We start from the raw sequence: 56,784 nt of genomic DNA on the forward strand, positions 1-56,784 counted from the left end.
CCGGGCGGACCGCCTTCGACGTGCTGACCGCCTGCTTCCCGGCCGGCACCCTCTCCGGCGCGCCCAAGCCGCGGGCGATGCGGATCATCGAGGAGCTGGAGCCCACCCGCCGCGGCCTGTACGGCGGTTGCGTCGGCTACCTGGACTTCGCCGGGGACTCCGACACCGCGATCGCGATCCGCACCGCGGTGCTGCGCGACGGCACCGCCTACGTCCAGGCCGGCGCGGGCGTGGTCGCCGACTCGGACCCGCACGGCGAGGACACCGAGTGCCGCAACAAGGCGGCCGCCGTGCTGCGGGCCGTCGCCACGGCCAATACGCTGCGGAGGCCGGAACTGTCCTGAGGCAGGTCCGAACCGTCCTGAGGCAGGGAGGCGGCCGGGATGCCCGAGGTGCCGTACGACGAACTGCGCTGGGAGGTCGTGCTGAGCGCGGCCGGGCAGCTCGGCGAGCAGACCGCGGGCCACGGTCGGGTGCTGTCCGGGGTGGTCCTCGACCTGCCGGCCGCACCGGACGAGCTCGCCCCGGACCTGGTGGTGCTCAGCCCGGACGCGGTGCGCGGCGGGCACGGGCGGTTCGGGGCGGCGGCGGTCGAGGCGGTGCTGGAGCTGGCCCGGCCCGGTCTGGGAGCGGTCGCTCGGGCGTACGCGGAGAGCGGTGTGCCGTTGTACGTCGTCGTCGACCCGGCGGCGGCGGTCTGCACCGTGCACACCGCGCCCTCTCCCGAGGGGGTGTACCGGGAGGCCGAGCGCGTGCCGTTCGGCAACGACCTGTTCCTGCCGCTGGGCGGGCGGACGGTGGTGCTCCGGACGGACCCGTTCCCCACCCCGGGTACGGAGTGAGGCGTCGGGCGGGGGATAGTGGACGGGTGAGCGCTGACCAGACCCCCGCCCCCGCCGCCTCCTCCGGCCGCCGCACGCTCGGCGTGATGCTCCTGCTGACCGTGCTGAGCGCCGTGCTGGTGCTGACGGCCGTCGGGCGGACCTGGGCCGAGGGCCGGGCCGGCACCCTGGACGTCTCCGTCACCGGCGGAAAGATCTCCGAAGTGCCCGGCGGACTGGCCCTGGTGGGCCTCGCCGCGGCCGTCGCGGTGTTCGCGGTGCGCGGCCTCGGCCGCCTCGCCGTCGGCGCGCTGACCCTGCTCGCGGGGATCGGCGCGGCCGCGGCCTCGGTCGCCGGGGCGGGCGACACCGCGGCCCTGGACGGGGAGGCCGCCCGCAAGCTCGCCCTGAGCGGCTCGGCGGCCACCGAGGTCTCGCACACCGGCTGGCCGTGGGTCGCGCTGCTGGGCGGCGTGCTGCTGGCCCTCGCCGGACTGCTCACCCTGCGCTACGGCCGCGGCTGGCCGGCCATGGGCAGCCGGTACGAGGCGCCGACCCGCAAGGCCCCGGCCAACGCGGCCGGGGCGGACACCCCCGGTGACCTGTGGAAGGCGCTGGACCGGGGCGAGGACCCCACGGCGGTCTGAGGCCCGGAGCATCCTGCGGGCGCCCCACGGGCAGTGTGACGCGATAGACCCGGCACCCGCTTTGGGAGGCGGGTATGTGGCCCGGCACAATGGGATCCGTCAACCCGCCGGCGGCCCGCAGGTCCGGCCGGGCCCCGAGAGCCAAGGAGCACCACTCAGATGGCAGCAGCAGCACACGGCCACACCCCCGCCGCCTGGACCGGCGTCGTCATCTCCTTCGTCGGCTTCGGCATCGCGGGCGTCGCGATGATCCTGCCGTCGGTGCTGCTCGTCTGGGCCGGCCTGGCGGTCGTCCTGGCCGGTGGCGTGGTCGGCAAGGCCATGTCGATGGCCGGGATGGGCAAGCAGCCCAGCCCCCACGTCTACACCTCGGCCGAGGAGCAGATCGCGGCCCGCGAGGCCCGCGCCGCCGTCGCCGGTGCCGCTGCCTGACACGGCTGCCTGACACGGGCCTCGTACCCCACGCCTTTCGCACACACGGACGGCGGGCGCGCCGCGCCCGCCGTTTCGTCGTACCCGGGGCCCGGTGCGGGCAGAATCGGGGCGTGAACTCCGCCCCCACCGCCTCCGCCCCGCCGCCCGTGCTGCGCCGGCTGGGCCCGCCGCTGGCCGCGCTGGCGGCGGTGGCCGTCCCCACCGGGTACCTCGCCGTGGTGGACCCCAACACCCCGGGGCACTACCCCGACTGCCCTTTCCTGACCGCCACCGGCTGGTGGTGCCCCGGCTGCGGGGGCCTGCGCTGCGTCCACGCGCTGACCCACGGGGACTTCACCGGCGCCCTGCACGACAACGCCGCGGCCGTCCTGCTGTTCGGCGTGCTGGGCGTCCTCTGGCTGCGCTGGGGCTGGGCCGCGCTGACCGGCGGCCCGCCGCCCGCCGTCGCCGTCGGGGGCCGGCGGTGGGTGCTGATCGCGCTGCTCGTCGTGGTGTTCACCGTGGCGCGGAACTCGCCGGTCGGAGCGGGTCTGGCGCCCCCGCTGGTCTGAGCGCCGCGGGCGGCTCGGGGGCGGGTGGAGAACCCGTGAATCCGCAGTTGAGGGCCACCGGAGCGGGCGTCCGGTCCGCGAGACGCGCGCCGGGCTGATGCGCCCCGCGCCCCCGGGTGCCGATACCATCGAAGGGCCGGCGGGGTGCCGCCCGTCCGGCTCTCGCTGGCCGACCGGCAGATCCGGTCGGCAGATGCGGACCAATCCGGCAGACAAAGATGGGGGCTCCTGAGTGAGTGTGCTCGACTCGATCATCGAAGGGGTCCGTGAGGACCTCGCCGAGCGGCAGGCCCGGGTCTCCCTGGACGAGCTGAAGGAGCGGGCCGCCAAGGCCCCGGAGGCCAAGGACGGCGTCGCCGCCCTCAAGGGCGACGGGGTCCGGGTGATCTGCGAGGTGAAGCGCTCCAGCCCCTCCAAGGGCGCGCTGGCCGCGATCGCCGACCCGGCCGCCCTGGCACGCGACTACGCGGCCGGCGGTGCCGCCGCGATCAGCGTGCTGACCGAGCAGCGGCGCTTCGGCGGCTCGCTGGCCGACCTCGACACCGTCCGCGCCGCGGTGGACACCCCGCTGCTGCGCAAGGACTTCATCGTCACCGCCTACCAGCTGTGGGAGGCCCGCGCGCACGGTGCCGACCTCGCGCTGCTGATCGTCGCGGCCCTCGACCAGTCGGCCCTGGTGTCGCTGATCGAGCGCGCCGAGTCGATCGGCCTCACCCCGCTGGTCGAGGTGCACGACGAGGAGGAGATCAAGCGCGCGGTGGACGCCGGGGCGCGGATCATCGGCGTCAACGCCCGCAACCTGAAGACCCTCGAAGTGGACCGCAACACCTTCGAGAACGTGGCCCACGCCATTCCGGACGGCATCGTCAAGATCGCCGAGTCCGGGGTGCGGGGGCCGCTGGACGTGATCAACTACGCCAACCTGGGCGCCGACGCGGTGCTGGTCGGCGAGTCCCTGGTGACCGGCAAGGACCCGCGGGCCGCGGTCGCCGACCTGGTCGCCGCCGGGGCCCACCCCGCCGTCCGGCACAAGGACTGACACCGCCCGATGAAGATCGCCACCCGACTCGCCCCCGGCTGCCGCCCGCGCGGCTGCCGCGCGCCCGCACGCCGGGTGCTGGGGCGCCGGGTGCGGTACGTGATCGGCTGTGAGCCCGGGCAGGTGCCGGGACGGCGATGGCGGGTGACGCGCGGCTGAAGCCGGCGGATCCGCCGTGACCGGCGGATGCGGCCCGGCGACGGCCGGTCGGACGTCGACCGGAGGCCGGTCGACGTCACTGTCGTCACTGTCGTCCCACTCCCCAAGGGAAACCACATGTCCGAGAAGGACTACCTGCCCGGTGCCCAGGTGCCGGACGCGCGCGGATACTTCGGCGCGTACGGCGGCCGCTTCATCCCCGAGGCGCTGGTCGCCGCGGTCGAGCAGGTCGCCGAGGAGTACGAGAAGGCCAAGACCGACCCGGCCTTCGCCGCCGAGCTCGACGTGCTGCTCAAGGACTACACCGGGCGCCCGAGCCCGCTGACCGACGTGCACCGCTTCTCCGCCGAGGCGGGCGGGGCGCGCATCCTGCTCAAGCGCGAGGACCTCAACCACACCGGCTCGCACAAGATCAACAACGTGCTGGGCCAGGCCCTGCTCACCAAGCGGATGGGCAAGACCCGGATCATCGCCGAGACCGGCGCCGGGCAGCACGGCGTGGCCACCGCCACCGCCTGCGCGCTCTTCGGCTTCGACTGCACCATCTACATGGGCGAGGTCGACACCCAGCGGCAGGCGCTGAACGTCGCCCGGATGCGGATGCTCGGCGCCGAGGTGGTGGCCGTGAAGTCCGGCAGCCGGACCCTCAAGGACGCCATCAACGAGGCGTTCCGCGACTGGGTCGCCAACGTGGACTCCACCCACTACCTGTTCGGCACCGTGGCCGGGCCGCACCCGTTCCCGATGATGGTCCGCGACTTCCACCGGATCATCGGCGTCGAGGCGCGGCAGCAGGTGCTCGACCGGACCGGCAGGCTGCCCGACGCGGTCGTGGCGTGCGTGGGCGGCGGCTCCAACGCGATGGGGATCTTCCACGAGTTCATCCCGGACGCGGGCGTGCGGCTGATCGGCTGCGAGGCGGCCGGGGAGGGGGCGGAGACGCCCCGGCACGCGGCGACGCTGACCAAGGGCGACCCGGGGGTGCTGCACGGGTCCCGGACGTACGTCCTCCAGGACGAGGACGGGCAGACGATCGAGTCGCACTCGATCTCGGCCGGCCTCGACTACCCCGGCGTCGGGCCGGAGCACGCCTGGCTGAAGGACACCGGGCGGGCGGAGTACCGGCCGGTGACGGACGACGCCGCGATGCGGGCGCTGCGGCTGCTCTCCCGTACCGAGGGCATCATCCCGGCCATCGAGAGCGCCCACGCGCTCGCCGGGGCGCTGGAGTTGGGGCGTGAGCTCGGGCCGGAGGCGACCATCCTGGTGTCGCTGTCGGGGCGCGGGGACAAGGACATGCACACGGCTGCGGAGTACTTCGGGTTGTACGACGATCCGGGGGCTGGGGCTGGGGCTGGGGCTGGGGCTGGGGCTGGGGCTGGGAGCACTGGCAGTGCCGGCAGTGCCAGCAGTGCTGAGGGTGCGGCTGGTTCCGTTGAGGGTGTCGAGGGGGGTAAGTGAGCATGGTGTCGAAGCTGAGTGGGGTGCTGGCCGCCGCGAAGGCGGAGGGCCGGGCCGCGCTGATCGGCTACCTGCCGGCCGGGTTCCCGACCGTGGACGGCGGGATCCGGGCGATCAACGCGCTGATCGAGGGCGGCTGCGACGTGGTCGAGGTCGGGCTGCCGCACTCCGACCCGGTGCTCGACGGGGCCGTCATCCAGACCGCGGACGACATCGCGCTGCGGGGCGGGGTGCGGATCAAGGACGTGCTGCGGACCGTCGGGGAGGTCGCCGCGGCGCACCCCGAGGCGGCGGTGCTGGTCATGACGTACTGGAACCCGGTCGACCGTTACGGGGTGGCGCGGTTCGCGGCCGACCTGGCGGCCGCGGGCGGGGCCGGGTGCATCCTGCCGGACCTGCCGGTCGAGGAGTCCGAGGAGTGGCGCAAGGCGGCGGACGCGCACGGGCTGGACACCGTGTTCGTGGTCGCCCCCAGCAGCAAGGACGCGCGGCTGGCCGAAGTCACGGCGGCGGGCAGCGGGTTCGTGTACGCGGCCGCGGTGATGGGGGTGACCGGGACCCGGTCGGCCGTCGGATCGCTGGCCGAGGACCTGGTCGCGCGGACCCGGGCGACGACGGACCTGCCGGTCTGCGTCGGGCTCGGGGTCTCCGACGCGGCGCAGGCGGCTGAGGTCGCCCGGTTCGCGGACGGGGTGATCGTGGGGTCGGCGTTCGTGAAGCGGATCCTGGACGCCGGGGCGGACGAGGCGGCGGCGCTGGAGGCGGTGCGGGGGCTGGCCGGGGAGTTGGCGGCCGGTGTTCGGCGGGGCTGACCTGCGGTAGGCGTTCGTTTGGTGGGGTTGACGGCCTGCCACTCCCTTGGGGGGAGTGGTGGGCCGTTGGCTTTGGGGGCCGCTGCGCGGGGGGCTGGGGTGGGGGGTTGCTTTCGGGAGGGTGGGTGGCGGGGCGGCTCCGGGGGTGGCCGCTCCGAGGGGCTGGATGATTTTCAGACTGCCCACTCTGACTTGCGGGGGTGGGGACCGTTGGCAGTCTGAAAATCACCCGCAACGCCCCTCTCCGGGCCACCCCCTGCGCCGCCCCTTCCGCAGCGCGTCCCTCTCGCTGGGTCGGGTGAGGGAGGTGGGGGAGGGAGGTGGGGGGTGGGTGGGTTGGGGGAGGTGAGGTGAGGTGAGGGGTGGGGGTGTTGTGGTGGTGGGTTGACTGGGGGGTGGCCCCGAATGGGTGAAGAGGGGTGGCGACACGCATCAGGCGGGGTTGACGGGCGTTGAGTGGAGGGACGAGTGCACGAACGACGTGCGCGGGGGTTGCGGGGCCTAGGGAAGGGGTGAGCCGGTGCGGGGTCTTCATGTGGCCGTTCTGGTGCGGGCGGCGGCGGCCGCGCTGGCGTTGGGGGCTGCGGTCGGGGCGCATGCGGAGGTGGGGCAGGCGTTGGCCAAGCGGGGGGCCGAGCGGGCGGAGCGGGAGGCGGTCGCGTGTGCGGAGGCGGCGCGGTGGGACGCGCAGCACGAGGGGCGGCCGGAGTTGTTCGACCCGGGGCGGATGTCGGGGTGTCGGTGAAGTGTTCGGATCATTCGGGTAGAACGTCACTCATCCGGCTTAATTCCTGAATGCGGAGGAACCGGCCTTCATCCCTTACGGTTCATCAGGGAGTGAACGAGTTTCCCGAGGGGGGTTCCCTGATGGCCGCGCAGCGCACGCCGATGGCGGGGCGGCCGGTGCCGGTGTGGAGCGAGTGGGTCGGCACGGCCGTCCGGCTCGGGCTGGCGGTGGTGTGGGGGTGGGCCGGATTGGCGAAGGTGTCCGATCCGGCGGAGGCCGCCCAGGCCGTGCGTGCCTACGAGATCCTGCCCGAGAGCCTGGTCAAGCCGATCGGCTACGGCTTGCCGTTCCTGGAGCTGGCGCTCGCGCTGCTGCTGGTGATCGGGCTCGGCGTCCGGCTGGTCGCCGGGGTGTCCGCGCTGCTGCTGCTCGTGTTCATCGCCGGGATCGCCTCCGCGTGGGCGCGCGGCATCTCGATCGACTGCGGCTGCTTCGGCGGCGGCGGGCACGTCGACGAGTCCCAGACGAAGTACCTGCAGGAGATCCTGCGCGACACCGGGTTCCTGTTGCTGTCCGGGTGGCTGCTGTGGCGGCCCCGTACCCGGTTCTCGGTGGACGGCTGGCTGGCGAGCTGACCGTCGTTTCCCATCCCCGCACCCGACGAAGGCCCCCCGATGGATGTCAAGGCAATGAGCGAGAAGAACCGAGAAGGCAAGCGCACCGCCCGCGAGCGGATGCTGGAGCAGCGGGCGGCCGAGGAGGCCTCGGCCAAGCGCAGGAAGAAGCTGATCGTCGGGGGCGCGGTGCTCGCGGTGATCGCCGCCGCCGTGGTCGCCGGTGTCGTGGTGCAGAACGAGCGCTCCAAGCCGGAGACCCCGACCGCCGCCCCGGCCGGGACCATCGGCGACAAGAACCTGGTCATCCCGGTCGGGGCGGGCAACGCGCCGTCCGTGCTGACCGTGTACGAGGACCCGCGCTGCCCCGCCTGCGGCAGCTTCGAGCGGGAGTTCTCGCCGACCGTCGACCAGCTGGAAGACGCCGGCAAGATCTACACCAACTACCACATCGTGTCGTTCATCGACCGGGCCGTGCCGGGCAAGGGCTCCAAGACCGGTGCCAACGCGCTGGCCTGCGCGCAGGACGCCGGGCACTTCCGGGACTACCACGACGTGCTGTACCGGAACCAGCCGGAGGAGACCAACGACGCCTTCGGCAACAAGGCCGTGCTGATCAACCTGTCGAAGCAGGTCAACGGTCTCGACACCCCCGAGTTCGAGGCCTGCGTCAACGAGAACAAGTACGGCGGATGGGTGTCCTCGGTGCAGCAGGACTTCGACAAGTCCAGCTACAAGTCCACCCCGACCGTGCTGCTCAACGGCCAGCCGATCTACCCGAAGAACGGCAACGAGGAGATCACCCCGGAGAACCTGGCGAAGTGGGTGGACGCCGCGAACCAGGGCAAGCAGCTCGGCACGCCGGGCTCGCACGGGCAGACGCCGGCGCCGACCAGCACCGCCTCGGAGGCCAACAACCCGTCGCCGAACGCCGGCTGAGCCCGGCCCCGGACGCCGTCCCCTCCCCGTCCGGAGGGGGCGGCGTCCGCTGTTGTTCGGCATCTGTGACCCCGGCGGTGCCCGGCGGGACGCGTCGACCCTGTAGCGTCGGGACTGCCATGGATATCGCCTACATTCCCAGCCCGTCGCGGGGCGTCTGGTACCTCGGACCGGTCCCGCTGCGCGCCTACGCCTTCTGCATCATCCTCGGTGTCGTCGTCGCCGTCTGGCTCGGCAGCAAGCGCTGGGTCGCCCGGGGCGGTGCCAAGCACACGGTCGGTGACATCGCCGTGTGGGCCGTCCCGTTCGGCCTGGTCGGCGGCCGCCTGTACCACGTCATCACCGACCACCAGCTGTACTTCGGTGAGGGGAAGAACCCCTGGAACGCCTTCAAGATCTGGGAGGGCGGCCTCGGGATCTGGGGCGCGATCGCGCTGGGCGCGGTCGGCGCCTGGATCGGCGCCCGCCGCCGGGGCGTGCCGCTGCCCGCCTACGCCGACGCCATCGCGCCGGGCATCGCGCTCGCCCAGGCGCTCGGCCGCTGGGGCAACTACTTCAACCAGGAGCTGTACGGCCGGGACACCACCCTGCCGTGGGGCCTGAAGATCCACAAGGTGCTGCCGGACGGCACCGTCGTGGACGGCGTCTTCCACCCGACCTTCCTGTACGAGTCGCTGTGGTGCGTGCTCGTCGCGCTGCTCGTGATCTGGGCCGACCGGAAGTTCACGCTCGGCCACGGCCGGGCCTTCGCGCTGTACGTGGCCGCGTACACGGTCGGCCGGTTCTGGACCGAGTGGCTGCGGACGGACCCGGCGCACGTCTACTTCGGGCTGCGGCTGAACGACTGGACGTCGATCGTGGTGTTCCTGGGCGCGGTGGCCTACCTGGTGATCGTCGGGAAGAAGCGGCCCGGCCGGGAGGACCCGGCGAGCATCGATCCGGCCGCGCACGAGGAGGATGCGGCGGACGGCGAGGAGAAGCCGTCCCGGTCCTCGGACGAGAAGGCGGATGCGGTGGTGGCCGCCGAGGACGTCAAGAACTCCACCTGACCTGGGGCTTCTCCCCGACCGGGCCACCCTTCGCACGGCGTGCGAAGGGTGGCCCCCGTCGTGTTCGGACAGCCTTACTTTGCTGGAAATGCCCAGGTCAAGCGGGCTACGGTCGTGGCGGACGAACGACGACGGAGGGGAAGAGACGATGAGTGCGATCACGCTGGAGGCGGACGCCGGACACCAGCCCCGGATACCCGCGGCCGGCCACCACCGGGACGTGAACGGTGGCTGGTTGCGCCCGGCCGTGTTCGGCGCGGTGGACGGACTGGTGTCCAACTTCGCCCTGATGACGGGGGTGGTCGGCGGTGCGGTCTCCCACGGGACGGTGATCCTCACCGGCCTGGCGGGCCTGGCGGCCGGCGCCTGCTCGATGGCCGCGGGGGAGTACACCTCGGTGGCCTCGCAGCGGGAGCTGGTGCAGGCCGAGATCGAGGCCGAGCGGCTGGAGCTGAGCCGCAACCCGCACGGTGAGCTGGCCGAGCTGGCGCAGCTGTACGTGTCGCGCGGGGTGGACCCGGAGCTCGCGCACGAGGTGGCCCGGCAGCTGTCGGCGGACCCGGAGCTGGCCCTGGAGGTGCACGCCCGCGAGGAGTTGGGCGTCGACCCCACGGACCTGCCCTCGCCGCTGGTCGCGGCCGGCTCGTCGTTCCTGTGCTTCGCGCTCGGCGCGCTGCTGCCGCTGCTGCCGTACCTGCTGGGCGCGACCTCGCTGCTGCCCGCGCTGGTGCTGGCCGCGGCCGGACTGTTCCTGTGCGGCGCGGTGGTGGCCCGGGTGACGGCGCGCAGCTGGTGGTTCAGCGGGCTGCGGCAGCTGGTGCTGGGCGGGGCCGCGGCCGGGGTCACCTACCTGCTGGGGTGGTTGATCGGCGGGCATGTGGGATGACCCAGAACTGTGCATGATTATGCCCGCCCATGCGTGACGTTTCACACATGGGCGTCGCGTCGGGCCTGGCCTAGTCTCAGCATCCGGGCCCGGAAGCCCCGGATTCGCATCCGGCGGCGGGCTCCCGGAATGGATTCGCAGGCGGCCAAGATCGGCGTGTGTGGCGATCCGGTTTCGCCCCTGTTTCGGGCGGGGGAGCGTTGGGCACAATCGTCGGGACGCGCACCGTGGCGCGTTCCTCTCCCCCACCCCCCTGACCTGCGGCTCGTCCCGCCATGTGGACGGGATATTCCGCTTCTCGGGATCCTGGGCATCATGTAACTTGCACGACACCGCACCATCGCATCAGGGCCAACGTCGTCCCTACTTGCACCAACTTGCCGAAAGACGACGACGGGAGAGCCGATGCTGTCTGCATCCATGCACTCCGCCAACGAGCCCCAGGCCCCCCGGCCGTACGGGCTCGTTCCGGATGCGCGACCTGCTGCTCAGGGCCTGTACGACCCGCGAAACGAGCACGACGCCTGCGGCGTCGGTTTCGTCGCCACGCTGACCGGCATCGCCGACCACACCATCGTCGAGCAGGCGCTGACCGTCCTGCGCAACCTGGAGCACCGGGGCGCCACCGGCGCCGAGCCGGACTCCGGTGACGGCGCGGGCATCCTCACCCAGATCCCGGACGCCTTCCTGCGCGGGAAGGTCACCTTCGAACTCCCGGCGGCCGGCGCCTACGCGGTGGGCATCGCCTTCCTGCCCGACGACGACGCCGCCGACGCCGCCGCCGTCGCGCAGATCGAGGCCATCGCCGCCGAGGAGGACCTGACCGTCCTCGGCTGGCGCGACGTCCCCGTCACCCCCGACCTGCTCGGGGCCACCGCGCGATCGGTGATGCCGCGGTTCCGGCAGGTCTTCCTGACGCGGGAGGGACTGGCCGGGATCGAGCTGGACCGGATCGCGTTCGTCGTGCGCAAGCGGGCCGAGCGCGAGGCCGGGGTGTACTTCCCCTCGCTGTCCGCCCGCACCATCGTCTACAAGGGCATGCTGACCACCGGCCAGCTGGAGCCCTTCTTCCCCGACCTGTCGGACCGCAGCTACGCGTCCGCGATCGGCCTGGTGCACTCGCGGTTCTCCACCAACACCTTCCCGAGCTGGCCGCTCGCCCACCCGTACCGCTTCGTCGCGCACAACGGCGAGATCAACACCGTCAAGGGCAACCGGAACTGGATGCGGGCGCGGGAGTCGCAGCTCGCCACCGACCTGATCCCGGCCAACAGGAACGGGCAGGGCCTGGAGCGGATCTTCCCGATCTGCACGCCCGACCACTCGGACTCGGCCTCGTTCGACGAAGTCCTGGAACTGCTCCACCTCGGCGGCCGCTCGCTGCCGCACTCCGTGCTGATGATGATCCCGGAGGCGTGGGAGAACCACGCCACCATGGACCCGGCCCGCCGCGCGTTCTACCAGTACCACTCCAACCTCATGGAGCCCTGGGACGGCCCGGCCTGCGTCACCTTCACCGACGGCACCCGGATCGGCGCCGTGCTCGACCGCAACGGCCTGCGCCCGGCCCGGTACTGGATCACCGAGGACGGCCTGGTCGTGCTCTCCTCCGAGGTCGGCGTGCTCGACCTCGACCAGGAGAAGGTCGCCAGGAAGGGCCGCCTGCAGCCCGGCCGGATGTTCCTGATCGACACCGCCGAGGGCCGCATCGTCGACGACGAGGAGATCAAGTCCGCCCTCGCCGCCGAGCACCCCTACGAGGAGTGGGTCGCCGCCGGGCAGATCCAGCTCGCCAAGCTCCCCGAGCGCGAGCACATCGCGCACACCCACGCCTCCGTCACCCGCCGCCAGCAGACCTTCGGCTACACCGAGGAGGAGCTGCGGGTCATCCTCGCGCCGATGGCCAGGACCGGCGCCGAGGCACTCGGTTCGATGGGCACCGACTCGCCGATCGCCGCGCTCAGCGAGAAGCCGCGCCTGCTGTTCGACTACTTCGTTCAGCTCTTCGCGCAGGTCACCAACCCGCCGCTGGACGCCATCCGCGAGGAGCTCGTCACCTCGCTGCTGTCCAACCTCGGCCCCGAGGGCAACCTGCTCGCCGCCGAGTCCGCCTCCTGCCGCTCGGTCGGCATCACCTTCCCGGTGATCGACAACGACGAACTCGCCAAGCTCGTCCACATCAACGCCGACGGGGACCAGCCCGGACTCAAGGCCGTCACGCTGTCCGGCCTGTACAAGGTCTCCTCCGGCGGGGACGGCCTGGCCACCCGGCTCGCGGACATCGCCGCCGAGGCCGACGCCGCGATCGCCGACGGCGCCCGCATCATCGTCCTCTCGGACCGGCACTCCGACGCCGAGCACGCCCCGATCCCCTCGCTGCTGCTCACCTCCGCGATCCACCACCACCTGATCCGCACCAAGCAGCGCACCCAGGTGTCGCTGCTGGTCGAGGCGGGCGACGTCCGCGAGGTGCACCACGTCGCGCTGCTGATCGGCTACGGCGCCGGCGCGGTCAACCCGTACCTGGCCATGGAGTCGGTCGAGGACCTCGTCGCGCAGGGTGTCTTCATCCAGGGCGTCGACCCCGAGAAGGCCATCAAGAACCTGATCAAGGCGCTCGGCAAGGGCGTGCTCAAGGTCATGTCCAAGATGGGCATCTCGACCGTCGCCTCCTACCGCGGCGCCCAGGTCTTCGAGGCCATCGGGCTGTCCCAGGAGCTGGTCGACGGCTACTTCGCCGGCACCACCAGCAAGCTCGGCGGCATCGGCCTGGAGGAGATCGCCAAGGAGACCGCCGCCCGGCACGCCAAGGCCTACCCCGCCTCCGGCATCCCCGCCGCGCACCGCGCGCTGGAGATCGGCGGCGAGTACCAGTGGCGCCGCGAGGGCGAGCCGCACCTGTTCGACCCGGACACCGTCTTCCGGCTGCAGCACGCCACCCGCAACCGCCGGTACGACATCTTCAAGCAGTACACCGACCGGGTGAACGAGCAGTCCGCCCGCCTGATGACCCTGCGCGGCCTCTTCCAGCTGGACGCCCTGGGCCGCGAGCCGATCCCGGTCGAGGAGGTCGAGCCGGTCTCCGAGATCGTCAAGCGCTTCTCCACCGGCGCCATGTCGTACGGCTCGATCTCGCGCGAGGCCCACGAGACGCTCGCCATCGCGATGAACCGCCTCGGCGGCAAGTCCAACACCGGCGAGGGCGGCGAGGACCCGGACCGCCTGTACGACCCGGAGCGCCGCTCGGCGATCAAGCAGGTCGCCTCCGGCCGCTTCGGCGTCACCTCCGAGTACCTGGTCAACGCGGACGACATCCAGATCAAGATGGCCCAGGGCGCCAAGCCCGGCGAGGGCGGCCAGCTGCCCGGCCACAAGGTGTACCCCTGGGTCGCCAAGACCCGGCACTCCACCCCGGGCGTCGGCCTGATCTCCCCGCCGCCGCACCACGACATCTACTCGATCGAGGACCTGGCGCAGCTGATCCACGACCTCAAGAACGCCAACCCGGCGGCCCGCGTCCACGTGAAGCTGGTCTCCGAGGTCGGCGTGGGGACGGTCGCGGCGGGCGTCTCCAAGGCGCACGCCGACGTGGTGCTCGTCTCCGGGCACGACGGCGGCACCGGCGCCTCGCCGCTGACCAGCCTGAAGCACGCCGGCGGGCCCTGGGAGCTCGGCCTCGCCGAGACCCAGCAGACCCTGCTGCTCAACGGGCTGCGCGACCGCATCGTGGTGCAGACCGACGGCCAGCTGAAGACCGGCCGCGACGTCGTCATCGCCGCACTGCTCGGCGCCGAGGAGTTCGGCTTCGCGACCGCCCCGCTGGTCGTCTCCGGCTGCATCATGATGCGCGTCTGCCACCTGGACACCTGCCCGGTCGGCGTCGCCACCCAGAACCCGGTGCTGCGCGAGCGCTTCTCCGGCAAGCCCGAATTCGTCGTCAACTTCTTCGAGTTCATCGCCGAGGAGGTCCGGGAGATCCTGGCCTCGCTGGGCTTCCGCTCGATCGAGGAGGCCGTCGGCCACGCCGAGCACATCAACCCGCAGGCCGCGATCGACCACTGGAAGGCCGCCGGGCTCGACCTGGCCCCGCTCTTCCACGTGCCCGAGCTGCCCGAGGGCTCCGCGCGCCACTGCACCACCACCCAGGACCACGCGCTCGACAAGGCCCTCGACAACCAGCTGATCGAGCTGGCCGAGGACGCCCTGGTGCGCGGCGAGGCCGTCCGGATCCAGCTGCCGATCCGCAACGTCAACCGCACGGTCGGCACCATGCTCGGCCACGAGGTGACCAAGCGGTACCGCGGCGAAGGCCTGCCGGAAGGGACCATCGACGTCACCTTCACCGGCTCGGCCGGCCAGTCCTTCGGCGCCTTCCTCCCGAAGGGCGTCACCCTGCGGCTGGAGGGCGACGCCAACGACTACGTCGGCAAGGGCCTCTCCGGCGGCGTCGTGGTCGTCCGCCCCGCCCGCGAGGCCGCGGCCATCGGCAACGACGCCCAGAACCACGTCATCGCCGGCAACACCATCGGCTACGGCGCCACCTCCGGCCGGATCCACCTGCGCGGCAAGGCCGGCGAGCGCTTCGCCGTCCGCAACTCCGGCGCCACCCTCGTCGTCGAGGGCGTCGGCGACCACGGCCTGGAGTACATGACCGGCGGCCGGGTCGTCATCCTCGGCGAGACCGGACGCAACCTCGCGGCCGGCATGTCCGGCGGCATCGCGTACGTCCTCGACCTGCGCCCCGCCAACGTCAACGACGGCATGGTCGGCATCGAGGCCCCCACCGCCGCCGACCGCGACTGGCTGCGCGAGACCGTGCAGCAGCACTACGAGGAGACCGGCTCCACCGTCGCCGCCGAACTCCTCGCCGACTGGGGCAGCGGGGTCTCCCGCTTCTCCAAGATCATGCCGACCGACTACAAGGCAGTGCTCGCCGCCAAGGACGCCGCCGAGCGCGACGGCCTCTCCGAGACCGAGACCACTCGCAAGATGATGGAGGCGGCACATGGCTGACCCCAAGGGCTTCCTGACCACGCCCAAGCAGCTGGCGGAGCGCCGCCCCGTCGACGTCCGGATCAAGGACTGGAACGAGGTCTACGTCGAGCGCAGCCTCCTGCCGATCATCACCAAGCAGGCCGGCCGCTGCATGGACTGCGGCATCCCGTTCTGCCACAACGGCTGCCCGCTCGGGAACCTCATCCCCGAGTGGAACGACCTCGCCTACCGGGACGACTGGGCCGGCGCCATCGAGCGGCTGCACGCCACCAACAACTTCCCGGAGTTCACGGGCCGCCTGTGCCCCGCGCCGTGCGAGTCCGCGTGCGTCCTCGGCATCAACCAGGACGCGGTGACCATCAAGAACGTCGAGGTCACCATCATCGACAAGGCCTGGGACCGCGGCGGCGTCACCCCGCAGGTGCCCGAGCGCCTCTCCGGCAAGACCGTCGCCGTCGTCGGCTCCGGCCCGGCCGGCCTCGCGGCCGCCCAGCAGCTCACCCGCGCCGGCCACACCGTCGTGGTGTACGAGCGGGCCGACCGCATCGGCGGACTGCTGCGCTACGGCATCCCCGAGTTCAAGATGGAGAAGCGCCACATCAACCGCCGCATCGAGCAGATGCGGGCGGAGGGCACCCGGTTCCGCACCGGCGTGCACGTCGGCGAGGACATCACCGGGCAGCAGCTGCGCGAGCGCTTCGACGCCGTCGTCGTCGCGGCCGGCGCCACCACCGCCCGCGACCTGCCGGTGCCCGGGCGCGAGCTCAACGGCATCCACCAGGCCATGGAGTACCTGCCGCTGGCCAACAAGGTGCAGGAGGGCGACTACGTCGAAGCCCCGATCAGCGCCAAGGGCAAGCACGTCGTGGTCATCGGCGGCGGCGACACCGGCGCGGACTGCGTCGGCACCGCCCACCGGCAGGGCGCCCTCTCGGTGACCCAGCTGGAGATCATGCCGCGGCCCGGCGAGGAGCGGCCCGCCCACCAGCCGTGGCCGACCATGCCGATGACCTACAAGGTCACCTCCGCCCACGAGGAGGGCGGGGAGCGGATCTACTCCGTCAACACCACCCGCTTCACCGGCGACGAGGACGGCAACGTCCAGGAACTGCACCTGGTCGAGGTGGAGTTCAAGGACGGCCGGTTCGAGCCGGTGCCGGGCACCGAGCGCGCCATCCCGGCCCAGCTGGTCACCCTGGCCATGGGCTTCACCGGCACGGACGTGAAGAACGGGCTCGTCGAGCAGCTGGGAGTCGACCTCGACGCGCGAGGTAACATTGCCCGCGACGGCCGGTTCGCCACCAATGTCGATGGCGTGTACGTCTGCGGAGACGCCGGCCGAGGCCAGTCGCTGATCGTCTGGGCCATCGCGGAAGGCCGTTCGGCCGCCGCCGCGGTGGACAAGTACCTGGGCGGCAAGACCCCGCTTCCCGCCCCGATCCGACCCACGGACCGCCCCCTGGTGGTCTGACGGTCCGACCGGCCCACCCCGAACCCCCGGCGCCGCATCGCCGGGAGCTCAACCCGCTGCCCCCGCCAGCGTCGCCGGGCCAACGCGGTCTCCTGGCGCCTGCCCTCTTCCCCGACCAGTTGGAGGGCGGGCGCCGTCGCGTTCTCGGACGACAGGGGTGCCGGGGAGCGGAGCCGGCGCGGGGGATCGACCGGGGCGCGCTCGGGGAAGGGCGCGAAGGGATGAGGGGCGGGCGCCCGGGGGTCGTGCGCCGTCGCGTTCTCGGACGACAGGGGTGCCGGGGAGCGGAGCCGGCGCGGGGGATCGACCGGGGCGCGCTCGGGGAGGGGCGCGAAGGGATGAGGGGCGGGCGCCCGGGGGTCGTGCGCCGTCGCGTTCTCGCGCGGGACGGTGCGGTTCCAGGCCGGTGCCGGGGGGCGTTTCCCGCCACGGAGGGTGGGCGCGGCAGAGCCGCGCCCGAGCGGGGCGGGCCCACGGCTTCGGGTTTCACGGTTCGTGTGCCGAGGATCGGCTCCCAGCGGAATCACAGGCTTCTCACAGCGGCTGGAAACCGTCGCGGGACGGGCTGTTGTTCGTCGGTGCCAGGTGGCAGACTGCCGCCGACGGCCGGGGGGCTGCGCGAGTGCGGAGGGTGACTTCGATGGGCACGACTCAGGCAGGCGGAGGCGCGACGGTACGGCGTCTGCTGCTCGGCTCCCACCTGCGCAAGCTGCGGGAGGCCAGGGGCGTCAGCCGGGAGGAAGCCGGGTACTCGATCCGCGCCTCGGAGTCCAAGATCAGCCGCATGGAACTCGGCCGGGTCGGCTTCAAGGAACGCGACGTCGCCGACCTCCTCACCCTCTACGGCGTCGAGGCCGAGCAGGAGCGCGCCACCGTCCTCGGACTCGTCCGCGACGCCAACGCCAACTCCTGGTGGCACGAGTACGGCGACGTGCTGCCCGGCTGGTTCCAGAACTACCTCGGCCTGGAGGAGGCCGCCACCGCGATCCACAGCTACGAGGTCCAGTTCGTCCACGGGCTGCTGCAGACCGCCGACTACGCCCGGGCCGTCGTCACCGCCGGCTGCCACGACCACCGCGCCGACGAGATCGAACGCCGGGTCGACGTACGGCTCAGGCGCCAGGCGGTGCTCACCGGCGAACGCGCGCCGCAGCTGGTCGCCGTCCTGGACGAAGCCGCGCTGCGCCGCCCCTGGGGAGGCCCCGAGCTGATGCGCGGCCAGCTGGACCGGCTGCTGGAACTCGGCGAACTGCCCAACGTGCGGCTGCAGGTGCTGCCGCTCGGCAACGCCGGACTGTCCGCCGAGAGCGGTGCCTTCACCGTGCTGGGCTTCGCCGAGCCGGAACTCTCCGACGTCGTCTACCTGGAGCAGTTCACCACCGCGCTCTACCTGGACAAGCCGGCCGAGGTCGCCGAGTACCGGCACGCCATGGACGACCTGCTCGCCGACAGCCTGGACCCGGAGCGGACCCGCGACCTGCTGCACACTGTGCGCCGGGAGCTCTGACGCATCGGGGCGATGACGGCCCGTCAGGTCGGCGGGTGAGAAGCGGCGGATGCCGCACGTCTGCGAGTCGGCGCTGCAGTACGGCGACGGCGCGTGGTGCAGCGGATGCGGCGAGGCGCCGCCGGGCGGGGGCCCGGCGGCGCCTCGGGGAGCGGGTCAGAAGACCGGCTGGCCGGCGCGGACGAGGCGCCAGGAGTCGGTGAAGAAGTCGGCGGGGTCGATGGTGCCCTTGGCCTTCACCCAGGCGATCATGGTGTTGCGGATCTCGTCGGAGTTCGACCAGACCAGCTTGGCCTTGGCGACGTGCGGGAAGTTGCCGCCGCCGTTGGCGCGGTAGTTGTTGACGGCCAGGACGAACTGGGCGGCGGGGTCGATCGGCTTGCCCTGGAAGGACAGGTTGACGATCCGCGAACCCTTCGGCTGGGCGATGTCGATGTCGTAGCTCAGGCCGTAGACCGAGTCGTAGTTGTAGTCCGGGGTGGCTTCGGCGCCGGTCAGGGCGTCCTTGTCGACCGGGGCGCCCGGGGCGAGCTGGTTGTAGTACTTCGCGGAGAACTCCAGGTAGTCCTTGAGCTGGGCACCCGTCAGGATGCGGGCCTCCAAGGTGTTCTCGTAGATGTAGAGGCCCGCGGCGTCGCGCAGCTTGACCTGGCCGGCCGGGATCAGGGCGGTGCGGTTGAACGGGGCCGCCTGGGCGAGCACCGGCAGATCGGCGTACTGGCCGCCGGCCAGCGCGGCCTTCACCGCGTCGGCCTGGACCCTGCCGATCAGGTCGATGATCGGAGTGGCCTTGAACCGGGACTCGGCGATCGACAGCTCGATCTTGCTGGTGCCGATGTTCTGGTTGACGTACGCGACGACCTTCTTGTGCTGCTCGGTGATCGCGTTGGTGATCTCCGGGTTCTCCGGCACGGTGTTGGAGTTCAGCACCCGCGAGGAGACCGAGGTGACCTTCCAGGCGCCGTCGGCGAACTCGACCTCGAAGTCGAAGCAGCTCAGGCGCTGGCCCCAGCAGAGCGGCTCGGAGAGCACGACGGTCCTGCCGGTCTTCTTGTTGACGATCAGGCGCTGCGGGACCTCCTTGTGGGTGTGGCCCACCAGCACCGCGTCGATGTCCGGGACGGTCTCCGCCATCTCGCCGGAGGCGTCCTCGGGCCAGGGCAGCTGGTCGCCGTAGGTGGTCGCCTCGTCGATGCCGGAGTGCGCCGAGACCACGATGACGTCCGCGCCCGCCGCCTTCATCCGCGGCACGTACTTGGCGGCCGTCTCCACGATGCCCGGGAAGACCATCTTCCCGCTGACGTTGGCCTTGTCCCAGATGGCGATGCCCGGGTTGGTGAGGCCCAGGATGCCGACCTTCAGCGGCTTGCCCTCGCCGAGGTGCAGCTCCTTGATCACGTACGGCGGGAAGGCCGGCTTCTCGTTCTTCGCGTGCAGCGCGTTGGCGCCGAGCAGCGGGAACTCCAGCTGGTCCTCGAAGGCCTTCACGGTCGGGATGCCGTAGTTGAACTCGTGGTTGCCGAGCGCGGCCGCGTCGTACTCCATGAGGTTCATGGCGACGGCCATCGGGTGGTCCGGCACGGTGTCGCCGTCGGTGGCGATCGGCTCGATCCGGGCGTAGTAGTAGGTCAGCTGGGTGCCCTGGATGATGTCACCGGAGTCGATCAGCAGGCAGCGGTCCCAGCCCTTCTCCTCGCGGACCTGGTTGGCCAGGGTGGAGATCTTGGCGAGGCCGACCGCGTTGTGCGCCTTGTCGACGTACTCGGCGTCCGTGAAGTAGTCCCAGTTGAGCACCCGGCCGTGCAGGTCGGTGGTGCCCATGACGGTGAAGGACTGCTTGCGCGGCTTGCGCTGGCCCTTGGCGGCCGCCGTGTCCGGCTCGGCGGCCGCGGCGGAGGGGGCGGCGGCCACGGCGGCACCGCTCGCCAGGGCGGCACCGGCGGCGGTGGCGGCGGACCGGGTGACGAAGTCACGGCGGTTCAGGGGCATGGATGACTCTCCCGAGTGGGGGCGACGGCAGATCGTCCGTCAAGTTGGTTACGTGAGCAGGCGCGCGTCCACGCGTCGACGCGCGTAGAGAGACGCGCGTAGAAGTCTGCCGTGCGGGCCGGGCCGCTGGATAGTCCCCGGACCTGTCCAAGAGGTGAGATCTTGGCGACTCGTTCGTGACGGCGACGGGTGGGGACGGGGGGTGATATGTCGGCGCCCACCGGCGTGACCTGGGTTTCCGCCCCGATCGGGCCGGTCGGCCGGCGGGTCGGCCCCCGTGCTCCGGGGTCGGGCCGGCCCGGCGGGGGTCCCGTGCTCCGGGGTCGGGCCGGCTCGGCGGGCGGGGGTCCCGTGGTCCGGGGTCGGGCCGGCTCGGCGGGCGGGGGTCCCGTGGTCCGGGGTCGGGCCGGCTCGGCCGGCGGGTCGGCCCCCGTGCTCCGGGGTCGGGCCGGCCCGGCGGGCGGGGGCCTCCACCCGCCCGCCGAACGGGGTCAGGCCAGTTCGGCGGCCAGCAGGCCGACCTCCCGGCCCAGTTCCTCCGCCGGGTCCGGGGCGCCCGGCCCCGCCCACGGCTGCCAGGCCCGCGCCCGCAGGTAGCCGGCCACCGCGAGCGGCAGCCGGTCCCGGACGATCCGCTCCGCCGCCGGGCTCGGGCCGGCCTCGCGCAGCGCGGCCATCAGCGCGTCCACGCCGGCCGTGGGCGGCGGGGACACCGCGTCCAGGTACGCGGCCAGCTGGTCCAGCTCGGGCCGCGGCTCCGGTGGCGGCGGCGGAGGAGGAGGGGGCGGAGGAGGGCCCGGATCGACCGCGCGACCGGGCGTCAGCAGCGCACCCGCCCCGTACAGCCCGGCCACCACACCCGGCCACCAGGCCCCGCCGAGCCCGGCGAAGTGCAGCCCCAGGCCGACCGTGCCACCCGCGCAGCCGACCAGGTTCCTGCCCGACTCCAGGTACCGCAGGGCCCGGCGGCCGAACCCCGCCCCGGCCTCACTGGTAGCCACGGATCTCCTCGAACGCCCCGTCCAGCGAGCCCGAACCGTCGAACAGCTTGCCGCCCGTGACGTCCGCGATCCCCTGCAGCTGGGACACCGCCGCCTCGCCGAACCTGATCGGGAACACCGGGATCGACTTCTCCCAGGCCGGCAGACCGTCGTGGAAGCGCTTGAAGTCACCGTCCGTCGGACCGGAGTTGCTCTCCCCGTCCGTCATCAGCACGATCGAGGTGAACCGGTCGTCGTTCGCCGCGGCCTGCTGCCGCTCGATCACCCGGTACGCCTCCTCCAACGAGCCGTACACCGCCGTGCCGCCCGAAGCCGCCAGCGACTGCACGTCCGCGTCGATCGCCGCCAGCTCCTGCTGCGGGCCGGGCTGGCTCCCGGTGGCCGGCACCACGTGCGTCCTGGACCACTTCACCGAGGACGCGAAGGACACCAGGGTGACCTCCTCGCGGTTGCGGAAGCGGCGCACCCCCCGGGTGTCGTCCGCCCCCGTCAACCGGCCCAGCGCGCTCTTCAACGCCGCGATCCGCGACCCCTCCATCGAGCCCGAGGTGTCCAGCACGTACACCGTCCGGGACGGCCGGCGCAGCTCGTTCTGGTACGACGCCAACAGGCCGTCCGCGACCGCCCGGGTGCCCGGGAACGGCAGCTCCCGGCGGCGGTCCGTCGGCAGCCCGGCGGCCGGAGCCACACCCACCGTCGCGGGGCGGCGCAGCGTCGTCTCGGAGATGCGCTTCTGCACGTCCTCCTTGAGCAGGTACGAGGTCAGCCGCTGGAAGGCGTCGCGCTGGTCCGGCGCCGCCGAGGACAGCAGCGACAGCGGATAGTCCGCCGACACCACGCCGTCCAGCGGGCGCACCACCGTCAGCTGCTGCTGCGGCGGCAGCGTCCTGTTCAGCGACAGCAGCACCGACTCGTAGTTCACCAGCGCGCCCACCAGGCCCGACTCCGAGCGGGAGTACGCCTGGGCCAGCCAGCCCGAGGAACCCGACGTCAGCTTCTGGCCCGTGAAGAACTGCTTCAGCTGCGGCGTCGCCTTCTGCACGTCCGCCTCGGCCAGCGCCCCGTCCGCCTTGGAGAACGCCGCGGCCACCGCCACCAGCGTCGAGAAGCCGGAGTTGGACCGCGACGGATCGGCCATCCCGTACGTCAGCCTGCCGGCCGCGGCCGCGTCACCGACCTGCGCCCAGGTGACCTTCGAACCGTCCCCCCACCCCAGCTCGCCGAGCACCGAGGATCGCACCCCGACCGCCACCGGCGAGACCATCACCGGCGTCTCGGACAACACCTTGGACTTCCCGGCCGGGTCCAGCCGCAGGTACTGGTTGGACGGGAACCACACCGCGTCGTACTTGCCGTCGGCCCGGCCCGCGGACACCGCGTCCGCGCCGTCCAGGGTGCCCGTCCAGGCGAACTGCACCGTCACCCCGGTGGCCTTCCGGGCCTCCTCCAGCACCGGCGCCAGGTCCTGCAGTTCACTGCCCGCCAGGACGCGCAGCACACCCGGCCGGGCCGTCTCGGCGGGCGGATCGCTCGGCCTCGGACCGGAACCGTCGCCGCCGGAGGAGGTGCAGGCGGTCACCGCGGCCAGCACGGCCGCCAGGGCCGCGGCCAGCCCGCCGCGGCGCTTCGTCCGGAGGTTCACTTCGGGGCCCCGCCCTTCGCCGCGTCGACCAGCTTGTTCAGGTTGTCCAACGAGGGCAGCGTGGCCTGCTTGAACCCCGCGGTCCTCAGGTCGCGCGCGAACCTCGGCGTTTTGTTCTGCATCAGCTTCCAGAACGCTTCCTGGTCGGCCTGCGGGCGCAGGCCGTACCCGGCCTCCAGACCGCGCAGCACCGGATCGTTCTCCAGCAGGTCGGCCAGCTTGCGGCCGTTGTCCGTACGGGCCACCAGCGTGTGGTCCGACTGGATCGTGGTGTCCGGGTACATCACCACCATGTCGCTGGTGTCCCTGTTCCGCAGCGGCAGCGCGGCGGCCTGCGACTCGTAGGCGAAGACCATCGTGCCGACCCCCGCGAAGAAGTCCCGGAACGGCTCGTCACTGCTGATCTTCTGCATGCCCTGCAGGCGGTTGGCGGCGGCCAGCAGCGGCCGCACCGCGTTGACGCCGGCGTCGTCCTGCACCACCTGGTCGCCGCTCGCGACGTAGGACAGCAGGGCCAGGTACAGCGCGCCCGAGGACGAGGTCTCCGGGTCCGTCGTGGACACGAACAGCGGCCCGGCCAGCTCCGGGTGCTCGGCGGCGCCCGGGAGGTCGGTCCACTTCCTCCCGTCCTTCAGCGCGGCCACGTACGCGTCCATCCGGAACGTCCACACGTGACTCGTGGGATCCTCCTGCGCCAGCCTGTTCTGCGCCAGGACCCGCGCCACCGGCTCGTGCGTCACGACCACCAGCGGCGAGTAGAACGGCACCAGCGGGGAGTCCTTCAACTGCCAGTTGCGCTGGATCTCCCGGGCCGGCGCCGCACTCGCGGGGAAGGCGAAATCCAGCGCCGGGGTGCTCTTCGCCTGCTCGCTCATCGTCCAGGAACCGGTCGAATCCGCCCGGACCACCAGGCCATTCTTCTTCAACTCGGCCTTGACGGCAGGGTCTTCGAAGAAATCACGCTTCTCCGAACCGATCAGGCCGGAGACCGTCACCGGATCGGGATCCTTCGCGCCGTCGGGGATCAGCGCGAAGGCCACCCCGCCCAACAGCGCCAGCGCCGCCACCACCCCCAGAGCCCGTCTCATGCCGAACGCCTCCCCCTCGTACGCGACTTCGGCCGCGAACCGCTACGTCGTCCGGGTGGTTACCCGGGATCCCCCGCTCGTCACCCGGGGGTGACGAGCGTCCCGCCGGGCGGGGAGCGGATGCGGAAGCCGCGATGAACGACGGGTGAACACCCCTTCACGGAATCGCATCGACCGACCCCCGGAAGCCCACGAACGGGACCGGCGGAAGCATGCCGCGCAACGCCCTCGCACACCGGTCCGAGGATGTGTCAGATTGTTCAACTCACCGTACGACAAAGGTCATCCCGCAGACCGGACCCGCCTCGTCGTTACGCGCCGGTAATGCCTAGTCTCAGCACCATGCGCCGAGCAAAAATCGTCTGCACCCTCGGGCCCGCCACCGACTCGTACGACCAGATCAAAACCCTGGTCGACGCCGGAATGGACATCGCCCGACTCAACCTCAGCCACGGCACGCACGCCGAACACGAGGAACGCTACCGCCGAGTCCGCAAAGCCTCCGACGAGACCGGCCGCAGCGTCGGCGTCCTCGCCGACCTCCAAGGCCCGAAGATCCGACTCGACACCTTCGCCCACGGCCCCGTACTCCTCGAACGCGGCGACGAGTTCACCATCTCCACCGACAACGGCGTCGTGGGGGACAAGGACATCTGCGGCACCACCTACCCCGGACTCGCCGCCGACGTCAGCCGCGGCGAACGCATCCTCGTCGACGACGGCCGCGTCACCCTCGAAGTCATCGACGTCGACGGACCCCGGGTCCGGTGCCTCGTCATCGAAGGCGGCCTCGTCTCCGACCACAAGGGCCTCAACCTCCCCGGCGTCGCCGTCTCCGTCCCCGCACTCAGCGACAAGGACGTCGCCGACCTGCGATGGGCGCTGCGCACCGGCGCCGACATCGTCGCGCTCTCCTTCGTCCGGAGCGGGCGCGACATCGAGGACGTCCACCGGATCATGGCGGAGGAAGGGCGCTTCGTCCCCGTCATCGCCAAGATCGAGAAGCCGCAGGCGGTGGAGAACCTCGAATCCGTCGTCGACGCCTTCGACGGCATCATGGTGGCCCGCGGCGACCTGGGCGTGGAGATGCCCCTCGAACAGGTCCCGCTGGTCCAGAAGCGCGCCATCAAGCTCGCCCGCCGCAACGCCAAGCCGGTCATCGTCGCCACCCAGATGCTTGACTCGATGATCAACGCCTCCCGGCCCACCCGCGCCGAGGCCTCCGACGTCGCCAACGCCGTCCTCGATGGGACGGACGCGGTGATGCTCTCCGGCGAGACCTCCGTCGGCAAGTACCCCGTCGAGACGGTCAAGACCATGGGCCGGATCATCGAGGCCGCCGAGAACGACATCCTCGCCGCCGGCCTGCCCCCGCTCACCGCCGGCAGCAAGCCGCGCACCCAGGGCGGCGCCGTCGCCCGCGCGGCCGCCGAGATCGGCGACTTCCTGCACGCCAAGTACCTGATCGCCTTCACCCAGTCCGGCGACACCGCGCGGCGGCTGACCCGCTACCGCTCGCCGATCCCGGTCCTCGCCTTCACGTACGAACCGGCCGTCCGCAGCCGACTCGCCCTCACCTGGGGCGTCGAGACCTTCCTCGGCCCGTTCGCCCCGACGACGGACCAGATGGTCGAACAGGTCGACGCGGCGCTGCTGTCGCTGGGCCGCTGCCAGAAGGGCGACATCGTCGTCATCACCGCCGGATCCCCGCCCGGCCTCGCCGGCTCCACCAACCTCGTCCGCGTCCACCACGTGGGGACGCTGGACGCCTGAACCTCCCGGTCGCGGCGCGGCCCCGGCGGGGTCGCGCCGGCGTCGGTCAGTACTTGGGGCCGATGTGGGCGTCCATGAGGGCGACGGAGTCCTTGCGGGCGACGGAGATGTTGACCTGGCCGGTGGAGCGGGGGATCGAGGCCTTCCACTGGACGCCGACGGCGTCGAGGGTGGCGGTGAAGAGGCCGATGATGTCGGTCGAGGTGTTGGTGAAGAAGTACCGGGGGTACTCGTAGCGCTTCGTGACACCACCGACCGTGCGGGTCGCCCAGTTGGTGATGCGGCAGCCGTCGGAGTGGATCAGTCCGCGCAGGAACTCCCAGGGGTGGGCGTCCACGATCTCCTGCTGCCAGGGCTCCAGGGCTATGGTGCGCTCGTGCTTCTTGCCGGGGCCGTGCTGCGGGAAGTGGCAGGTCAGATGGTTCGAATAGACCTTGATGTCGTGGCATCCGGTGCGTCGAACCCGGCAAGGCTTGTTCCTGGGAAGGACTTGGCGCATGGCCTGTTCGACGGAATTCATGATGCCTGGCCACTTGTCGTCGCAGGTGATCTGGAGACTCTGGGTCCTGCGGTACTCGTTGGGCAGCAGGATGTGGCCGTCGCCGAGGTACAGGCCAAGTAGGTAGGAGTAGGCAGGGCGGTTCAGCTCGTCGCCATAACAGTGCAGGCACGCGGAGCGCTTACGGCCGGGGAGTTTGTTGCGCTTGGCGAGGTCTTGGTGCTTCCACCATGAGACCGTGCCCGTCGGGACACGAAGACGGCGGGCCACCTCGGCGTTGCTGACGCCTCGTCGGAGGAGGTGGACGGCTTGTTCGCGCACAGAAAGCGTGGTCATGTGCGCCAGAGTGAGGCGCTTCAAGCAGCGGGTGGACGCATTTAGGGGTGGTCCACCGGAAGAGGTGAACTTCCCGCTACCTGGGAATACGAGGAAAATCGTGGTGCCGAGTGTGGGATTCGAACCCACACGCCCTTTCAGGCAATCGCTTTTGAGGCGATCGTGTCTGCCCTTCCACCAACTCGGCAAGTTCGCGCCCGTGAAGGATACCCTGTGGGCACTGTCCGGCGCAGCTAGGTACCCTCGTGCATGCAGTACCCCGCCGGAACGAGGAGCCACGTGAGCACCGCCGACGAGCAGGCCCAGCCGCTTGAGACCGATACGCCCCAGATCACCCGGATCGTGATCGCCGAGGACGAGGCGCTGATCCGCCTCGATCTGAAGGAGATGCTGGAGGAGGAGGGGTACACCGTCGTCGGCGAGGCCGGGGACGGGGAGACGGCGGTGAAGCTCGTGGAGGAGCTGAGGCCGGATCTGGCGATCTTCGACGTGAAGATGCCGGTGCTGGACGGGCTGTCGGCCGCCGAACAGATCCACGAGAAGCACCTCGCCCCCGTGCTGATGCTGACCGCGTTCTCGCAGCGGGAGCTGGTGGACCGGGCGCGGGACGCGGGCGCGATGGCGTACATCGTGAAGCCGTTCTCGAAGTCGGACCTGGTGCCGGCGATCGAGATGGCGGTGTCGCGGTACACCGAGATGCGGGCGCTGGAGAAGGAGATCGGGGATCTCACGCAGCGGCTGGAGACCCGGAAGCTGGTGGACCGGGCGAAGGGTGTGCTGCAGACCAAGTTCGGGCTGAACGAGCCGGCCGCGTTCCGGTGGATCCAGAAGACGTCGATGGACCGCCGGATGACGATGGCGGCGGTGGCCGAGGCGGTCATCGAGGAGGGCGAGGCCCAGGACCGCAAGAAGGCCGAAGAGGCCAAGGGCGAGTAAGGCGAACGACGAAGGGCCCGGCGGAGGGGATCCGCCGGGCCCTTCGTCGCGTACGGTCTCAGTCCTCGCCGAGGTAGGCCTTGCGGACGGACTCGTCGTGGAGGAGGTCGGCGCCCGTCCCGGAGAGGACGATGCGGCCGGTCTCCATGACGTAGCCCCGGTCGGAGAGGGAGAGCGCCGCCTGGGCGTTCTGCTCGACGAGCAGGATCGTGGTGCCGGTCGACTTGAGTTCGACGATGGTGGCCATGATCTTCTGCATCATCAGCGGGGACAGGCCCATCGAGGGCTCGTCCAGCATGAGCAGCTTGGGTTGGGACATCAGTGCCCGGCCCATGGCGAGCATCTGCTGCTCGCCGCCCGACAGGGTGCCCGCGGCCTGCTTGCGGCGTTCGCCGAGGATGGGGAACAGCGTGTACGCGCGCTCGACGTCGGCGGTGATGCCGGCGGTGTCGGTGCGCAGGAAGGCGCCGAGGAGGAGGTTCTCCTCGATGGTCATGCGGGGGAAGATGTGCCGGCCTTCGGGGGAGTGGGCGAGGCCGAGCGAGACGATCTTGTGGGCGGGGACGGTGCTCAGGTCCTGGCCGTCGAAGGTGATCCGGCCGGAGGTGGGCTTGAGCAGGCCGGAGAGGGTGCGCAGGGTGGTGGTCTTGCCGGCGCCGTTGGTGCCGATGAGGGTGGTGACCTCGCCCTGGGCGACGGTGAAGCTGATGCCCTTGACGGCTTCGATCTTGCCGTAGGCGACGCGGAGGTCCTCGACCTCGAGGAGCGCGGTCACTTGGTGTCCTCCGGTGTTGCGGGGGCGGGGGCGGTTTCTTCGAGCGGGGCCCCGAGGTAGGCGGTGATGACGCGTTCGTCGTTCTGGACGGTTTCGCGGTCGCCTTCGACGATCTTCTGGCCCTGGACGAGCACGGCGGTGCGGTCGCAGAGGTTGAAGATGAAGCGCATGTCGTGCTCGATGACCAGGATGGAGATGCCCCGGTCGCGGATGGCGAAGACGAGTTCCTCGGCGGCGCGGGTCTCCTGGGGGTTCATGCCGGCGGTGGGCTCGTCGAGGAGCAGCAGGCCGGGGTCGGAGGCGAGGGCGCGGGCGATCTCGAGTTTGCGTTGTTCGCCGTACGGGAGGTTGCGGGCGAGGTGGTCGGCCTTCTCGGCGAGGCCGGTGAACTGCAGGAGTTCCATGGCCTTCTCGCGGCTCTCGGCTTCGGCGCGGTGGTAGCCGGGGCCGCGGAGGATGGCGGAGAAGATGCCTTCCTTGGTGCGGGTGTGGCGGCCGACGAGGACGTTCTCCAGGACGGTCATGTTGGCGAAGAGCCGGATGTTCTGGAAGGTGCGGGCGATGCCGGCCTGGGTGACGAGGTGGGGCTTGGGGGGCAGGACGACGTCGCGGTAGCGGACGGAGCCCTCGGTGGGGACGTAGAGGCCGGTGAGGCAGTTGAAGAAGGTGGTCTTGCCGGCGCCGTTGGGGCCGATGAGGCCGATGATCTCGCCTTCGCCGACGGTGAGGGAGACGTCGTTGACGGCGGTGAGTCCGCCGAAGCGCATGGTGACGCCGGTGACTTCGAGCAGGGGGGTGGCGGTGGTGGTCATCGGGTCGGTCACGCCCCTGCCTTGGTGAGTGCGGTCGGCTCGCCGGTGGGCTGGGCCGGGATGGCGGCCTCGTGGAACTCCAGCTGTTGGCGGCGGTTGGGGATGAGGCCTTCGGGGCGGACGCGCATCAGGACGATGAGGGCGATGCCGAAGGCGAGGAGCTGGTAGTCGGCGAGGAATTCGAGCTTCTTCGGGATGAGGAAGAGCAGGGTGGCGCCGGCCAGGGGTCCGCTGATGGTGCCCATGCCGCCGAGGATGACGGCGGCGAGCAGGAAGGCGGAGTTGGGCGGGAGGGCTTCGGCGAAGGTGTACTGGTCGGGGGTGACGGTGTAGCTGACGTGGGCCTGGACGGTGCCGGCGAGGCCGGCGAGGCAGGCGCCGAGGGCGAAGGCGAGGAGCTTGAGGCGGAAGCCGTTGATGCCCATGGCTTCGGCGGCGGTCTCGTCCTCGCGGATGGCGACCCAGGCGCGGCCGATGCGGGAGTTGCCGACCCGGGCGAAGACGAGCACGACCAGGGCGGTGACCAGGAGCATCAGCAGGTAGTAGTTGGAGAACCGGCCGAGTTCGATGCCGAGGACGGTGTGCGGTTTGCCGAGGTCGAAGCCGAGGATCTGCAGGTCGGGGATCCGCGGGATGCCGTTGGAGCCGTTGGTGACCTTGGGGCCGGTGGTGCCGTTGAGGTTGAGCATGGTGATGCGGAAGATCTCGCCGAAGCCGAGGGTGACGATGGCGAGGTAGTCGCCGCGCAGCCGCAGGGTGGGGGCGCCGATGAGGACGCCGAAGACCATGGAGACGGCGGCGCCGGTGAGCATCGCGGCCCAGAAGGGGAACTGGACGTGGATGGGCGAGGCGGGGGAGCCGGAGACCAGCGCGGCGGCGTAGGCGCCGACGCCGAGGAAGGCGACGTACCCGAGGTCGAGCAGGCCGGCGAGGCCGACGACGATGTTGAGGCCGAGGGCGACGGTGGCGAAGATCAGGATGTTGGTGGCGACCGAGGTGTACTGGTCGCTGCTCTGGGTGAAGGGGAAGCTGGCGGCGGCGGCGAAGGCGGCGCCGGTGGTGACCGGGCGGTGCTTGACGGTCAGCGCGCGCAGCCGGGCGATCAGGCCGGAGCGGGTGAGGGCGGCGACGGTGGGGGCGGCGAACAGCAGGTAGCAGATGAAGAGTTCGCCGTACTCGGTGTCGATGCCGAAGGTGATCGCGAAGAGGCCGAGGCCGAAGGCGAGGACGATGAGCAGGACTTCGACCCAGGAGGGCAGGGCGCGCGGTGCGGCCATGGGGCGCTCGACGGTGCCGAGGCGCAGCCAGGTGTTGGCGAGGTGGCCGAGTTGGAGGAGGAGGACGGCGCCGGTGGCGATGGCCACGCCGCCGGCGAGGGCGGTCATGACGGGGGCGACGGGCTTGTCGTCGGGGATGGCGTGGGCGCCGAGCCAGATCAGGGGGGCGGCGGGGACGAGCAGGAAGAGGCGCTTGTCGAGGATGCGCAGGGGGACGGCGGTGCGGCGGTCGAGGGGGAGGCCGAGGGCGCCGAGGACGGTGAGCAGGCCGCCGGCGGCGAGGACCCAGCCGCCGGGTTCGAGGTTGACGAGGCCGTCGAGTTCGACGGCGATGGAGGCGACGGAGTAGGCGCTGACGGCGAGGGCGCCGGTGGCGGCGTAGAGGACGGCGTTGTTGCTGCCGGAGGGGGCGGCCCAGCGCAGGCCGGGGAGGCCTTGGGCGGCGAGCAGCAGGACGAGGGTGAGGAGGCCGGCGGCGAGGGCGAGCCATTGGAGGCCGGCCGGGGAGCCGTAGTAGGTGAGGTCGCCGGGGAAGTCGGAGGTCCAGGTCCAGGACATGGCGGCCGAGGCGGCGGTGGCGAGGGCGCCGAGGCCGGTGAGGGCGGTGGCGGCGCGGGCCGGCAGGGGGATGACCGGGGTGGTCTCGGTGGTCGTGGTGGTCATGGTGGTCACGCCCTGTCCGCGACGCGCTCGCCGAGCAGGCCCTGGGGCCGGACGAGGAGCACGAGGATGAGGAGTACGAAGGCCCAGACGTCCTTCCAGGCGCCGCCTCCGAAGAGGTGCATGCCGGGCAGGTGCTGGATGTAGCCGGTGGCGAGGGCTTCGGCGAGGCCGAGGGCGAGGCCGCCGAGCATGGCGCCGTAGATGTTGCCGATGCCGCCGAGGACGGCGGCGGTGAAGGCCTTGAGGCCGAGGATGAAGCCCATGCGGAAGTCGATCTGGCCGCTGCGCAGGCCGTAGGCGACGGCGGCGACGGCGGCGAACGCGGCGCCGATGGCGAAGGCCATGACGATGATGCGGTCGGTGTCGATGCCCATGAGTTTGGCGGTGTCGGGGTCCTGGCTGGTGGCCTGCATGGCGCGGCCGGAGCGGGTGCGGGTGACGAACCAGCCGAGGGCGAGCATGCACAGCGGGGCGGCGATGATCAGGAAGAGGTCGCTGCGCTGGATGGAGACGGAGCCGAGGCTGAAGGGGTCGCCGGGGATCTTGGGGAAGACCCGGGCCTTCTTGGCGTCGGGGTAGAAGGAGAAGACGAGTTGCTGCAGGAGGATGGACAGGCCGATCGCGGTGATCAGGGGGGCGAGGCGGGGCGCGTTGCGCAGGGGGCGGTAGGCGAACCGTTCGGCGGCGACGGCGGTGAGGGTGGAGACCAGGACGCCGGCGATCAGCATCAGCGGTAGGGCCAGCCAGAGGGTGGTGCCGCCGGGGAGGGCGAGGTAGGCGGTCAGGGCGCCGAAGCCGCCGACCATGACGATCTCGCCGTGGGCGAAGTTGATGAGCTGGACGATGCCGTAGACCATCGTGTAGCCGATCGCGACGAGCCCGTAGAGGGCGCCGAGGATCAGGCCGTTGGCCAGCTGCTGCGGTAGGTCGTGCACCGCTGGGCCTCCGTAGTGCGTTCGGGGGTGTCCGCGTGGGTGGTGGATGTGGGGGCGCGCGGGGGCACTCGTGGCGCCCCCGCGCGCTGTGGTGGTTCCGGTGGACTTGTGCTGACGGAGGGTCAGCCCTTGAAGGTGCCCGACTTCTCGACGGCCCACTTGCCGTCCTTGACGGCGTAGACGGTGAGCTGCTTGTTGGTGGTGTCGCCGAACTCGTCGAAGGAGACCTTGCCGGTGACGCCGTCGAAGGTGACCTTCTGGACGGCGTCGCGGACGGCGGCGCGGTTCGGGACCTTGCCGTTGTTGTCCTTCACGGCCTGCTTGACGCCCTGGATGATGGCCCAGGCGCTGTCGTAGGAGTAGCCGCCGTAGGTCTCGTAGGCGTCCTTGTAGCCGGCGGCCTTGTAGTCGGCGATGTACTTCTTGGCGGTGTCGAGGGTTTCGACGGGCAGGCCGACGGCGGTGGCGTAGTCGCCCTGGCTCTTGGGGTTGAGCTTGATGTAGTCGCCGCTCTGCATGCCGTCGCCGCCCATCAGGGGGATGGCGACGCCGGCGTCCTTGAGCTGGAGGGAGAGCGGGCCGGCGGCGGGGTACTCGCCGCCGTAGTAGACGGCTTCGGCGCCGGAGCTCTTGACCTTGGTGACGATGGCGGCGAAGTCGCGGTCGTCGGGGTTGACGTGCTCCTCGCCGACGATGGTGCCGCCCTGCTTGGTGAACTCGCCCTTGAAGGTGGCGGCGAGGCCGGCGCCGTAGGTCTTCTGGTCGTCGATGAGGAAGACCTTGGTCTTCTTGGCGTCGTTGTAGAGGAACTGGGCGGCGAAGGGGCCCTGGATGGCGTCGGTGGTGGCGGTGCGGAAGTAGGACTTGAAGGGGCGCTTCTTCTCGCCGCTGGCCCACTTCTCGCCCTGGCTGAGGGCGACGCCGGTGTTGGCGGGGGAGATCTCGGTCAGGTTGGCGTCGTCGAAGATCTGCTGCATCGACTGCGCGACGCTGGAGTTGAGGGGGCCGACCACGCCGAGGACCTTGGGGTCGCCGACCAGCTGGGTGGCGTTCTGCTGGCCGGGTGCGGGCTTGCCGGTGTCGTCGAGGGCCTTGATCTCGAACTTGACGCCGGGGACCTCGTTGGTCTCGTTGGCCTTTTTGACGGCGAGGTCGACGGAGTTGCGGATGCCGAGGCCGAGGGCGGAGAGGTCGCCGGTGAGCGGGGCGTCGACGCCGATGACGACGGTGGTGGAGCCGCTGTTGTCCTTGCCGCCGGCGTTGTCGCCGGTCTTCGCACCGCGGGAGCCGCAGGCGCTGAGGCTGAGGGCGCCGATCACGGCAATGCTCACGACAATGGCAGAACGATGACGCACGAGGGTCCCCTTCGGTTCAGGAGGCGCCCGCGCCGGAGTGGCGGGAGCCGGAGTGCGCGGAGGGCCGGGCCCTACGGTTGGCGCGGTGACTGGCCGTGACTCTAGATGTCGGGGGGCGGCTCGGGCAGTGCTGCGGGCATGCTGTGATTCTCTTGTTATGAGCACACGGAGCAGTTGTCTCAGCATGTGGTCGTTTCGGCTCGATCGATCCGCCGCGCTCGGGTGTTTACCCGCTGGTAGAAGGATGTAAGGCGCAGAAATGCGGGTTGCAGCTGGCGTTGTCGATAATCGGACAGTCGAGTCCGATTCCCGGGTTTCGGCCGCGCATGTCCGTATTGCGGACGATCCGGGCGCGGCGACGTGAACCCGGGGTGTCGAAGGGCCCCGGAAGTAGCGGGTGCGTGGATTTCCTACCTGTTACGCAGCGTTACAGGTGTGGGGTGTCATCGGCCGCGCCCGGGCATGCGAACGCCCCCTGTTCGACCAACGCCTGCCCAGAGCGGTCGGTGGTCAAACAAGGGGACGGACAAGGGATTTGATCCGGCGTTCGGTGAACTCGCCGCAGGTGTCGGGCCGTTAGGGCGGTCCGGGGGTCCTGCCGGACCGGCCCGCCGCCGGGCCGGGGGCGCCGCGGCCCGGCCCAGCACGGCCCGGCCCAGCACGGCCCGGCCCAGCCCGGCCTAGAGGTCCCGCAGCATGCAGGTCAGCCGGCAGCTGGTGATCCGCCGGCCGGTGTCGTCGGTGATCGCGATCTCGTAGGTGGCGGCGGTGCGGCCCTTGAACACGGCCGTCGCCACCCCGGTGACCAGTCCGGAGGTCGCCGAGCGGTGGTGGGTCGCGTTGAGGTCCACGCCGACCGCGTACCGGCCGGGGCCGGCGTGCAGCATCGCGCCGATCGAGCCCAGCGTCTCGGCCAACGCCGCGGACGCGCCGCCGTGCAGCAGGCCGTACGGCTGCTGGTTGCCCTCCACCGGCATGGTGCCGACCACGCGGTCGCCGGAGGCCTCGACGATCCGGATGCCGAGCTTCTCGCCGAGGTGGCCGCCGGAGAAGGTCTCGGGGGTGACGCCGAGCTTGGCGAAGTGGTCCAGCACCTCCTGCGGGACGTCGAGGACGGGGGCGGTGTCGGGGACCGCATCGGTCATGGGGGGCTCCTGCCGCTCGGGGATGTGCCGCCTGCGATCGTACGACCGTCCTACTCGGAGGTAGCAGCGGCCGCCGGACCGGCGCGGCGCCCCTTTTGTCGGTGCCGGGCCATAGGATCGGTGGCCGGAAGTGGAATCGGCAGGAACGGACGTTGACGTGGCTACGCAGAGTACGGACAAGGGCGCGACGGGTGGCGGCGGAGCCGGTGCGCGGCCCCGGCTGATGCTGCTCGACGGGCACTCGATGGCCTACCGGGCCTTCTACGCCCTGCCCGTGGAGAACTTCAACACCTCCACCGGGCAGCCCACCAACGCGGTCTACGGCTTCGCGTCGATGCTCGCCAACACCGTCCGCGACGAGCAGCCCACCCACCTCGCCGTCGCCTTCGACCTCTCCCGGCAGACCTTCCGCTCCGTCGAGTTCCCCGACTACAAGGCCAACCGGGCCAAGACGCCGGACGAGTTCAGGAGCCAGGTCGGCCTGATCGGCGAACTGCTCGACGCCATGAACATCCCCCGGCTGACGGTCGAGGGCTTCGAGGCCGACGACATCATCGCCACCCTGGCCACCGCCGCCGAGGCGGCCGGCTACGACGTCGACATCGTCACCGGGGACCGCGACTCGCTGCAGCTGGTCACCGACCACGTCACCGTCCTCTACCCGACCAAGGGCGTCTCCGAGCTCACCCGCTTCACCCCGGAGAAGGTCACCGAGAAGTACGGCGTCACCCCGCGCCAGTACCCGGACCTCGCCGCGCTGCGCGGGGACCCGTCCGACAACCTGCCCGGCATCCCCGGCGTCGGCGAGAAGACGGCCGCCAAGTGGGTCAACCAGTTCGGCTCCTTCGACGAACTGGTCTCCCGCGCCGACGAGGTGAAGGGCAAGATCGGCGAGAAGCTGCGCGACCACCTCGACTCGGTCAAGCGCAACCGGGTGCTGACCGAGCTGGTCCGCGACGTCGAACTCCCGCTCGGCGTGGCCGACCTGGCCCGCACCCCGTTCGACAAGGCCGCCGTCGGCACCCTGATGGAGTCGCTGGAGTTCCGCAACGCCAACTTCCGCGACCGGGTCTTCGGCATCGACCCGGCCGCCGGCGAGGAGGAGGCCGCCGAACTCGCCCCCGGCGTCGAGGTGGACGGCGAACTGCTCACCGATCCCGGCACACTGGCCGCCTGGCTGCGCGAGCACGCCTCCGACGGCAAGGCCACCGTCGCGCTGGCCGCCGTCTACCAGTGGGCGCTCGGCGCCGGCGAGGTCACCGAAGTGGCCCTGGCCGCGGGCCAGTCGGCCGCCTGGTTCGACCCGGCGCTGCTCGCCGAGGAGGACGAGCGGGCCTTCGCCGACTGGCTCGCCGACCCGGCCGCCCCCAAGGCCCTGCACATCGCCAAGCAGGTCATGCGCGCCTTCGCCGAGCGCGGCTGGACCATCGAGGGCGTCGTCGCCGACACCGCGCTCGCCGCCTACCTGGACAAGCCCGGCCGCCGCACCTTCACCCTGGAGGTGCTCGCCGAGGAGTACCTGGCCCGCTCGCTCGCCCCGGCCCCCGCCGCCGAGAGCGGCCAACTCGCCTTCGACGCGCCGGAGGAGGACCCGACGGCGCACGCCCAGGCGCTGATGCTCCAGGCCCGCGCCGTGCTCGACCTCGCCGCGCACTTCGACACCCGGCTCGCCGAGGTCGGCGCCACCGAGCTGCTGCGCGACATGGAGCTGCCCATCGCCGCCCTGCTCGCCCGCATGGAGCGCTACGGCATCGCCGCCGACCGCCCCTGGCTCACCACGCTGGAGACGCGCTTCGCCGCCGAGATCCAGCGCTGCGTCGAGGAGGCGCACGCCGCCGCCGGGCACGAGTTCAACCTCGGCTCGCCCAAGCAGCTCCAAGAGATCCTCTTCGGCGAGCTCGCCCTCCCCAAGACCAAGAAGATCAAGACCGGCTACACCACCGACGCCGACGCGCTGACCTGGCTGGCCACCCAGACCGACAACGAGCTGCCGGTCATCCTGCTGCGCCACCGCGACCAGGCCAAGCTGCGCACCACCGTCGAGGGCCTGCTCAAGACCGTCTCGCCGCAGGGCCGGATCCACACCACCTTCAACCAGATGGTCGCCGCCACCGGCCGGCTCTCCTCGCAGGACCCGAACCTGCAGAACATCCCGGTCCGCACCGAGGAGGGCCGCGCCATCCGCCGCGCCTTCGTCGTCGGCGCGGGCTACGAGTCGCTGCTCACCGCCGACTACTCGCAGATCGAACTGCGGATCATGGCGCACCTCTCCGAGGACGAGGCGCTGATCGAGGCCTTCGCCTCCGGCGAGGACCTGCACACCACCGTCGCCTCCCAGGTCTTCGAGGTCCCGGGCGCCGCGGTGGACGCCGAGATGCGCCGCAAGATCAAGGCGATGTCCTACGGCCTGGCGTACGGGCTGTCCGCGTACGGGCTCTCCCAGCAGCTCGGCATCAAGCCGGCCGAGGCGCAGGGCCTGATGGACACCTACTTCGAGCGCTTCGGCGGCGTGCGGGACTACCTGCGCCGGGTCGTCGACGAGGCCCGCGCGACGGGGTACACCGAGACCCTGCTCGGCCGCCGCCGCTACCTGCCGGACCTCAACAGCGACAACCGCCAGCGCCGCGAGATGGCCGAGCGGATGGCCCTCAACGCCCCGATCCAGGGCTCGGCCGCCGACATCGTCAAGATCGCCATGCTCCGGGTGGACGAGGCGCTGCGCGCGGCCGGCCTCACCTCGCGGATGCTGCTCCAGGTCCACGACGAAATCGTCCTGGAGCTGGCCCCCGGCGAGCGCGAGCGGGTCGAGGCGCTCGTCCGCGAGCAGATGGCGGGCGCCTACCCGCTGCGGGCCCCGCTGGACGTCTCGGTCGGCGTCGGCGCGAACTGGGAGGCCGCCGCGCACTGACGCGGTGACGGCGGAGGGGCCCCGGGCACCTCGGTGTCCGGGGCCCCTCCGCGCCCCCGCCGATGGCCGCGGAGTCACCGCAATGACCGCCCGTCATCGGTGAGTCGGCCCTGCGGGGGCGCCGGGTCGGGGGCGGGAAGCTGATGACGGCGTTCGGTTCGTGCACGTGTCGCGGGGGAGGGGGGCGGTGCGGGATCGACCCGACGGCGACCGCGCGGACGTGACAGCGTGGACGTGACAGCGCGGATGCGGACGTGACAGCACGGATGTGACAGCGCGGATGCGGACGTGACAGCGTGGACGTGACAGCGCGGATGCGGACGTGACAGCGCGGACGGCCGGATGAACGGAAGAATAGGCCCCTTCGTGGCGTCAGTTCCGTACTACCGTTGGCACAATGACGACGAGATCCACTTCGGCCGGCCGGCCGGTGTCCCTGGCCGAGGCGCCGGTGCGCCAGGCCCGCAACTCCGCCGCCTTCTGGGCGGCGACCGGCCGTAGCCGGGGGCACGAGGTGATCCGGCGCCGCGGGTTCCTCGCGGTCGACGGCGACGAGCGGGCGGGCCTGCGGATCCTGATCCAGGAGCCGGACCTCGACCCGGGCGACCTGGCCGAGTTGAGCGGGCTGGTTCGCCGGGCCGTGGGCCCGGCGAACGTCGAGGACCCGTTCAGCGCCGCCGACCTGAGCCACCTGGGCCTGCGCAGCTGGCAGATGCCGGTCATGCTGCGCCTGCCCGGGCCCGTCGGTGAACCCGCGCTGGAGGTGATCCGGGCACGGCGGCCCGAGGACCTCCAGGCGGCCGAGCAGGTCGTGATCGAGGGCTTCGAGCTGGACACCTTCGCGCCCCACCGTCCCGGCGAGCTGTTCCCGGCGGCGCTGGTCGAACAGCCGGGCGTGGACGTCTTCGTCGCCTCCGTCGACGGCGTGGCCGCGGGAGCCTGCGTCAGCGTGGTGGCCGACGGCGTCGGCAGCCACTACTGGGTGGCCACCTCGTCGGCGTTCCGGTCGCGCGGCGTGGGCCGGGCCGTCATGCTCGGCGCCCTCGCCCACCTGGCAGAGCTGCCGGCCACCCTCACCGCCTCCAAGCTGGGCAGGCCGCTCTACGAGTCGCTGGGCTACACGGTCGCCGCCCCCTCCACCTGGTGGGCCTCACCCTCCGGGCCGGCGTAGCGGCGGAGCCGGCCGGCGCCTGGTCGACGCTCGGATGCCCTGCTACTTCCTGGCGTTGGTGCGGCGGGTGGGCTGGGCCGTGGTGGGGTCCTCGGGCCAGGGGTGGCGGGGGTAGCGGCCCCTGAGGTCGGCGCGGACGGCGTGGTAGCCGGTGCGCCAGAAGCTCTCCAGGTCGCCGGTGACGGCGGCGGGGCGGCCGGCCGGGGAGAGCAGGTGGACGGTGAGGGGGATGCGGCCCCCGGCCAGGGCGGGAGCCGCCGTCCAGCCGAAGAGCTCCTGCAACTTGACGGCCAGGACCGGGCGTTCGGCGGTGTAGTCGACTCGGATCTTCGAGCCGGACGGCACGGTGATGCGCTCCGGGGCGAGTTCGTCGAGGCGGCCGGCCTCGCCGCTCGCCCAGGGGAGGAGGCGCTGGAGGGCCGCCGTGGTGTCGATGCGCGCCAGGTCGGCGCGGCGGCGGGCGCGGGAGAGTTCGGGTTCCAGCCACTCGTCGGCGCGCTCCAGCAGCGCTTCGTCGCTCACGTCGGGCCAGGGGGCGCCGATCGCGGTGTGGAGGAAGGCGAGGCGTTCGCGCAGGCCGGGAGAGGGCCAGGTCAGGAGGGTGCTGACGCCCTCACGGGCGAGGCCGTCGAGGAGGGCCGCCCGGACGAGGGCGGGGTCGGGGCGGTCGAGGGGCTTCTCGGCGAGTTCGACGGCGCCGAGGGACTGCACCCGGCGGGAGACGACGTCACCGCGCCGGGCGTTCCAGCGGACCTCCTCACGGCCGGTCAGCAGTGCCGCGCCGGCGAGCAGGGCGGTGGACTCGTCCAGCGCCGCGGCGTGCAGGACGCGGGCGGAGGGGGAGCCGGCCGGGCGGTCGGCCACGGCGACGGCGAGCCAGGGCCGCGTGCCGAGCCGGGTGTCGGGGGCGAGTCCGGCCGCTGTGCCGGAGGCCATCAGGTACGGGCTGCGCTCCCCGGGGGCGGGCCGCTCCACCCGGGCGCGGGCGATGCGTTCGGGGAAGGCGAGGGCGACGACGAGGCCGGCGGCGGTGGAGTCGGGGAGGTCGGTGGCGGGTTCGTCGGAGGTGGCGCGGAGCAGGCGGCGGACCTCCTCGCGCCAGCGCGAGGCGTAGGGGTCGCCGGAGGAGCGGACCAGCCGCCAGATCGCGCCGAGGTCGTCGCCCAGCGCCCGCGGCGGTTCCTCGGAGAGCAGCGCGACCAGCTCGGCCGCGCGACGGGCACCGACGGCGGGCGCGCCGTCGACCAGGGCACGGGCGAGCCGGGGGTGCAGCCCGGTGCGGGCGAGGCGGACGCCGCGCGGGGTGGCCCGGCCGTCGGCGTCCACCGCGCCGAGGGCCTGGAGGGTCTGCCGGGCGGCGGCCATCGCCCCCGCCGGGGGCCGGTCGGGCAGGGCGAGGCCGGTGGCGTCCGGGTCGCCCCAGCAGGCGGCCTGGAGGGCGAACGGGGTGAGGTCGGCGAGGGCGATCTCGGGGGTGGGGAAGCGGGCGGCGCGGGCGTCCTCGGCCTCGTTCCAGCAGCGGTAGACGGTGCCGGGGGCCTCGCGCCCGGCCCGTCCGGCGCGCTGGCGGGCGGCGGCCAGCGAGGCGCGGACGGTGACCAGTCCGGCCAGTCCGCGGGCGTGGTCGGTCCGGGGTTCGCGGGCGAGCCCGGCGTCGACCACGACGTGCACGCCGGGCACGGTGAGCGAGGACTCGGCGACGGCGGTGGCGAGGACCACCCGGCGCCGCGCCGAGGGGGTGAGTGCGGCGTCCTGCACGGCCTGCGGGGCGCGGCCGTGCAGCTGCAGGACCTCGGCGCCGACGGAGCCCAACTGCCCTGCCACCCGGGCGATCTCGCCGACGCCGGGGAGGAAGCAGAGCACGTCGCCCGCCCGCTCGTCCAGGGCCCGCCGCACGGTCGCGGCGACGTGGTCGAGCAGGGCCGGGTCGACCCGGGTGCCGTGCGCGGGGCGGACGGCTCGCGGCGGTGGCGCCCACACCACGTCCACCGGGTGGGAGACCCCGTGCGCCGCCACCACCGGGGCGCCGTCGAGGAGTTCGGCCCAGGCCTCGGTGTCGGAGGTGGCCGAGGCGCAGACCAGCCGCAGTTCGGGCCGCAGCGCGGCGCGGACGTCCAGCAGGAAGGCGAGCGCGGTGTCGGCGTCCAGGTGCCGCTCGTGGCACTCGTCCAGCACGACGACGTCCACCCCGGGCAGCTCCTGGTCGCGCTGCAGCCGCTGCAGCAGCACGCCGGTGGTGACCACTTCGACCACCGTGTCCGGCCCGGCCCGGCGCTCGCCGCGCACCGTGTACCCGACCTCGCGGCCCACGGAGGAGCCGAGCAGCCAGGCCATCCGCCGCGCGGCGGCCCGGACGGCGAGTCGGCGCGGTTCGGCGACCAGCACCCGGCGCACCGGACGGCCGGGGTCGAGCAGCCCGGCCAGGTCGAGCGGGACGAGCGTGGTCTTGCCGGTGCCGGGCGGGGCGGCGAGGACGGCGGTGCCGGGCCCGTCCAGCGCGTCGTGCAGCGCGGGCAGGGCGGTGCGGACGGGCAGGTCGCGCCAGGCCGGGTTCATGGAACGGCTCAGCCCCGCTCGGTGACGAAGATCGCCGTGCCGGGGATCAGCCGCCCGCGCAGCGGGGACCAGCCGCCCCACTCCTGCTCCAGGGCGGCGGGCCACTCGGGCTCGACCAGGTTCACCAGCCGGAAGCCCGCGGCGACGAGTTCGCGGACCCGGTCGCCGAGGGTGCGGTGGTGCTCGACGTAGGTGGCGCGGCCCTGTTCGTCCTGCTCGACGTACGGGGTGCGGTCGAAGTAGGAGGACACCGCGGTGAGGCCCTCGACGCCGGGCTCGTCGGGGAAGGCCCAGCGGATCGGGTGGGTCACCGAGAACACCCAGCGCCCGCCGGGCCGCAGCACCCGGTGCACCTCGCGCATCAGCGCCTCGGTGTCGGCGCTGAACGGGACGGCGCCGTAGGCGGAGCAGGCGAGGTCGAAGGAGCCGTCGGCGAAGGGCAGCACGGCGGCGTCGGCCTGGACCACCGGGACGGGCGCGGTACCGCGGCCGAGGTCGATCCGGCGGGAGTGCTGCAGCTGGCGGTGGGAGATGTCCAGGGCGACGGGCCGGGCGCCGCGGCCGGCCAGCCAGCGCGAGCACTGGGCGGCGCCGGCGCCGAGCTCCAGGACGTCCTTGCCGGCGACCTCGCCGAGCAGGCGGGCGTCGGCCTCGTCGAGGCCCTCGGGGCACCAGGTGAAGCGGTCGTCGCCGAGGAACTCGCCGTGCTCGTCCTGGTATTCGTCGGCGTTGCGGTCCCACCAGTGCCGGCTGGCCCGGCTGCTCTCCCCGGCCCCGGCCGCGCGCCGCACGGCGTCGTCGCCGTCCTCCTCCTCGACCCGCGCCGGGGAGGTGTCAAGATCGTGCAGGGAGGGGTGGGGGGTGGTGGCCACGGTGACAATGCCCATCGCGTAGGGTATGGAATGCGGAAGCGCCGCTGCCGCGAACCGGGCCCGTCAGGGGCCGGGTCCTGGTGGTGGCATCCGGGGAAGGGCTCCTTCGGGCGCCACCGAGAGGTGCGCAATCGGAGGATATGGCCTGATCCGTACCGGGCTCCACCGTCTTGCCTCTTCTGGCGTTGACCGTGCCTGGCCGTCCCCGTATGCTACAAGTTGCGCTGCGGGCCTGCGCGCCTCGGACGGAGCAGGTCGCGCTCGCATCTGTCGAAGACCCCACGGTCGCAAGACGGACGCCGGTTTCTCGTTGTTCACGGGACCACCGGTGCGCCGTGTTCTTGGCTGTCCGGCTTTCGGTGGGAGCGAATACGGGCCCTCCGCGTGGCAGTACCTACGACTTTCATGTCCGTACCGGAGCCCTTTTCCTAATGACGAGCCCCACCGACTCCTCCCTCAGCACCACCCCGCAGGTCGCGGTCAACGACATCGGCGACGCGGACGCGTTCCTCGCCGCGATCGACGAGACCATCAAGTACTTCAACGATGGCGACATCGTCGAGGGCGTCATCGTGAAGGTCGACCGTGACGAGGTGCTCCTCGACATCGGTTACAAGACCGAGGGCGTCATCCCGTCCCGCGAGCTCTCGATCAAGCACGACGTTGACCCGCACGAGGTCGTCGCCGTCGGTGACAACATCGAGGCCCTGGTTCTCCAGAAGGAGGACAAGGAGGGTCGTCTCATCCTGTCCAAGAAGCGCGCTCAGTACGAGCGTGCCTGGGGCACGATCGAGAAGATCAAGGAAGAGGACGGCATCGTCACCGGTACCGTCATCGAGGTCGTCAAGGGTGGTCTCATCCTCGACATCGGCCTCCGCGGCTTCCTCCCCGCCTCGCTCGTCGAGATGCGCCGCGTCCGCGACCTCCAGCCCTACGTGGGCAAGGAGCTCGAGGCCAAGATCATCGAGCTGGACAAGAACCGCAACAACGTGGTCCTGTCCCGCCGTGCCTGGCTGGAGCAGACCCAGAGCGAGGTCCGCCAGACCTTCCTCACCACCCTGCAGAAGGGCCAGGTGCGCTCCGGCGTCGTCTCCTCGATCGTCAACTTCGGTGCCTTCGTGGACCTGGGTGGCGTCGACGGTCTGGTGCACGTCTCCGAGCTGTCCTGGAAGCACATCGACCACCCGTCCGAGGTCGTCGAGGTCGGCCAGGAGGTCACCGTCGAGGTTCTCGACGTGGACATGGACCGCGAGCGCGTCTCCCTGTCGCTGAAGGCGACCCAGGAGGACCCGTGGCAGCAGTTCGCCCGGACCCACCAGATCGGCCAGGTCGTCCCGGGTAAGGTCACCAAGCTGGTTCCGTTCGGTGCGTTCGTCCGCGTGGACGAGGGCATCGAGGGTCTGGTCCACATCTCCGAGCTGGCCGAGCGCCACGTGGAGATCCCGGAGCAGGTCGTCCAGGTCGGCGACGAGATCTTCGTCAAGGTCATCGACATCGACCTCGAGCGTCGTCGCATCAGCCTGTCGCTCAAGCAGGCCAACGAGGCCCTGGGTGCCAACCCGGCCGAGGTCGAGTTCGACCCGACCCTGTACGGCATGGCCGCCTCGTACGACGACCAGGGCAACTACATCTACCCGGAGGGCTTCGACCCCGAGGCGAACGACTGGCTGCCCGGCTTCGAGAAGCAGCGTGAGGAGTGGGAGCGCCAGTACGCCGAGGCGCAGGCCCGCTTCGAGCAGCACCAGGCCCAGGTCATCAAGAGCCGTGAGGCCGACGCCCAGGCCGCCGAGGAGGGTGGCGACGCCGTCGCCGCCGCCGCCGGTGGTTCCTACTCGTCCTCCAGCGACGAGGGCTCCGGCGCCCTGGCCTCCGACGAGGCCCTGGCCGCCCTGCGCGAGAAGCTGGCCGGTGGCCAGAGCTGAGGCTCTCGCTCCCGCTAGCCGATAGCTAGCAGGCGGGCCCCACCCGGGAATTCCCGGGTGGGGCCCGTTTGGTTTTCCGCGTTGATTCATGTGTTCTACAACTGATGTGTTCTTTATGTGAAGGGAAATGTGAGATGAGGCTCATTGCCCTTCTATAGGCCGAAGTTCGGGTTGCACCTACATTGAGTGGAGCTGCCCGAAAGGCTCCTTCATGCGCAACCCCTCCTCCGCCGACGCCCCCGCCGCCGTGGTCGGCGGCCGGCTCGCGGCCCTCGGCCGGTTCTGCTTCCGCCACCGTCGCTGGGTGCTCGGCTTCTGGGCCGCCGTCCTGGTCGTCGGCGTCCTGATCGGCGGCCGGGTCTTCGAGGGCTCGGTGGCCGGAGCGTCCTCCGCCTCCGCCGAGGCCGACCGGGGCAGCGCGGTGGTCGCCGCGGCCGACCCGGCCAAGGGCACCGTCACCGCGGTGGTGGACGGCAAGCCGGTGGACGATCCGGCGGTCAGGGCCGCTGTCGAGAAGGCCACCGCCGAGATCGCCGGGCTGCCCGGGGTCTCCTCCGCCCTCGACGCGTACGGCACCGGCCCGGCGCCGGCGGCGCTGCGTTCCGCCGACGGCACGGCGAGCCTGGTCACCGTACGGATGGCCGACGCCTCCACGCAGGCGCAGACCGACGCCGTCACCGCGCGGCTCACCGCGCTGAACGGCGCGGGCGGGGCGCACGTGACCGTCGGCGGGGACCTGGTGCTGCAGCAGGAGGTCAAGAAGCAGACCGAGCGGGACACCCGCTTCGGCGAGATGGTGACGCTGCCGCTCACGCTGGTCGTCATGGTGCTGGTGTTCGGCGGCCTCGCGGCGGCCTCGCTGCCGGTGATCGGGGCGGTCGCCTCGGTGGGCGGCGCGCTGCTGGCCATGTTCGGGTTCAGCCGGATCATGGACATCGACACCAGCGTGCTGCCGATCGCCACGGTGCTGGGGCTCGGCCTCTCGATCGACTACGCGCTGCTCATGGTGAATCGTTTCCGCGAGGAACGCGGCCACGGCGCCGACATCGCCGCCGCCGTCGAGCGCACCGCGGCGACCGCCGGCCGCACCGTGGCCTTCTCCGGACTGACCGTGGCCGTCGCCCTGTCCGGCCTCTTCGTCTTCACCAGCCCGGTGCTCGGCGCGGTGGCCGCGGCCGGGGTGAGCGTCGTGGTGATCGCCGTCGCCGCCGCGCTGACCCTGATCCCCGCGCTGCTCGGCTTCGCTGGCGCCAGGATCAAGGCGCCCGTCGCGCCCGTACCGGACGAGGGCTTCTTCAGCCGGACCGTCCGGAGGGTCCGCAAGCGGGCGGTGCCCGTCGCGCTCGCCTGCGTGGCGCTGCTGATGGCGGCCGGGGCGCCGTTCCTGCACGCCGAGATGCGCAGCTCCGGTGCCGCCGTGCTGCCCGCCTCCTCGGCCGGGCGGCAGGTCGCCGAGACCGTCGACCAGCGCTTCCCGCAGGCCTCGGCCGCGCCCATCACCGTGGTGGTCGAGGGCGGCGCGCAGGTCGCCCAGGCGTACGCGGACGAGGTGGTCGCCAAGCTGCCCGGGGTGAGCGGGGTCCGGGCGGTGGGCCCGGTGAACGACGCCGTCTCGACGATCGACGTGCTGGTGCACGGGGATCCGCAGGGCGCGCAGGCCAAGCACGTGGTGGAGGAGCTGCGGGCCGACCGCGGCGGACTGAAGACCTACGTCACCGGCGGCGCGGCCTCGGTGGTGGACTTCCAGGACGAGCTGGTGTCGCGCGGGCCGTGGGCGCTGGGGCTGGTCGCGGCCGGGACACTGGTGCTGCTGTTCCTGATGACCGGTTCGGTGGTGATGCCGGTCAAGGCGCTGCTGATGAACCTGCTCTCGCTGGGCGCCTCGCTCGGCGCGCTCACCCTGGTGTTCCAGGACGGGTACTTCAGCGGGCTGCTCGGGTTCAGTCCGACCGGCGGGCTGGAGACCTTCATCCCGGTGCTGGTCTTCGCCTTCGCGTTCGGGCTGTCGATGGACTACGAGGTGTTCCTGCTCGCCCGGATCAAGGAGCTGCACTCGCGCGGGTACAGCTGTACCAAGGCGGTGGAGCTGGGTGTCCAGCGCAGCGGCCGGATCATCACCTCGGCGGCGCTGCTGATGGTGATCGTCTTCGCCGGGTTCGCGCTCGGGGACATGCTGATGGTCAAGCAGATGGGCATCGCGCTGGCCGTCGCCGTGGCGGTGGACGCCACCCTGGTGCGCTGTCTTCTGGTGCCGGCCGCGATGAGCCTGTTCGGGGAGTTCAACTGGTGGGCGCCCGCGCCGCTCAAGCGGCTGCACCGGCGGTTCGGGCTGAGCGAGCACGTGGACCTGCCGGAGATCCGGCCTGCGGTGCTCCCGGGGCAGCGGCCGGCGGCCGAGTCGGCGGGCCGCGGGAGCGGGGTCGCGGAGCCGGCGGACGGGCCGGGTGCCGGAGAGCCGGCGGACGAGCCGGGTGCCGGCCGGCCGGTGGGCTCGGGCCTGGTGGGCTCAGCGCAGCCGGTCTAGCAGGGCGACCGCGTCCCGGAGCCGGTCCCGTTCGGCGGGGGTGAGCCGGGCCTCGATCGCGGTGGCGATGTGGTGCTCGCGGCGGGCGCGCTGGTCGAGCAGGGCGGTGCGGCCGGCGTCGGTGACGGTGATGAGCTGCTTGCGGCCGTCGGTGGGGTGGGGCTGCTGGGCGACCAGGCCGGCTTCGGTCATCAGGGCGACGGTGCGGGCCATCGACTGGTGGCGGACGTTCCGGCGGTCGGCGAGTTCGGCGACGGTGTAGGAGCGCGCGTCGCGGACCAGCAGGCCGAGCACCGCGGCCTGGTTCGGCGGCAGGTCGTCGCCGTCGCGCAGGGCGCGGACCAGTCCGCCGAGGGCGGTGCGCAGGTCGGCGGCGAGTTCCAGGGTGTCGGGGTGCGGGGCTTCGCTGGGCATGGGAGCAGTCTATCCGGAATTCATCCAGCATTGCTGTACAGCTTTGCTGTAGGGTTTTGCCATGCGAATCACCAAGTTCGGCCACGCCTGCGTCCGCGTCGAGCACGGCGACACCACCGTCGTCGTCGACCCCGGGGCCTTCACCGACCCCGCCGCCCTCGCCGGGGCGGACGCCGTCCTGATCACCCACGAGCACATGGACCACTTCGAGGAGTCCCGGCTGCGCGCCGTGCTGGACGCCGACCCGGCGCTGCGGGTGTGGACCAACAGCGCCGTCGCCGCCCAGCTGGAGGGCGTCGCCCAGCGGGTCTCGGTGGTCGGGGAGGGGGACGCCTTCGAACTCGGCGGGCCCGGTGGGCTCGGGGTCTCGGTGCACGGCGAGTGGCACGCGGTGATCCACCCGGACATCCCCCGGGTGCGCAACATCGGCTTCCTCCTCGACGGCCGGCTCTTCCACCCCGGTGACGCGCTGACCGTGCCGCCGCACGCCGTCGAAACGCTGCTGCTGCCGATCGGCGCGCCCTGGACCAAGGTGCCCGAGCTGGTCGACTACGTCCGCGAGGCGGGCCCGCGCCGGGCGGTGCCGGTGCACGACGCGGTGCTCAGCCCGATCGGGCTCGCCGTGCACACCCGGCTGGTCGGCACCGAGGGGCCGGGGGGTGCCGCCCTGCACACGCTGGGCGAGGGCGAGAGCCTCGACCTGGGCTGAGGGGTGCCGGAGGGTGGGGCGCCCGACCGGTGCCGGGGTCGGGTGCCGGTGGGCAGGGCGCAGGCCGGTGCTGACGGGCCCGGTGACGCGCCGGTAGCCTGACGCCATGCTGAAGATCGGACTGACGGGTGGCATCGGCGCGGGCAAGAGCGAGGTGTCCCGGCTGTTCGCCGCGCACGGCGCGGTGATCGTGGATTCCGACCTGATCGCCCGCGAAGTGGTGGCCCCCGGGACGGACGGCCTGGCGGCCGTGGTCGCCGAGTTCGGTCCGGGGGTGCTGCGGGAGGACGGCGCGCTCGACCGCCCGGCCCTCGGGGCCGTCGTGTTCGCCGACCCGGAGCGGCTGAAGGCGCTGAACGCGATCGTCCACCCGCTGGTGCGGGCCCGCTCCGCCGAGCTGGAGGCGGCGGCCGCGCCCGACGCGGTGGTGGTGCACGACGTGCCGCTGCTGGCCGAGAACGGGCTGGCGCCGCTGTTCGACCTGATCGTGGTGGTGGACGCCGCCGACGAGGTGCGGCTGGACCGGCTGGTGCGGCTGCGCGGGATGGCCGAGGAGGAGGCCCGGGCCCGGATGGACGCGCAGGCCTCGCGGGCGGACCGGCTGGCGATCGCCGACCTGGTGATCGACAACGGCCGGGGACTGGCGGAGCTGTCGGCCCGGGTCGACGAGGTCTGGGCGGAGCTGGCGGAGCGCGCGGCCGCCTCCTGACCCGGTCGTGCGCGGCAGCGGGGCGCCGGGTCCGCCGACGTCCCACCGCGTGCCCGGCCCGCCCGCCGGACCCGGCCCTCCGCCGGACAGCACCGGTCGCGAGTGGCCGGGAAGGGGCTGTCGGAACGCCGCCGGCGGGGAGAGCATGGCGGGATGAATGATCGTTTCCAGACGGAGCAGCACCGGGCCGCGCCGCCGGTCGTCGAGCGGTTGGCGCGGTACGCCAGTGCCGAGCAGGAGGAGATCCTCGGCCCCGGGGAGGATCCGTACGGGGTCCGGTACACCGGGCTGACCTTCCTGCCCAAGGAGATCCACTTCGGGATCCGGGCCGCCGACGGGCGGCTGGTCGCCCACACCGGGCTGCTGCCGCTGCCGCTCACCGCGGGCGGCACCGACCTGGTGGTGATGGGTGTCGGCGGGGTCTGCGTCGCCCCCGACCGGCGCGGCGGCGGCCTGGCGCAGGCCGTGGTCGGGGCCGCCCTGGACCACGCGCGCACGCTCGGCCACCGGCACGCGCTGCTGTTCTGCCGTCCGCCGCTGGCCGGGTTCTACCGGGGGCTCGGCTTCCACGACGTGGTGGGGGAGGTGACGGTGGAACAGCCGGAGGGGCGGCTGGCGGTGATGCCGCTGTGCACCATGTGGGCCCCGTTGACGGCGGGGGCCGGGTGGCCGGAGGGGCCGGTGCGGCTGCGGTCGCTGCCGATGTGAGGCCCGGCGCCCTCCGCCGGGGGCGGCGGCCGGTCAGGCGGTGACCGCCGGGGCGTGCGCCTGCGCGTGGGCCTCGGTGCGGGCCTCCGCTCGGGTCCCCGGGTGGGCCTGTTCGTGGGCCTGCGCGTGGGCCACGGCGGCGACGGCCAGCGCGCGGATCATGGCGTGCGCCCGGGTGCCGTCGCCGGACAGCTCGGGTTGGAACAGCGAGGCGAGGAAGAAGGGGTGCCCCGGCAGCTCCAGGATCCGCACCTCGCCGGACTCGTCCGCGCCGCTGAACCGCAGGCCGCCGGCGCGCAGCCGCTCCAGGTAGGCCGGGTGGAGGCCGTACGCGCAGTGGTAGCGCTCCAGGGTGCGGGTGGTGCCGAGGACGCGCTCGGCGAGGGTGCCCGGGGTGACGGTGACGGCGCCCTCGTGGCCGACCAGCGAGCAGCTCAGCGGGGCGATCACCTGCTCGTCCCGGTCCGGGTCCTGCTCGGCGTGGACGGCCTCGGCGAGGCCGCAGACCTCGCGGGCGTACTCCAGCACCGCGTGCTGGAACCCGGCGCAGGTGCCGAGGAAGGGGATGCCGCGCTCCCGGGCGGTCCGTACGGCGGCCAGGGCGCCCGCCTCGCTGCGGTACGGGCTGCCGGGCAGCAGCCAGATCGCGTCGAAGCCGTCCAGGGCGCCGGGGGTTTCGGCGTCCCCGGTCGGGATCCAGTAGGCGTCCAGGACGAGTCGGTCGTGCTCGGCGAGGGCGTCGAGCAGGCCGGGGATCCGGGCGTGCGAGCGGACGGCCGGGGAGCGGTCGCCGACCAGGGCGATCCGCGGGGTCAGGTAGGTCATGCGGCTATCCTGACCCCGCACCGGAGATCAGCGCCAACGATGATTTCTTACCTCTCGATCAGATCGGTTGATGACCGCCGTGGATCCCCAGCAGCTGCGCACCTTCGTCACCGTCGCCCGGGTCGCCTCCTTCTCGGACGCGGCGCGGCAGCTCGGCTACACCCAGTCCGCCGTCTCCCAGCAGATCGCCGCGCTCGAGGCGGACCTCGGGACGGCACTGCTGCTCCGCCGTCCGGTCGGCCCGACCGAGGCGGGGCGGCGGTTGCTGGAGCACGCGGCGCCGCTCCTGGTCCGGCTGGAGGCGGCGCGCGCCGACGTCGCACGCCTGGTCGGCGCTCCGAGCGCGCGGCTGGTTCTCGGTGCCACGCCGCTGGCGGTCGGCGCGGAGCTGGGGCGCGCGCTCGGCGAGGTGCGCCGGGCGTACCCGCGGGTGGAACCGGTGGTCCGGGTGCTCGCCCAGGACGTGCTGCCCGCGCAGGTCGCCACCGGGGAGGTCGACCTCGCCCTGATCGACGGACTGGCCGCGCCCAGCGACCCGCTGCCGCTGCCCGACGTCGGTCCGCTGCGCACCGTCGCGGTGGACGAGCGGCCGGTCGCCGTCGCGCTGCCGCTCGGCCACCCGCTGGCGGGCCGCGGCGGCCTCGCGCTCGCCGACCTCTCCGCCGCCCGCTGGCTGGACGCCCCCGACCTCACCCCGCCGGCGGCCCGGCTGTGCGCGACGGCCGGGGTCGACGGCTTCCGGCCCGCCACCCGCTACCAGGGCACCGACCTGCACGGACTGCTGGCCCTGGTCGCCGCCGGGCACGGGCTGACGCTGCTGCCCGAACCGGTCCTGGCCGGGGCCCCCGGGGTCGCGTCGGCGCCGATCGCCGCGCCCCGGCTGGTGCACCGCACCGAGCTGGTGCACGGCAGCCCCCCGGAGGGGCCGGCGGCGCTGCTGGCACGGCTGCTGGAGGCGGGCCGGACGGTTCCGGCCTGACCGGTGCCCCGGGAGCGGGCCAGGAGGTCGGCCGGGGTCGGGTGGGCGGTGATTGTGAAGGCGGAGTCATCGACCGTTCACGTCCTGCGCCTGACGGTCGTCGGGTGCGCGGTGGTGTCATGAGCACAGTCGCCCGGTGACCGACCGGGCCGACCCAGGAGACTTCCCCATGATGCTCCGTCAGCGCCTGACCGTCGTCGCGGCGGCGGCCACCCTCGCCGCGGCCGGCCTGGCCACCGGCACCGCCCAGGCCGCCGCCCCGGCGGCCGCCGCCGCCGCGAAGTCCGCGGCGATCACCGCGAGTTGTTCGCAGGACTACCTGCCGCTCCCCGACCCGTCCTGCACCCCCGGTGCGTACAACCCGGACGTCACCCAGGACACCATCGGGCAGACCATCTGCGTCTCCGGCTGGACCGCCACCGTCCGTCCGCCGACCAGCTACACCAACCCGCTGAAGGTCCGGCAGATCGCCGCGTACGGCTACGCGGACACCAGCACGGCGGACTACGAGGAGGACCACCTCGTCCCGCTGGAGCTCGGCGGCGCCCCGCGCGACCCGGCCAACCTGTGGCCCGAGCCGCGCTACGGCAACCAGCCGGCGCAGAGCAAGGACTCCGTCGAGACCAAGCTCAAGAACGCGGTGTGCCGCGGGCAGGTCGGCCTGGACGACGCCCGCGCCGCGATCGCCTCCGACTGGACCACGGCGCTCAGCGTCCTGGGGCTCTAGCGGCCCGGGCTTCGCGGGCGACCCGGCGCCGTGCAGCTCTGGCGCCCTGAGGCTCTGGCGCTCTGAGGCGCTGTCGCCGTGCCGCCCTGAGGCCCTGTCGCTCTGAGGTGCTGCCGCCCTGCCGCCCTGAGGCTCTGGCGCTCTGAGGTGCTGCCGCCCTGCCGTCCTGTCGCCTGACGCTCGCGCGCGGTGAAGCCGGTTCACCGCGCGCGGACGTGCGGGAGCCGCCCGGCCCGTCCGGTCCCCTGTGCCGGACGGGCCGGACGGCCGTCTGTGGGGGTGGGCGCTCACCCGGAGCGCCCCCGGATCAGCCGCAGCCCGGGAGGGCCTCGCACATCGGCGCCGTCATGCCGGTGCCGACGTACTTGTCCTCGGGAGCCTTCCAGGCGTCCTTGGGCTGGGCGCCCGCCTTGGTGGTGGTCCAGACGGACAGCTCGCTGACCGCCCCGCCGTCGGTGACGGCGTACTCGTGCAGGGTGACGGTGGAGCCGTCGGCCTGCGGAACGGTCAGGACGGCGGCGAAGTACGGCGCGTCCGCGGCGCTGTTGACCTTGACGGTCGCGCCGGGCGCCGTCTTGGCGCAGCCCTTGAGCGCGTCGGTCAGCCGCGAGTCGACCATGTTGGTGGCCTGCTTGGTGCCGCTGCTGTGGGTCGGGTCGCCGACGAAGAGCAGCGTCTGCTGGGCCGTCCAGCGGTCGCCGCCGAAGCCGACCGAGGCCTTCGCGGAGGCGGTGCCGGCGAACGCGTACTCGTCGTCCTTGGCGATCGGGGCGTGGCACAGCTCCATGCCCTTGAACTGGACCGGACCGCTGCCCGGCTTGGCGTTGGCCGCCAGCGGCGCGTAGTGGTAGGTCTCGTCCATCGGGATGCTCTTGGTGTCCATCCAGGCCTTGGCCGGGATGCCCTTGGCGGCGTCGGCGCCGCCAGTGCCCGCGGGCTTGGGGGCGCCGGTGGCGGGGGCGCCGGGTCCGGAGCCGGCCGGAGCGGCCGCGGTGGCGGACGGTGCGGGGGCGGCGGTCTTGCCGGCGTCCTGGCCGCTGTCGTCCGGTCCGCAGGCGCTGAGGGTGCCCAGGCAGACGAGGGCTGCGGCGGTGGCGGTGACCAGTCGGGTGCTGCGCAACTGACGATTCCTCACGGGTCCGGTGGCGTGGATCGGGGTCGGGCGCGCTCCGGCCGCGGGCCGCGGGTGCGTCGCGCCGCCCGTCCGTCCCCGTCGCCCGGGCGATCCGTGGTCGCGGGCACTCGGCATGGCTGTTCCTCCCCCGTTGACGTGCTGCCGTCCGGCTCCTGGTCGCCGCCGCCCGCCTCGGGTCTGAGGGGCGGTCAGCGCCGGTGCTGCGTCGACGGCGGTCGAAACTTATGCCAAGGGGCGGCCGGGAGCAAAGCGGGTTTCCGGCGGACGCTCGCGCGCCCCGCGCGGTTGCAGGGCACAGGTGGGGAACGTGTGTGCGGGTGCGGCGGGAGTGATGACGGCGCGCCGGGATCTCCGGGGCGCGCGGCGGTCGTCGTGCGCCCTCCGGGACGGCGTATCCGCGCTGCCGGCGTGCGGTGCTGCGGGCCCGTACGACGTCCTCGGGCCCGCCGGTGGGCGGGGCACCGGCGGGGCACGGGCGGACGCGGACACCAAGGCTTCCCCTCGACGGGCACGCCCGGGACGCCGCCGGGAGGGCCGGGGCCGAGACGCGCTAGGCGTGGGTGCCCGGGACGCCGAGCTGCTGGGCGAGCCAGGGGAGGGCCTGGGCGAAGGTCGCGGCGCCGGTCTGCCAGGTGTGCTTGCCGGAGCCGACGGCGGAGACGGTGCGGATGCCGTCCTTCCGGGCGGCCGCCTCCAGGGCCTTGGCCGACTCGATCTGGCCGTGCTCCTCGTCGCCCTGCCCGAAGAAGCCGGAGACGCCCTGGTACTTGGGATGGTGGGCGAGGACGGTCAGCGGGTCGTGGGCCGCCCAGGCCGCGGCGTCCCCGCCGTACAGCTCCTGGACGGTGTGGTCCTTGTCGCCGATGAACGGCCCCTTGTCGCCGGAGAAGTCGCCGAAGTGGGTGAACACGCCCGGGTGTTCGACGGTGAGGTCGAAGGCGCAGGTGCCGCCCATCGACCAGCCGGCCACGCCCCACTTGTGCGGGTCGGTGGCGGCGTTGAAGGTCTTCTGCACGAACGGCGGGACGTCCTTGACCAGGTGGGACTCGGCGTGGCCGTGCGGGCCGTCCACGCACTCGGTGTCCACCCGGAAGCCGCCGGTGGCGTCCACGAAGACCAGGATCGGCGCGAAGCCGTTGTGCCGGGCGGCGAAGTCGTCGGCCGTCTTCACGGCGTTGCCGGAGCGGATCCAGTTGTCCGGTGCGGCGAACTCGCCGCCGATCATCTCCAGCGCCGGGAGCTTGGGCCGGTTCTGGCTGCGGAACCAGGCGGGCGGCAGGTAGACCAGCTCCTGGCGGTGGGGGAAGCCGCCACCGGTGTCCGGTATGTCGACCTGGACGATGCGTCCGGTCTTCGTCTTCCCGTGGACGGAGGCGAGTTCGGCGAGCGTGATCTGGTCCGGCAGCGGCTGCCCGCCGAGCTCGCCGACCGCGTCCCCCAGGGTCGGGTAGTAGCCGGTGGCGATGTTCACGCTGTTCGCCGCGCAGAACAGCGCCAGCAGGACGGTCGGGGCCACGAGCGCCCGTCGCCACCACCGTGCGCCGCGCCAGCCGAACCCGAGCACGCACAGCGCGGCGACCGCGACCCCGCTCCACAGCCACACCCCGTACGGGATCGGGTCGGTGATCCCGCTGAGGGCCGGCACGGCCACGGCGGCGACGGCGGTGACCACCAGCGCCGTCCCGAACGCGATCGGGCCCCGCTTCACCCGCCAGGCGCGGTCCCGCCTGGCCACCGTGACCAGGAGGAGCGCCAGGGCCGCCGCCCGGACCGTCCACGGGAACCAGCCGTCGAGCAGCGAGACGTTCATGGGGCCGGAGGCTAGGCGGGCAGGATGAGAGGCCGGTTAAAGACTGGCAGGTCGCTGGAAGAGGGCTGTGAGGAGGAAGGGGAGGCCGAAGAGCGCCGATCCGGGGGCCTGGGCGGCCATCGGACGCAGCTCCAGCGGGGTCAAGTCGCTGAACAGCGAACGGAGTTCCTCGGGCGAGTAGGCCAGCCCGCCCTCCAGGGCGCCGAGCCGGTACAGCTCCTCGTCCGGCCGTTCGGATCCCATCGCCCCGGCGGCGAACACGGTGACGGCGAAGTGCCCGCCCGGCGCGAGGACGCGGTCGAGCAGCGCGAGGTAGCTGATCCTGCGGTGCGGCGGGAGGTGGTGCAGGCAGCCGGAGTCGTAGACCAGGTCGTAGTGGGCGTGCGGGAGGTCGGCCTCGAAGATGTCCGCCCGGTGGAAGCGCGGCCCGGCGGCTCCGAGGCTCGCCCCGCGGGCGCGTTCCTCCAAGAACGCCCCGCCGCCGGAGGCCTCCTGCGTGCCGTGCGCCGGCCGGGGCGGCAACGCCGGACCTGCCGAGATCGTCCGGAAAGGACCTCGGGGGTGTCCGAGCCCTGTCCTAGGCGGTGCCGAACCACTCCTCGGCGAGGGCGTCCAGGGTGGTCGCCGAGGGCCGCAACTCCCGCAGGTACCAGGGGAGGTTGCTGTAGACGTGGAGGAGGGTGTACGCCATCAGCAGGCGGGGGTCGACGTCGCCGCCGTAGCCGCGCAGCAGCCGGCCGAGGAGGTGGGGGTCCGCGCGGGTGGTGAAGAGGCCGACGGCGACGAGGTCGTAGGCCGGGTCGCCGATCATCGCGGGCTCGAAGTCGAACAGGCCGGTGAGGCGCCAGCCGTCGGCCGGGTCGGCGAGCAGGTGCTCGCGCATGAACTCGGTGTGCAGCAGGGCGGGTCGGGGAGTGGCCGTGGGCAGGGGGGCGGCGGCGAGGAAGTCGGGGATCTGCTCCAGCCAGGCCTCCGACAGGCCGCGTTCGCGCTGGCGGGCGACGGCGCCGGCCCGCTGACGGGCCAGGAAGGCGGACCAGTCGCCGGGCCCGAGGGCGTCGGCGAGCGGCCCGGGGTCGAGGGCGTGCAGGGCGGCGAGCGCCTCGCCGCAGTCGTGGGCGATCCGCTCCCGGTCGGGCTGCGGGACGCGTGGCCAGGCGGGCGCGAGGCCCTCGCCGCGCAGTCGGGACATCAGCACGTAGCGCCAGCCGTTGACGTACGCGCCGGCCTCCCGGAGTTCCGGGGTGGGGATGGGCAGTGCGCCGCGCAGCCGGTCGAGGACGCGCTCCTCGACCAGGCCGTCCTCGGCGCCGGCGGCGGGGAACAGCTTGAGGACGTGCGCGTCGCCCACCGCGTACACCGGGACGGAGCCCTCCGCGAAGCGTTCCAGCGGCAGTCCGCCGACGCCGAGCCGGGCGCACAGCGCCTCGGCGCCGGGGCGCATCACCGATTCGTCGGGGACGACCGCGTCCCACTCCTCGTCCGTCCGTACCCAAGGCAGCACGGGCGCACCGTACGCGCACCGACGGCCGTGCCGCAACGCGTTTTCAGCCCACCTGCCCCGGGGTGCCGCAGGTGCCGGCGGCCGGGGAGAGCGGCTCGGGTCCGTCGGCCGGGGAGCGGGAGAGCAGGTAGCGGGCGCCGGGGCCGGCCGCGGCGGCGCGGTCGCCGGCGTTGTAGAGGGCGCAGCGGGACAGCGAGAGGCAGCCGCAGCCGATGCAGCCGGACAACTTGCGCTTCATCAGTTCGAGTTCGGCGATCTGCTCGTCGATCCGGCTCCGCCAGGACTCGACGACCCGGTCCCATTCGGTGCCGCTGGGGGCGGGGCGTTCGGGGAGGCGGTCGAGGGCGACCTTCGCCTCCTCCAGGGAGAGGCCGACCCGCTGGGCGGCGCGGACGAAGGCGATCCGGCGCAGGGTGGCTCGGGTGTAGCGGCGCTGACCGCCGGAGGTGCGGGTGGCGTGGATCAGGCCGAGGCTCTCGTAGTAGCGCAGCGCGGAGGCGGCGAGGCCGCTGCGGTCGGCGAGCTGGCCGATGGTGAGCAGGTCGCCGCGGTGCGGGCCGGGGGCGCGGCGGCCGTCGGGGAGGGCGGTCATGGGCACCCACTGTAGCCGGTTGACCTCAAGTCGGCTTTAAGTTGCAGGATCGGGGTCATGACGACGAACGCAATCGCGGACACCGTGACCGAGGCGCGTCCGCAGGCCCGGTTCGAGGACCTGCCGGCCCTGATGGGCCTGATGACCGGCGACGAGAAGCACGGCCCCGCCGCCACCTCCACCCTGGACGCGCTCTGGGTGCTGTACGACCGGGTCCTCGACGTCACCCCGGCCACCGCCGAGGCGCAGGACCGGGACCGCTTCCTGCTCTCCAAGGGGCACGGCCCGATGGCGTACTACGCGGTGCTGGCGGCCAAGGGCTTCCTCGACCCCGAGCTGCTGCCGGGCTTCGGCGGCTACGACTCGCCGCTCGGGCACCA

The 56,784-nt window shown here is 72.5% G+C and carries 48 protein-coding genes and 1 tRNA gene (2 of these 49 only partly in view); 28 read left to right on the plus strand and 21 right to left on the minus strand.

From position 1 onward, the window contains the following. From ACZ6Y7_RS21155 to ACZ6Y7_RS21230, 16 genes are all read left to right on the plus strand, one after another. A protein-coding gene (locus ACZ6Y7_RS21155) for an anthranilate synthase component I (protein WP_465759446.1) crosses the window boundary here: on the plus strand, positions 1-344 show its end. It extends 1,180 nt beyond the left edge of the window; 344 of the gene's 1,524 nt are visible here — the last part of the coding sequence; its start codon lies beyond the left edge, outside the window; the stop codon is at positions 342-344. Between the two features lie 39 nt (positions 345-383). Further along, positions 384-842, plus strand: coding sequence for a Uma2 family endonuclease (locus tag ACZ6Y7_RS21160; RefSeq protein ID WP_465759447.1), 459 nt, complete (start codon positions 384-386; stop codon positions 840-842). A gap of 26 nt (positions 843-868) precedes the next feature. Then, complete coding sequence (locus ACZ6Y7_RS21165; protein ID WP_465759448.1) at positions 869-1,468, plus strand: TIGR02234 family membrane protein; 600 nt, start codon at positions 869-871, stop codon at positions 1,466-1,468. Between the two features lie 159 nt (positions 1,469-1,627). Then, positions 1,628-1,900, plus strand: a complete 273-nt coding sequence (locus tag ACZ6Y7_RS21170) for an HGxxPAAW family protein (protein WP_465759449.1) — start codon at positions 1,628-1,630, stop codon at positions 1,898-1,900. A 113-nt stretch (positions 1,901-2,013) separates the two neighbouring features. After that, positions 2,014-2,454: a DUF2752 domain-containing protein gene (locus ACZ6Y7_RS21175; RefSeq protein WP_465759450.1), complete on the plus strand. Its 441-nt coding sequence runs from the start codon at positions 2,014-2,016 to the stop codon at positions 2,452-2,454. A gap of 232 nt (positions 2,455-2,686) precedes the next feature. Beyond that, a complete protein-coding gene (gene trpC / locus ACZ6Y7_RS21180) occupies positions 2,687-3,493 on the plus strand; it encodes an indole-3-glycerol phosphate synthase TrpC (RefSeq protein WP_465759451.1) in 807 nt (268 codons plus the stop codon). A gap of 9 nt (positions 3,494-3,502) precedes the next feature. Then, a complete protein-coding gene (gene trpM / locus ACZ6Y7_RS21185; RefSeq protein WP_373560517.1) occupies positions 3,503-3,652 on the plus strand; it encodes a tryptophan biosynthesis modulator TrpM in 150 nt (49 codons plus the stop codon). Positions 3,653-3,769: 117 nt separating this feature from the next. After that, complete coding sequence (trpB, locus tag ACZ6Y7_RS21190) at positions 3,770-5,113, plus strand: tryptophan synthase subunit beta (RefSeq protein ID WP_465759452.1); 1,344 nt, start codon at positions 3,770-3,772, stop codon at positions 5,111-5,113. 2 nt (positions 5,114-5,115) lie between these two features. After that, complete coding sequence (gene trpA / locus ACZ6Y7_RS21195) at positions 5,116-5,925, plus strand: tryptophan synthase subunit alpha (RefSeq protein WP_465759671.1); 810 nt, start codon at positions 5,116-5,118, stop codon at positions 5,923-5,925. Between the two features lie 867 nt (positions 5,926-6,792). Then, on the plus strand, positions 6,793-7,287 hold the full coding sequence (locus ACZ6Y7_RS21200) for a MauE/DoxX family redox-associated membrane protein (protein WP_465759453.1): 495 nt from the start codon (positions 6,793-6,795) through the stop codon (positions 7,285-7,287). Between the two features lie 54 nt (positions 7,288-7,341). Beyond that, positions 7,342-8,205: a DsbA family protein gene (locus tag ACZ6Y7_RS21205; RefSeq protein ID WP_465759454.1), complete on the plus strand. Its 864-nt coding sequence runs from the start codon at positions 7,342-7,344 to the stop codon at positions 8,203-8,205. A 119-nt stretch (positions 8,206-8,324) separates the two neighbouring features. Then, complete coding sequence (gene lgt, locus ACZ6Y7_RS21210) at positions 8,325-9,254, plus strand: prolipoprotein diacylglyceryl transferase (protein ID WP_465759455.1); 930 nt, start codon at positions 8,325-8,327, stop codon at positions 9,252-9,254. A gap of 148 nt (positions 9,255-9,402) precedes the next feature. Beyond that, the gene (locus tag ACZ6Y7_RS21215; protein WP_465759456.1) at positions 9,403-10,140 is read left to right on the plus strand and encodes a VIT1/CCC1 transporter family protein; all 738 of its coding nucleotides are present in this window, start codon (positions 9,403-9,405) and stop codon (positions 10,138-10,140) included. Between the two features lie 420 nt (positions 10,141-10,560). Further along, a complete protein-coding gene (gltB, locus tag ACZ6Y7_RS21220; RefSeq protein WP_465759672.1) occupies positions 10,561-15,153 on the plus strand; it encodes a glutamate synthase large subunit in 4,593 nt (1,530 codons plus the stop codon). Next, the gene (locus tag ACZ6Y7_RS21225; protein ID WP_465759457.1) at positions 15,146-16,606 is read left to right on the plus strand and encodes a glutamate synthase subunit beta; all 1,461 of its coding nucleotides are present in this window, start codon (positions 15,146-15,148) and stop codon (positions 16,604-16,606) included. The genes gltB and ACZ6Y7_RS21225 overlap by 8 nt, the downstream gene beginning before the upstream one ends. A gap of 640 nt (positions 16,607-17,246) precedes the next feature. Then, positions 17,247-18,113, plus strand: a complete 867-nt coding sequence (locus ACZ6Y7_RS21230; RefSeq protein WP_465759458.1) for a helix-turn-helix domain-containing protein — start codon at positions 17,247-17,249, stop codon at positions 18,111-18,113. Positions 18,114-18,269: 156 nt separating this feature from the next. Here the strand turns inward: ACZ6Y7_RS21230 and ACZ6Y7_RS21235 are convergent, their stop codons facing one another. The 4 genes from ACZ6Y7_RS21235 to ACZ6Y7_RS21250 all read right to left on the minus strand — a co-directional run bounded on the left by ACZ6Y7_RS21235 (position 18,270) and on the right by ACZ6Y7_RS21250 (position 23,833). After that, positions 18,270-20,102 carry a bifunctional metallophosphatase/5'-nucleotidase gene (locus ACZ6Y7_RS21235; protein WP_465759459.1) on the minus strand — a complete coding sequence of 611 codons (1,833 nt, stop codon included), beginning with the start codon at positions 20,100-20,102 and terminating at the stop codon, positions 18,270-18,272. Positions 20,103-20,593: 491 nt separating this feature from the next. Then, positions 20,594-21,103 (minus strand): hypothetical protein, encoded by a 510-nt coding sequence (locus tag ACZ6Y7_RS21240; RefSeq protein ID WP_465759460.1) that lies wholly within the window; start codon positions 21,101-21,103, stop codon positions 20,594-20,596. Next, the gene (locus tag ACZ6Y7_RS21245) at positions 21,090-22,745 is read right to left on the minus strand and encodes a VWA domain-containing protein (RefSeq protein ID WP_465759461.1); all 1,656 of its coding nucleotides are present in this window, start codon (positions 22,743-22,745) and stop codon (positions 21,090-21,092) included. The genes ACZ6Y7_RS21240 and ACZ6Y7_RS21245 overlap by 14 nt, the downstream gene beginning before the upstream one ends. Next, on the minus strand, positions 22,742-23,833 hold the full coding sequence (locus ACZ6Y7_RS21250; protein ID WP_465759462.1) for a hypothetical protein: 1,092 nt from the start codon (positions 23,831-23,833) through the stop codon (positions 22,742-22,744). The genes ACZ6Y7_RS21245 and ACZ6Y7_RS21250 overlap by 4 nt, the downstream gene beginning before the upstream one ends. Positions 23,834-24,175: 342 nt before the next feature. Between ACZ6Y7_RS21250 and pyk the strand changes: the two genes are divergently transcribed. After that, positions 24,176-25,606, plus strand: coding sequence for a pyruvate kinase (gene pyk / locus ACZ6Y7_RS21255; RefSeq protein ID WP_465759463.1), 1,431 nt, complete (start codon positions 24,176-24,178; stop codon positions 25,604-25,606). A 46-nt stretch (positions 25,607-25,652) separates the two neighbouring features. Here pyk and ACZ6Y7_RS21260 read toward each other — a convergent pair whose 3' ends face one another. Both ACZ6Y7_RS21260 and ACZ6Y7_RS21265 read right to left on the minus strand, forming a co-directional pair. Then, complete coding sequence (locus tag ACZ6Y7_RS21260) at positions 25,653-26,441, minus strand: helix-turn-helix domain-containing protein (protein WP_465759464.1); 789 nt, start codon at positions 26,439-26,441, stop codon at positions 25,653-25,655. Between the two features lie 101 nt (positions 26,442-26,542). Then, positions 26,543-26,628, minus strand: a tRNA-Leu gene (locus ACZ6Y7_RS21265). Positions 26,629-26,720: 92 nt separating this feature from the next. Between ACZ6Y7_RS21265 and ACZ6Y7_RS21270 the strand changes: the two genes are divergently transcribed. Continuing rightward, the gene (locus tag ACZ6Y7_RS21270) at positions 26,721-27,377 is read left to right on the plus strand and encodes an ANTAR domain-containing response regulator (protein ID WP_465759465.1); all 657 of its coding nucleotides are present in this window, start codon (positions 26,721-26,723) and stop codon (positions 27,375-27,377) included. Between the two features lie 58 nt (positions 27,378-27,435). Here ACZ6Y7_RS21270 and ACZ6Y7_RS21275 read toward each other — a convergent pair whose 3' ends face one another. The 6 genes from ACZ6Y7_RS21275 to ACZ6Y7_RS21300 all read right to left on the minus strand — a co-directional run bounded on the left by ACZ6Y7_RS21275 (position 27,436) and on the right by ACZ6Y7_RS21300 (position 34,339). Then, positions 27,436-28,152, minus strand: coding sequence for an ABC transporter ATP-binding protein (locus ACZ6Y7_RS21275; RefSeq protein WP_465759466.1), 717 nt, complete (start codon positions 28,150-28,152; stop codon positions 27,436-27,438). Then, positions 28,149-28,964 carry an ABC transporter ATP-binding protein gene (locus ACZ6Y7_RS21280; RefSeq protein WP_402224886.1) on the minus strand — a complete coding sequence of 272 codons (816 nt, stop codon included), beginning with the start codon at positions 28,962-28,964 and terminating at the stop codon, positions 28,149-28,151. The genes ACZ6Y7_RS21275 and ACZ6Y7_RS21280 overlap by 4 nt, the downstream gene beginning before the upstream one ends. A gap of 8 nt (positions 28,965-28,972) precedes the next feature. Continuing rightward, the gene (locus tag ACZ6Y7_RS21285; protein WP_465759673.1) at positions 28,973-30,904 is read right to left on the minus strand and encodes a branched-chain amino acid ABC transporter permease; all 1,932 of its coding nucleotides are present in this window, start codon (positions 30,902-30,904) and stop codon (positions 28,973-28,975) included. Between the two features lie 5 nt (positions 30,905-30,909). After that, positions 30,910-31,839, minus strand: a complete 930-nt coding sequence (locus tag ACZ6Y7_RS21290) for a branched-chain amino acid ABC transporter permease (RefSeq protein WP_402224804.1) — start codon at positions 31,837-31,839, stop codon at positions 30,910-30,912. 122 nt (positions 31,840-31,961) lie between these two features. Further along, positions 31,962-33,194 (minus strand): branched-chain amino acid ABC transporter substrate-binding protein, encoded by a 1,233-nt coding sequence (locus tag ACZ6Y7_RS21295; protein ID WP_465759467.1) that lies wholly within the window; start codon positions 33,192-33,194, stop codon positions 31,962-31,964. 680 nt (positions 33,195-33,874) lie between these two features. After that, on the minus strand, positions 33,875-34,339 hold the full coding sequence (locus tag ACZ6Y7_RS21300) for a PaaI family thioesterase (RefSeq protein WP_402224810.1): 465 nt from the start codon (positions 34,337-34,339) through the stop codon (positions 33,875-33,877). Positions 34,340-34,562: 223 nt separating this feature from the next. On the opposite strand from ACZ6Y7_RS21300, the gene polA reads away from it, so the two are divergent. Continuing rightward, positions 34,563-37,247 carry a DNA polymerase I gene (polA, locus tag ACZ6Y7_RS21305; protein ID WP_465759674.1) on the plus strand — a complete coding sequence of 895 codons (2,685 nt, stop codon included), beginning with the start codon at positions 34,563-34,565 and terminating at the stop codon, positions 37,245-37,247. Positions 37,248-37,644: 397 nt separating this feature from the next. Next, positions 37,645-38,418, plus strand: coding sequence for a GNAT family N-acetyltransferase (locus ACZ6Y7_RS21310; RefSeq protein WP_465759468.1), 774 nt, complete (start codon positions 37,645-37,647; stop codon positions 38,416-38,418). 42 nt (positions 38,419-38,460) lie between these two features. Here ACZ6Y7_RS21310 and hrpB read toward each other — a convergent pair whose 3' ends face one another. Next, the gene (hrpB, locus tag ACZ6Y7_RS21315; protein WP_465759469.1) at positions 38,461-40,974 is read right to left on the minus strand and encodes an ATP-dependent helicase HrpB; all 2,514 of its coding nucleotides are present in this window, start codon (positions 40,972-40,974) and stop codon (positions 38,461-38,463) included. Between the two features lie 8 nt (positions 40,975-40,982). Beyond that, entirely contained in the window at positions 40,983-41,861 is an 879-nt protein-coding gene (locus ACZ6Y7_RS21320; protein ID WP_465759470.1) for a class I SAM-dependent methyltransferase, read from the minus strand. A gap of 416 nt (positions 41,862-42,277) precedes the next feature. Here ACZ6Y7_RS21320 and rpsA point away from each other — a divergent pair, with 416 nt between their 5' ends. Both rpsA and ACZ6Y7_RS21330 read left to right on the plus strand, forming a co-directional pair. After that, positions 42,278-43,768, plus strand: coding sequence for a 30S ribosomal protein S1 (rpsA, locus tag ACZ6Y7_RS21325; protein ID WP_402224825.1), 1,491 nt, complete (start codon positions 42,278-42,280; stop codon positions 43,766-43,768). A gap of 211 nt (positions 43,769-43,979) precedes the next feature. Beyond that, complete coding sequence (locus ACZ6Y7_RS21330; protein ID WP_465759471.1) at positions 43,980-46,292, plus strand: MMPL family transporter; 2,313 nt, start codon at positions 43,980-43,982, stop codon at positions 46,290-46,292. On the opposite strand, the gene ACZ6Y7_RS21335 is transcribed toward ACZ6Y7_RS21330, so the two are convergent. After that, on the minus strand, positions 46,275-46,706 hold the full coding sequence (locus tag ACZ6Y7_RS21335; protein WP_465759472.1) for a MarR family winged helix-turn-helix transcriptional regulator: 432 nt from the start codon (positions 46,704-46,706) through the stop codon (positions 46,275-46,277). The two genes, ACZ6Y7_RS21330 and ACZ6Y7_RS21335, sit on opposite strands and share 18 nt — an antisense overlap. Positions 46,707-46,767: 61 nt before the next feature. Between ACZ6Y7_RS21335 and ACZ6Y7_RS21340 the strand changes: the two genes are divergently transcribed. The 3 genes from ACZ6Y7_RS21340 (at position 46,768) to ACZ6Y7_RS21350 (ending at position 48,832) form a co-directional block, all read left to right on the plus strand. Further along, on the plus strand, positions 46,768-47,415 hold the full coding sequence (locus tag ACZ6Y7_RS21340; protein WP_465759473.1) for an MBL fold metallo-hydrolase: 648 nt from the start codon (positions 46,768-46,770) through the stop codon (positions 47,413-47,415). 106 nt (positions 47,416-47,521) lie between these two features. Further along, entirely contained in the window at positions 47,522-48,124 is a 603-nt protein-coding gene (coaE, locus tag ACZ6Y7_RS21345) for a dephospho-CoA kinase (RefSeq protein ID WP_465759474.1), read from the plus strand. 153 nt (positions 48,125-48,277) lie between these two features. After that, positions 48,278-48,832 carry a GNAT family N-acetyltransferase gene (locus ACZ6Y7_RS21350; RefSeq protein WP_465759475.1) on the plus strand — a complete coding sequence of 185 codons (555 nt, stop codon included), beginning with the start codon at positions 48,278-48,280 and terminating at the stop codon, positions 48,830-48,832. A gap of 33 nt (positions 48,833-48,865) precedes the next feature. Here the strand turns inward: ACZ6Y7_RS21350 and ACZ6Y7_RS21355 are convergent, their stop codons facing one another. Further along, positions 48,866-49,657 carry a CTP synthase C-terminal region-related (seleno)protein gene (locus ACZ6Y7_RS21355; RefSeq protein ID WP_465759476.1) on the minus strand — a complete coding sequence of 264 codons (792 nt, stop codon included), beginning with the start codon at positions 49,655-49,657 and terminating at the stop codon, positions 48,866-48,868. A 79-nt stretch (positions 49,658-49,736) separates the two neighbouring features. On the opposite strand from ACZ6Y7_RS21355, the gene ACZ6Y7_RS21360 reads away from it, so the two are divergent. Next, complete coding sequence (locus ACZ6Y7_RS21360) at positions 49,737-50,636, plus strand: LysR family transcriptional regulator (protein WP_465759675.1); 900 nt, start codon at positions 49,737-49,739, stop codon at positions 50,634-50,636. A gap of 169 nt (positions 50,637-50,805) precedes the next feature. After that, positions 50,806-51,363, plus strand: a complete 558-nt coding sequence (locus ACZ6Y7_RS21365) for a hypothetical protein (RefSeq protein ID WP_465759477.1) — start codon at positions 50,806-50,808, stop codon at positions 51,361-51,363. A gap of 307 nt (positions 51,364-51,670) precedes the next feature. On the opposite strand, the gene ACZ6Y7_RS21370 is transcribed toward ACZ6Y7_RS21365, so the two are convergent. The 5 genes from ACZ6Y7_RS21370 to soxR all read right to left on the minus strand — a co-directional run bounded on the left by ACZ6Y7_RS21370 (position 51,671) and on the right by soxR (position 56,404). Next, positions 51,671-52,483 (minus strand): hypothetical protein, encoded by an 813-nt coding sequence (locus ACZ6Y7_RS21370; protein WP_465759478.1) that lies wholly within the window; start codon positions 52,481-52,483, stop codon positions 51,671-51,673. Between the two features lie 565 nt (positions 52,484-53,048). Beyond that, positions 53,049-54,308 carry an alpha/beta hydrolase gene (locus tag ACZ6Y7_RS21375; protein WP_465759479.1) on the minus strand — a complete coding sequence of 420 codons (1,260 nt, stop codon included), beginning with the start codon at positions 54,306-54,308 and terminating at the stop codon, positions 53,049-53,051. 36 nt (positions 54,309-54,344) lie between these two features. Next, the gene (locus ACZ6Y7_RS21380; RefSeq protein ID WP_465759480.1) at positions 54,345-54,830 is read right to left on the minus strand and encodes a class I SAM-dependent methyltransferase; all 486 of its coding nucleotides are present in this window, start codon (positions 54,828-54,830) and stop codon (positions 54,345-54,347) included. A 55-nt stretch (positions 54,831-54,885) separates the two neighbouring features. After that, complete coding sequence (locus ACZ6Y7_RS21385; RefSeq protein WP_465759481.1) at positions 54,886-55,812, minus strand: phosphotransferase family protein; 927 nt, start codon at positions 55,810-55,812, stop codon at positions 54,886-54,888. Between the two features lie 43 nt (positions 55,813-55,855). Beyond that, positions 55,856-56,404: a redox-sensitive transcriptional activator SoxR gene (soxR, locus tag ACZ6Y7_RS21390; RefSeq protein ID WP_465759482.1), complete on the minus strand. Its 549-nt coding sequence runs from the start codon at positions 56,402-56,404 to the stop codon at positions 55,856-55,858. Between the two features lie 57 nt (positions 56,405-56,461). Between soxR and ACZ6Y7_RS21395 the strand changes: the two genes are divergently transcribed. Continuing rightward, positions 56,462-56,784, plus strand: partial view of a transketolase gene (locus ACZ6Y7_RS21395; protein ID WP_465759483.1) — the beginning only. The gene runs 403 nt beyond the window's last position; 323 of the gene's 726 nt are visible here — the first part of the coding sequence; its start codon is at positions 56,462-56,464; the stop codon falls past the right edge of the window.

This window comes from Kitasatospora sp. NPDC053308 (assembly GCF_055585785.1).

Excerpts from the sequence above, each read along its gene's own strand:
- ACZ6Y7_RS21160 (WP_465759447.1), top strand. The coding sequence starts at position 384 with ATGCCCGAGGTGCCGTACGACGAACTGCGCTGGGAGGTCGTGCTGAGC.
- ACZ6Y7_RS21170 (WP_465759449.1), top strand. The coding sequence starts at position 1,628 with ATGGCAGCAGCAGCACACGGCCACACCCCCGCCGCCTGGACCGGCGTC.
- trpM (WP_373560517.1), top strand. The coding sequence starts at position 3,503 with ATGAAGATCGCCACCCGACTCGCCCCCGGCTGCCGCCCGCGCGGCTGC.
- trpB (WP_465759452.1), top strand. The coding sequence starts at position 3,770 with ATGTCCGAGAAGGACTACCTGCCCGGTGCCCAGGTGCCGGACGCGCGC.
- trpA (WP_465759671.1), top strand. The coding sequence starts at position 5,116 with ATGGTGTCGAAGCTGAGTGGGGTGCTGGCCGCCGCGAAGGCGGAGGGC.
- ACZ6Y7_RS21200 (WP_465759453.1), top strand. The coding sequence starts at position 6,793 with ATGGCCGCGCAGCGCACGCCGATGGCGGGGCGGCCGGTGCCGGTGTGG.
- ACZ6Y7_RS21205 (WP_465759454.1), top strand. The coding sequence starts at position 7,342 with ATGAGCGAGAAGAACCGAGAAGGCAAGCGCACCGCCCGCGAGCGGATG.
- lgt (WP_465759455.1), top strand. The coding sequence starts at position 8,325 with ATGGATATCGCCTACATTCCCAGCCCGTCGCGGGGCGTCTGGTACCTC.
- ACZ6Y7_RS21215 (WP_465759456.1), top strand. The coding sequence starts at position 9,403 with ATGAGTGCGATCACGCTGGAGGCGGACGCCGGACACCAGCCCCGGATA.
- gltB (WP_465759672.1), top strand. The coding sequence starts at position 10,561 with ATGCACTCCGCCAACGAGCCCCAGGCCCCCCGGCCGTACGGGCTCGTT.
- ACZ6Y7_RS21225 (WP_465759457.1), top strand. The coding sequence starts at position 15,146 with ATGGCTGACCCCAAGGGCTTCCTGACCACGCCCAAGCAGCTGGCGGAG.
- ACZ6Y7_RS21230 (WP_465759458.1), top strand. The coding sequence starts at position 17,247 with ATGGGCACGACTCAGGCAGGCGGAGGCGCGACGGTACGGCGTCTGCTG.
- ACZ6Y7_RS21235 (WP_465759459.1), bottom strand. The coding sequence starts at position 20,102 with ATGCCCCTGAACCGCCGTGACTTCGTCACCCGGTCCGCCGCCACCGCC.
- ACZ6Y7_RS21250 (WP_465759462.1), bottom strand. The coding sequence starts at position 23,833 with ATGAGACGGGCTCTGGGGGTGGTGGCGGCGCTGGCGCTGTTGGGCGGG.
- pyk (WP_465759463.1), top strand. The coding sequence starts at position 24,176 with ATGCGCCGAGCAAAAATCGTCTGCACCCTCGGGCCCGCCACCGACTCG.
- ACZ6Y7_RS21260 (WP_465759464.1), bottom strand. The coding sequence starts at position 26,441 with ATGACCACGCTTTCTGTGCGCGAACAAGCCGTCCACCTCCTCCGACGA.
- ACZ6Y7_RS21280 (WP_402224886.1), bottom strand. The coding sequence starts at position 28,964 with ATGACCACCACCGCCACCCCCCTGCTCGAAGTCACCGGCGTCACCATG.
- ACZ6Y7_RS21285 (WP_465759673.1), bottom strand. The coding sequence starts at position 30,904 with ATGACCACCACGACCACCGAGACCACCCCGGTCATCCCCCTGCCGGCC.
- ACZ6Y7_RS21300 (WP_402224810.1), bottom strand. The coding sequence starts at position 34,339 with ATGACCGATGCGGTCCCCGACACCGCCCCCGTCCTCGACGTCCCGCAG.
- polA (WP_465759674.1), top strand. The coding sequence starts at position 34,563 with ATGCTGCTCGACGGGCACTCGATGGCCTACCGGGCCTTCTACGCCCTG.
- ACZ6Y7_RS21310 (WP_465759468.1), top strand. The coding sequence starts at position 37,645 with ATGACGACGAGATCCACTTCGGCCGGCCGGCCGGTGTCCCTGGCCGAG.
- hrpB (WP_465759469.1), bottom strand. The coding sequence starts at position 40,974 with ATGAACCCGGCCTGGCGCGACCTGCCCGTCCGCACCGCCCTGCCCGCG.
- ACZ6Y7_RS21320 (WP_465759470.1), bottom strand. The coding sequence starts at position 41,861 with ATGGGCATTGTCACCGTGGCCACCACCCCCCACCCCTCCCTGCACGAT.
- rpsA (WP_402224825.1), top strand. The coding sequence starts at position 42,278 with ATGACGAGCCCCACCGACTCCTCCCTCAGCACCACCCCGCAGGTCGCG.
- ACZ6Y7_RS21330 (WP_465759471.1), top strand. The coding sequence starts at position 43,980 with ATGCGCAACCCCTCCTCCGCCGACGCCCCCGCCGCCGTGGTCGGCGGC.
- ACZ6Y7_RS21335 (WP_465759472.1), bottom strand. The coding sequence starts at position 46,706 with ATGCCCAGCGAAGCCCCGCACCCCGACACCCTGGAACTCGCCGCCGAC.
- ACZ6Y7_RS21340 (WP_465759473.1), top strand. The coding sequence starts at position 46,768 with ATGCGAATCACCAAGTTCGGCCACGCCTGCGTCCGCGTCGAGCACGGC.
- coaE (WP_465759474.1), top strand. The coding sequence starts at position 47,522 with ATGCTGAAGATCGGACTGACGGGTGGCATCGGCGCGGGCAAGAGCGAG.
- ACZ6Y7_RS21350 (WP_465759475.1), top strand. The coding sequence starts at position 48,278 with ATGAATGATCGTTTCCAGACGGAGCAGCACCGGGCCGCGCCGCCGGTC.
- ACZ6Y7_RS21355 (WP_465759476.1), bottom strand. The coding sequence starts at position 49,657 with ATGACCTACCTGACCCCGCGGATCGCCCTGGTCGGCGACCGCTCCCCG.
- ACZ6Y7_RS21365 (WP_465759477.1), top strand. The coding sequence starts at position 50,806 with ATGATGCTCCGTCAGCGCCTGACCGTCGTCGCGGCGGCGGCCACCCTC.
- ACZ6Y7_RS21375 (WP_465759479.1), bottom strand. The coding sequence starts at position 54,308 with ATGAACGTCTCGCTGCTCGACGGCTGGTTCCCGTGGACGGTCCGGGCG.
- soxR (WP_465759482.1), bottom strand. The coding sequence starts at position 56,404 with ATGACCGCCCTCCCCGACGGCCGCCGCGCCCCCGGCCCGCACCGCGGC.